This window comes from Paraburkholderia atlantica (genome assembly GCF_009362785.1).
GTDB lineage: Bacteria > Pseudomonadota > Gammaproteobacteria > Burkholderiales > Burkholderiaceae > Paraburkholderia > Paraburkholderia atlantica.
On sequence record NZ_WHNQ01000015.1, the window covers coordinates 114,015 to 169,312 of the forward strand.

Annotated in this window: 57 protein-coding genes and 2 pseudogenes (2 of these 59 cut by a window edge); 28 read left to right on the top strand and 31 right to left on the bottom strand. The window is 60.8% G+C overall.

Annotation, left to right across the window (positions count from 1 at the left end; genetic code table 11):
• The 5 genes from GCT19_RS21670 to GCT19_RS21695 all read right to left on the bottom strand — a co-directional run.
• A protein-coding gene (locus GCT19_RS21670; protein WP_227749301.1) for an MmgE/PrpD family protein crosses the window boundary here: on the bottom strand, positions 1-791 show its 5' portion. The gene continues 727 nt to the left of window position 1, outside the view; 791 of the gene's 1,518 nt are visible here — the first part of the coding sequence; it begins with the start codon at positions 789-791; its stop codon lies off the left edge, out of view.
• Between the two features lie 1,047 nt (positions 792-1,838).
• Positions 1,839-2,714, bottom strand: coding sequence for an alpha/beta fold hydrolase (locus GCT19_RS21680; protein WP_227749302.1), 876 nt, complete (start codon positions 2,712-2,714; stop codon positions 1,839-1,841).
• A 2-nt stretch (positions 2,715-2,716) separates the two neighbouring features.
• The gene (locus GCT19_RS21685) at positions 2,717-4,099 is read right to left on the bottom strand and encodes an MFS transporter (protein WP_321576851.1); all 1,383 of its coding nucleotides are present in this window, start codon (positions 4,097-4,099) and stop codon (positions 2,717-2,719) included.
• 28 nt (positions 4,100-4,127) lie between these two features.
• Positions 4,128-5,003: an alpha/beta fold hydrolase gene (locus GCT19_RS21690; RefSeq protein ID WP_152853095.1), complete on the bottom strand. Its 876-nt coding sequence runs from the start codon at positions 5,001-5,003 to the stop codon at positions 4,128-4,130.
• A gap of 14 nt (positions 5,004-5,017) precedes the next feature.
• On the bottom strand, positions 5,018-5,848 hold the full coding sequence (locus tag GCT19_RS21695; RefSeq protein ID WP_152853096.1) for a sugar phosphate isomerase/epimerase family protein: 831 nt from the start codon (positions 5,846-5,848) through the stop codon (positions 5,018-5,020).
• A 208-nt stretch (positions 5,849-6,056) separates the two neighbouring features.
• On the opposite strand from GCT19_RS21695, the gene GCT19_RS21700 reads away from it, so the two are divergent.
• Positions 6,057-6,836: an IclR family transcriptional regulator gene (locus tag GCT19_RS21700; RefSeq protein WP_018432720.1), complete on the top strand. Its 780-nt coding sequence runs from the start codon at positions 6,057-6,059 to the stop codon at positions 6,834-6,836.
• Between the two features lie 5 nt (positions 6,837-6,841).
• On the opposite strand, the gene GCT19_RS21705 is transcribed toward GCT19_RS21700, so the two are convergent.
• From GCT19_RS21705 to GCT19_RS21720, 4 genes are read right to left on the bottom strand one after another with little or no spacing between them, the layout of a single operon-like run.
• Positions 6,842-7,609 carry a sugar phosphate isomerase/epimerase family protein gene (locus GCT19_RS21705; protein WP_152853145.1) on the bottom strand — a complete coding sequence of 256 codons (768 nt, stop codon included), beginning with the start codon at positions 7,607-7,609 and terminating at the stop codon, positions 6,842-6,844.
• A gap of 47 nt (positions 7,610-7,656) precedes the next feature.
• Positions 7,657-8,523 carry an intradiol ring-cleavage dioxygenase gene (locus tag GCT19_RS21710; RefSeq protein WP_152853097.1) on the bottom strand — a complete coding sequence of 289 codons (867 nt, stop codon included), beginning with the start codon at positions 8,521-8,523 and terminating at the stop codon, positions 7,657-7,659.
• 11 nt (positions 8,524-8,534) lie between these two features.
• Complete coding sequence (locus GCT19_RS21715; RefSeq protein WP_152853098.1) at positions 8,535-9,614, bottom strand: maleylacetate reductase; 1,080 nt, start codon at positions 9,612-9,614, stop codon at positions 8,535-8,537.
• Positions 9,614-10,213 (bottom strand): nuclear transport factor 2 family protein, encoded by a 600-nt coding sequence (locus GCT19_RS21720; RefSeq protein ID WP_035490296.1) that lies wholly within the window; start codon positions 10,211-10,213, stop codon positions 9,614-9,616. The genes GCT19_RS21715 and GCT19_RS21720 overlap by 1 nt, the downstream gene beginning before the upstream one ends.
• 224 nt (positions 10,214-10,437) lie before the next feature.
• Here GCT19_RS21720 and GCT19_RS43435 point away from each other — a divergent pair, with 224 nt between their 5' ends.
• The 3 genes from GCT19_RS43435 to GCT19_RS21730 all read left to right on the top strand — a co-directional run bounded on the left by GCT19_RS43435 (position 10,438) and on the right by GCT19_RS21730 (position 12,564).
• On the top strand, positions 10,438-10,680 hold the full coding sequence (locus GCT19_RS43435; protein ID WP_265334629.1) for a Gfo/Idh/MocA family oxidoreductase: 243 nt from the start codon (positions 10,438-10,440) through the stop codon (positions 10,678-10,680).
• Positions 10,643-11,512, top strand: a complete 870-nt coding sequence (locus GCT19_RS21725; protein ID WP_321576852.1) for a Gfo/Idh/MocA family protein — start codon at positions 10,643-10,645, stop codon at positions 11,510-11,512. The genes GCT19_RS43435 and GCT19_RS21725 overlap by 38 nt, the downstream gene beginning before the upstream one ends.
• Before the next feature lie 188 nt (positions 11,513-11,700).
• Positions 11,701-12,564, top strand: a complete 864-nt coding sequence (locus tag GCT19_RS21730; RefSeq protein ID WP_152853099.1) for a shikimate dehydrogenase family protein — start codon at positions 11,701-11,703, stop codon at positions 12,562-12,564.
• Between the two features lie 108 nt (positions 12,565-12,672).
• On the opposite strand, the pseudogene GCT19_RS21735 reads toward GCT19_RS21730, so the two are convergent.
• Positions 12,673-12,991, bottom strand: a pseudogene (locus GCT19_RS21735) (LysR family transcriptional regulator); the annotation flags it as partial.
• 127 nt (positions 12,992-13,118) lie between these two features.
• Between GCT19_RS21735 and GCT19_RS21740 the strand changes: the two are divergent.
• Together GCT19_RS21740 and GCT19_RS21745 are read left to right on the top strand one after the other, a co-directional pair.
• Complete coding sequence (locus GCT19_RS21740; RefSeq protein ID WP_026228155.1) at positions 13,119-13,763, top strand: glutathione S-transferase family protein; 645 nt, start codon at positions 13,119-13,121, stop codon at positions 13,761-13,763.
• 31 nt (positions 13,764-13,794) lie between these two features.
• Positions 13,795-15,819, top strand: coding sequence for a pyridoxamine 5'-phosphate oxidase family protein (locus tag GCT19_RS21745; protein ID WP_152853101.1), 2,025 nt, complete (start codon positions 13,795-13,797; stop codon positions 15,817-15,819).
• A gap of 890 nt (positions 15,820-16,709) precedes the next feature.
• Here the strand turns inward: GCT19_RS21745 and GCT19_RS21750 are convergent.
• On the bottom strand, positions 16,710-17,066 hold the full coding sequence (locus GCT19_RS21750; RefSeq protein ID WP_018432730.1) for a winged helix-turn-helix transcriptional regulator: 357 nt from the start codon (positions 17,064-17,066) through the stop codon (positions 16,710-16,712).
• 41 nt (positions 17,067-17,107) lie between these two features.
• Between GCT19_RS21750 and GCT19_RS21755 the strand changes: the two genes are divergently transcribed.
• On the top strand, positions 17,108-17,743 hold the full coding sequence (locus tag GCT19_RS21755) for a malonic semialdehyde reductase (protein ID WP_193727434.1): 636 nt from the start codon (positions 17,108-17,110) through the stop codon (positions 17,741-17,743).
• A gap of 237 nt (positions 17,744-17,980) precedes the next feature.
• Here the strand turns inward: GCT19_RS21755 and GCT19_RS21760 are convergent, their stop codons facing one another.
• Positions 17,981-18,607: a TetR/AcrR family transcriptional regulator gene (locus GCT19_RS21760; RefSeq protein WP_026228156.1), complete on the bottom strand. Its 627-nt coding sequence runs from the start codon at positions 18,605-18,607 to the stop codon at positions 17,981-17,983.
• Positions 18,608-18,701: 94 nt separating this feature from the next.
• Between GCT19_RS21760 and GCT19_RS21765 the strand changes: the two genes are divergently transcribed.
• Positions 18,702-19,475 (top strand): SDR family oxidoreductase, encoded by a 774-nt coding sequence (locus GCT19_RS21765; protein WP_018432733.1) that lies wholly within the window; start codon positions 18,702-18,704, stop codon positions 19,473-19,475.
• Between the two features lie 297 nt (positions 19,476-19,772).
• Positions 19,773-20,426, top strand: coding sequence for a membrane protein YczE (gene yczE / locus GCT19_RS21770; protein WP_018432734.1), 654 nt, complete (start codon positions 19,773-19,775; stop codon positions 20,424-20,426).
• Positions 20,427-20,551: 125 nt separating this feature from the next.
• Here the strand turns inward: yczE and GCT19_RS21775 are convergent, their stop codons facing one another.
• Positions 20,552-21,943, bottom strand: coding sequence for an aminotransferase-like domain-containing protein (locus GCT19_RS21775; RefSeq protein ID WP_152853102.1), 1,392 nt, complete (start codon positions 21,941-21,943; stop codon positions 20,552-20,554).
• 396 nt (positions 21,944-22,339) lie between these two features.
• Here GCT19_RS21775 and GCT19_RS21780 point away from each other — a divergent pair, with 396 nt between their 5' ends.
• From GCT19_RS21780 to scpA, 10 genes are all read left to right on the top strand, one after another.
• Positions 22,340-22,822, top strand: coding sequence for an MSMEG_0572/Sll0783 family nitrogen starvation response protein (locus tag GCT19_RS21780; RefSeq protein ID WP_013093336.1), 483 nt, complete (start codon positions 22,340-22,342; stop codon positions 22,820-22,822).
• An 18-nt stretch (positions 22,823-22,840) separates the two neighbouring features.
• A complete protein-coding gene (locus tag GCT19_RS21785; protein WP_152853103.1) occupies positions 22,841-23,860 on the top strand; it encodes a Nit6803 family nitrilase in 1,020 nt (339 codons plus the stop codon).
• Positions 23,832-24,962, top strand: coding sequence for an MSMEG_0568 family radical SAM protein (locus GCT19_RS21790; RefSeq protein ID WP_026228158.1), 1,131 nt, complete (start codon positions 23,832-23,834; stop codon positions 24,960-24,962). Before GCT19_RS21785 ends, GCT19_RS21790 begins: the two co-directional genes overlap by 29 nt.
• A gap of 2 nt (positions 24,963-24,964) precedes the next feature.
• Complete coding sequence (locus GCT19_RS21795) at positions 24,965-25,528, top strand: MSMEG_0567/Sll0786 family nitrogen starvation N-acetyltransferase (RefSeq protein ID WP_152853104.1); 564 nt, start codon at positions 24,965-24,967, stop codon at positions 25,526-25,528.
• The gene (locus GCT19_RS21800) at positions 25,525-26,511 is read left to right on the top strand and encodes a sll0787 family AIR synthase-like protein (RefSeq protein WP_152853105.1); all 987 of its coding nucleotides are present in this window, start codon (positions 25,525-25,527) and stop codon (positions 26,509-26,511) included. Before GCT19_RS21795 ends, GCT19_RS21800 begins: the two co-directional genes overlap by 4 nt.
• Positions 26,508-27,677 carry an MSMEG_0565 family glycosyltransferase gene (locus tag GCT19_RS21805; RefSeq protein WP_152853106.1) on the top strand — a complete coding sequence of 390 codons (1,170 nt, stop codon included), beginning with the start codon at positions 26,508-26,510 and terminating at the stop codon, positions 27,675-27,677. The genes GCT19_RS21800 and GCT19_RS21805 overlap by 4 nt, the downstream gene beginning before the upstream one ends.
• Positions 27,678-27,700: 23 nt before the next feature.
• Complete coding sequence (locus GCT19_RS21810; RefSeq protein WP_018432741.1) at positions 27,701-27,985, top strand: MSMEG_0570 family nitrogen starvation response protein; 285 nt, start codon at positions 27,701-27,703, stop codon at positions 27,983-27,985.
• A 70-nt stretch (positions 27,986-28,055) separates the two neighbouring features.
• Positions 28,056-29,357, top strand: coding sequence for an MSMEG_0569 family flavin-dependent oxidoreductase (locus GCT19_RS21815; protein ID WP_152853107.1), 1,302 nt, complete (start codon positions 28,056-28,058; stop codon positions 29,355-29,357).
• Complete coding sequence (locus GCT19_RS21820; RefSeq protein WP_152853108.1) at positions 29,354-30,175, top strand: Pnap_2097 family protein; 822 nt, start codon at positions 29,354-29,356, stop codon at positions 30,173-30,175. The genes GCT19_RS21815 and GCT19_RS21820 overlap by 4 nt, the downstream gene beginning before the upstream one ends.
• Positions 30,172-32,268, top strand: a complete 2,097-nt coding sequence (scpA, locus tag GCT19_RS21825) for a methylmalonyl-CoA mutase (RefSeq protein WP_152853109.1) — start codon at positions 30,172-30,174, stop codon at positions 32,266-32,268. Before GCT19_RS21820 ends, scpA begins: the two co-directional genes overlap by 4 nt.
• Before the next feature lie 262 nt (positions 32,269-32,530).
• Here scpA and GCT19_RS21830 read toward each other — a convergent pair whose 3' ends face one another.
• From GCT19_RS21830 to GCT19_RS21890, 13 genes are all read right to left on the bottom strand, one after another.
• Positions 32,531-32,845 carry a DUF4148 domain-containing protein gene (locus GCT19_RS21830; protein WP_152853110.1) on the bottom strand — a complete coding sequence of 105 codons (315 nt, stop codon included), beginning with the start codon at positions 32,843-32,845 and terminating at the stop codon, positions 32,531-32,533.
• 299 nt (positions 32,846-33,144) lie between these two features.
• A complete protein-coding gene (locus GCT19_RS21835) occupies positions 33,145-34,590 on the bottom strand; it encodes an MFS transporter (RefSeq protein ID WP_152853111.1) in 1,446 nt (481 codons plus the stop codon).
• A 90-nt stretch (positions 34,591-34,680) separates the two neighbouring features.
• Complete coding sequence (gene phnP / locus GCT19_RS21840; protein ID WP_429327457.1) at positions 34,681-35,490, bottom strand: phosphonate metabolism protein PhnP; 810 nt, start codon at positions 35,488-35,490, stop codon at positions 34,681-34,683.
• A complete protein-coding gene (gene phnN, locus GCT19_RS21845) occupies positions 35,487-36,044 on the bottom strand; it encodes a phosphonate metabolism protein/1,5-bisphosphokinase (PRPP-forming) PhnN (RefSeq protein ID WP_152853112.1) in 558 nt (185 codons plus the stop codon). The genes phnP and phnN overlap by 4 nt, the downstream gene beginning before the upstream one ends.
• A 10-nt stretch (positions 36,045-36,054) precedes the next feature.
• Positions 36,055-37,209 (bottom strand): alpha-D-ribose 1-methylphosphonate 5-triphosphate diphosphatase, encoded by a 1,155-nt coding sequence (locus GCT19_RS21850; protein ID WP_152853113.1) that lies wholly within the window; start codon positions 37,207-37,209, stop codon positions 36,055-36,057.
• Positions 37,206-37,928 carry a phosphonate C-P lyase system protein PhnL gene (gene phnL, locus GCT19_RS21855; RefSeq protein WP_152853114.1) on the bottom strand — a complete coding sequence of 241 codons (723 nt, stop codon included), beginning with the start codon at positions 37,926-37,928 and terminating at the stop codon, positions 37,206-37,208. The genes GCT19_RS21850 and phnL overlap by 4 nt, the downstream gene beginning before the upstream one ends.
• 9 nt (positions 37,929-37,937) lie before the next feature.
• Positions 37,938-38,768, bottom strand: a complete 831-nt coding sequence (locus GCT19_RS21860; protein WP_018432751.1) for an ATP-binding cassette domain-containing protein — start codon at positions 38,766-38,768, stop codon at positions 37,938-37,940.
• Complete coding sequence (locus GCT19_RS21865) at positions 38,765-39,685, bottom strand: alpha-D-ribose 1-methylphosphonate 5-phosphate C-P-lyase PhnJ (RefSeq protein ID WP_018432752.1); 921 nt, start codon at positions 39,683-39,685, stop codon at positions 38,765-38,767. The genes GCT19_RS21860 and GCT19_RS21865 overlap by 4 nt, the downstream gene beginning before the upstream one ends.
• Positions 39,682-40,812, bottom strand: a complete 1,131-nt coding sequence (locus GCT19_RS21870; protein ID WP_152853115.1) for a carbon-phosphorus lyase complex subunit PhnI — start codon at positions 40,810-40,812, stop codon at positions 39,682-39,684. The genes GCT19_RS21865 and GCT19_RS21870 overlap by 4 nt, the downstream gene beginning before the upstream one ends.
• On the bottom strand, positions 40,812-41,366 hold the full coding sequence (gene phnH, locus GCT19_RS21875; protein WP_321576854.1) for a phosphonate C-P lyase system protein PhnH: 555 nt from the start codon (positions 41,364-41,366) through the stop codon (positions 40,812-40,814). The genes GCT19_RS21870 and phnH overlap by 1 nt, the downstream gene beginning before the upstream one ends.
• A gap of 13 nt (positions 41,367-41,379) precedes the next feature.
• Positions 41,380-41,856: a phosphonate C-P lyase system protein PhnG gene (gene phnG, locus GCT19_RS21880; RefSeq protein ID WP_152853116.1), complete on the bottom strand. Its 477-nt coding sequence runs from the start codon at positions 41,854-41,856 to the stop codon at positions 41,380-41,382.
• Between the two features lie 117 nt (positions 41,857-41,973).
• On the bottom strand, positions 41,974-42,705 hold the full coding sequence (gene phnF, locus GCT19_RS21885; protein ID WP_152853117.1) for a phosphonate metabolism transcriptional regulator PhnF: 732 nt from the start codon (positions 42,703-42,705) through the stop codon (positions 41,974-41,976).
• A 278-nt stretch (positions 42,706-42,983) separates the two neighbouring features.
• Complete coding sequence (locus GCT19_RS21890; RefSeq protein WP_152853118.1) at positions 42,984-44,018, bottom strand: GlxA family transcriptional regulator; 1,035 nt, start codon at positions 44,016-44,018, stop codon at positions 42,984-42,986.
• Between the two features lie 106 nt (positions 44,019-44,124).
• On the opposite strand from GCT19_RS21890, the gene GCT19_RS21895 reads away from it, so the two are divergent.
• Genes GCT19_RS21895 through GCT19_RS21910 form a run of 4 tightly spaced genes read left to right on the top strand, consistent with a single transcriptional unit; the run spans position 44,125 to position 46,577 of the window.
• The gene (locus GCT19_RS21895) at positions 44,125-44,661 is read left to right on the top strand and encodes a tautomerase family protein (protein WP_152853119.1); all 537 of its coding nucleotides are present in this window, start codon (positions 44,125-44,127) and stop codon (positions 44,659-44,661) included.
• A gap of 14 nt (positions 44,662-44,675) precedes the next feature.
• Positions 44,676-45,161 carry a hypothetical protein gene (locus GCT19_RS21900; protein WP_152853120.1) on the top strand — a complete coding sequence of 162 codons (486 nt, stop codon included), beginning with the start codon at positions 44,676-44,678 and terminating at the stop codon, positions 45,159-45,161.
• A gap of 43 nt (positions 45,162-45,204) precedes the next feature.
• Positions 45,205-45,543 carry a hypothetical protein gene (locus GCT19_RS21905; RefSeq protein WP_152853121.1) on the top strand — a complete coding sequence of 113 codons (339 nt, stop codon included), beginning with the start codon at positions 45,205-45,207 and terminating at the stop codon, positions 45,541-45,543.
• 59 nt (positions 45,544-45,602) lie between these two features.
• Entirely contained in the window at positions 45,603-46,577 is a 975-nt protein-coding gene (locus GCT19_RS21910) for an alpha/beta fold hydrolase (protein WP_152853122.1), read from the top strand.
• A 196-nt stretch (positions 46,578-46,773) separates the two neighbouring features.
• On the opposite strand, the gene GCT19_RS21915 is transcribed toward GCT19_RS21910, so the two are convergent.
• Entirely contained in the window at positions 46,774-47,817 is a 1,044-nt protein-coding gene (locus GCT19_RS21915) for an alpha/beta fold hydrolase (protein WP_152853123.1), read from the bottom strand.
• 40 nt (positions 47,818-47,857) lie between these two features.
• The gene (locus GCT19_RS21920; protein WP_152853124.1) at positions 47,858-49,141 is read right to left on the bottom strand and encodes an epoxide hydrolase family protein; all 1,284 of its coding nucleotides are present in this window, start codon (positions 49,139-49,141) and stop codon (positions 47,858-47,860) included.
• A gap of 209 nt (positions 49,142-49,350) precedes the next feature.
• Between GCT19_RS21920 and GCT19_RS21925 the strand changes: the two genes are divergently transcribed.
• The gene (locus GCT19_RS21925; RefSeq protein ID WP_321576853.1) at positions 49,351-50,298 is read left to right on the top strand and encodes a GlxA family transcriptional regulator; all 948 of its coding nucleotides are present in this window, start codon (positions 49,351-49,353) and stop codon (positions 50,296-50,298) included.
• 26 nt (positions 50,299-50,324) lie between these two features.
• On the opposite strand, the gene GCT19_RS21930 is transcribed toward GCT19_RS21925, so the two are convergent.
• Positions 50,325-51,656 (bottom strand): aminotransferase-like domain-containing protein, encoded by a 1,332-nt coding sequence (locus GCT19_RS21930; protein ID WP_152853125.1) that lies wholly within the window; start codon positions 51,654-51,656, stop codon positions 50,325-50,327.
• 82 nt (positions 51,657-51,738) lie between these two features.
• Between GCT19_RS21930 and GCT19_RS21935 the strand changes: the two genes are divergently transcribed.
• Complete coding sequence (locus GCT19_RS21935) at positions 51,739-52,365, top strand: DJ-1/PfpI family protein (protein WP_152853126.1); 627 nt, start codon at positions 51,739-51,741, stop codon at positions 52,363-52,365.
• Between the two features lie 9 nt (positions 52,366-52,374).
• Here the strand turns inward: GCT19_RS21935 and GCT19_RS42845 are convergent, their stop codons facing one another.
• Together GCT19_RS42845 and GCT19_RS21940 are read right to left on the bottom strand one after the other, a co-directional pair.
• The gene (locus GCT19_RS42845) at positions 52,375-52,524 is read right to left on the bottom strand and encodes a hypothetical protein (RefSeq protein WP_193727435.1); all 150 of its coding nucleotides are present in this window, start codon (positions 52,522-52,524) and stop codon (positions 52,375-52,377) included.
• Between the two features lie 25 nt (positions 52,525-52,549).
• Positions 52,550-52,897, bottom strand: a pseudogene (locus GCT19_RS21940) (MFS transporter); the annotation flags it as partial.
• A 113-nt stretch (positions 52,898-53,010) separates the two neighbouring features.
• Here GCT19_RS21940 and GCT19_RS21945 point away from each other — a divergent pair.
• From GCT19_RS21945 to GCT19_RS21955, 3 genes are all read left to right on the top strand, one after another.
• Positions 53,011-53,685, top strand: a complete 675-nt coding sequence (locus GCT19_RS21945; protein ID WP_152853127.1) for a LysR family transcriptional regulator — start codon at positions 53,011-53,013, stop codon at positions 53,683-53,685.
• Between the two features lie 4 nt (positions 53,686-53,689).
• A complete protein-coding gene (locus GCT19_RS21950; protein ID WP_152853128.1) occupies positions 53,690-54,601 on the top strand; it encodes a LysR family transcriptional regulator in 912 nt (303 codons plus the stop codon).
• 114 nt (positions 54,602-54,715) lie between these two features.
• Positions 54,716-55,298: the beginning of a 3-hydroxyacyl-CoA dehydrogenase NAD-binding domain-containing protein gene (locus GCT19_RS21955; protein WP_152853129.1), read on the top strand. 1,535 nt of this gene lie beyond the right edge of the window; 583 of the gene's 2,118 nt are visible here — the first part of the coding sequence; the start codon lies at positions 54,716-54,718; its stop codon lies off the right edge, out of view.

Below are 55,298 nucleotides of genomic sequence, written 5' to 3' on the forward strand. Positions count from 1 at the left end.
CGCGCAGCCATTACGCCGGCATAGGAAGCGAAGCCAGCGCCCATACGCTTGGTCAATGCACCGTCGAGATGTGCCTGGGAATTGCCGGAAGCTTGATGAAATGCAATACCCAGTGCAGATACCATCTGATCACGCGTCAAGCCCATCAGCTTGCCTGCGACAAAAGTCGAAGCAAAATATCCATAAAGGCTGGTGTTGTGCCAGCCAACAATGAATGCATCGACGCCAGGCTGTGCCGAATTGGCCAAGCGGCAGGCAAGGTCCACGCCCAAAGCCGTAGCCGTAATTAGATCCCTGCCGCTGACATTGCCGAGCATATCAGTTACGGCTAATGCGGCCGGAATCGTGATGACTGAGGGGTGCATGAAAGACCGCTCATAGGTATCGTCATAGTCGAGCGCGTCACCCATGATTGCATTGACGCGAGCGGCATCCTGGGCGGGAACCAGAATATTGGTACCCCAGATGGCGGCTTCGCGCTTACCGGCCATATCGATGGTGAACTCGCGTATCTCTTTGGCTCCGGGCTCATTGGCGCCCCCTAGAGCCGCGCCCACTGTATCCATAATCTGATTCTTGGTTATGGCAATCACTGCACTGGGCAGGTTGTCGTAAGTGGTCTGCAAACAATAATCCGCAAGTGCAACGATGTCATCCGGACCAGAGGATCTTTGTGCTGGAGGCTTCGGTGCTACCGTCGCATCAGCATAAGCGGACGCGGGAGTCAGCATCAATCCGCCTACCGATGCGATTGAGGTATGGATAAATGATCTGCGATTTAATTTGGTCATTTCGTTTCCTAAAACGGATTAGCGTCAACCATTGTTCTTGTATCTTCAGAGTCACTACCCGGCCCCGGCCCGGAAGAGCGGCAGATTGACAGTGCATCCGCCTCTTGATCATTGCGCATGACAAAACGGAGAGCCATTACCTCGGATTAAGCCAGCCGCGAGATGGCAGCAGCGCTGGTGTGGTCAGCAGCGTCACCCGCCGCCCGCAAGATCCTGCTTTGCGGATACGGGGCGGCTTGACGTTATCGGCGACATCCACTTTCTATGATCAAACAAGAGAGGCGGAAGCGTAGGTATCTACACTTCCGTAATTTGGATCAACGCGATAGCCAACCTATTTGGGCTGAGCGCACTCGGACCGATCACAACCTTCACTTTAGTTAATTTAGACGGCTGTTTGGTATACATGAATCGTATGCAATTCGATGCGATGTTGCACCTGTAGACCAAAGACGGAAATAGGGTAAATCCCCGACCTACTGTTTCATAGGCTAAAGATTGCAAATCGTGTTGGGGGACGCGCTGTGACCCAATGGGCCAGTCTTCACAGCGTTTTCAAGGAGGCGCGAGTAGCGAGTACAACGGGAAGTTCGGCGTTCCGCCTTGAGGACCGCCCGGGCCATTGCGCAAAGATCGCGAGCGTGTCCGGCGCACTGAAGTGCAGTTCAACCGTGTGGTGGCTTCGCGGTGCCGTCAACTCGCGCGTATGCTCTCCCCGGAAGCGATCGGACACGGCATTCGGATCAACGCGTTCGATTCCGGTGATGCCATTACCAACATCCAATGCACATTCAACCGGACGGCTAGCATGGCCGGAGAGCGCCTATCGCGCGCGCGGCGCGCCCTAAAGAGATCGCAGAGATCCTGGCATTCCTCGCATCGAAGCGGGCCAGCTACAAGTTCAAGCGCGCGAGGCGTATTAACATAACGGTGCCGCGATGGCGGAGAGAGACAATGGTCCTCCCACGCCAACCATATTTCATGCCCTGATCTGTGTTCCTGGCTGATTACGGTGCGCTCGGTCCGTTTCGTCCACTGCTAATCCGATTACGCCGTTCCATTTGATATGAATTCGCTCAACGCTTTCGCGAATTTAACAGGCTGCTCTTCCGGAACGTAGTGACCACAGTCGTCAAAGACAATTTCCGAAACGTTCGTCGCGACGCGTCTAAGGGTTTGAGCCGAGGCCGGACCATAACCCCATTGCGCGCCGATACTCAACGCAGGCATGGAAAGCGGCGTCTTGCCCCAAATCAGGTTGTCTTGACGATCGAGTGGCAAGGTTCTGTAATAGCTAAAAGAGCAGCGCAGCGCCCCTGGCCGCGCGAGCGCACGAGCGTAAACGTTCACGTCGTCATTACTGATTGAATCCGGATCAAATACGCCGACTGTCTCACGGCGCACGAAGTGATTCACGAAGAGAAACTCGCGGCCTTCGACGAGCGCTTCCGAAATGTCCCCGGCCATGTTGAAACCGAAGTGCCAGCTTCCACCGCGCGATACGTCCATTGCCTCTTCCTGTCCGAATGTGGGAAGACTGCTCTCGGCAAAGACGAAGTGGCTGACCGCTTCCGGCCATTGGGCGGCGTACGCATACGCGACGTGACCGCCCAGATCGTGACCGACAATCGCCACCTTCTCTATACCGAGCCCTTCGACCAGTTCATGAAGCTTGCGCGCGACGTTCTTCTTGTCGAAGCCGGATTCGGGCTTCGAGGAATCGCCGAAGCCGGGGAGGTCCGGCGCGATGACGTCGAACTGCTGGCTCAGCAAAGGTATGACACGCCGCCACGCCCAGGACGTTTGCGGCCAGCCATGCAGAAGCAGCACGGCCTGTTTCGCGCCGGCTGCGGTGCTGCGGCGATAGGCTAGTCGTCCATCGCGCAGACGATAAGAGCGAAAAGGAATGTTTTCGTGGGTCATCTTCATTCTCTTGCGAAAGTGGCGGCATCTTCGATGCTTGACGCTGGCACGTCGGCAGAAGGGCCATCGGCCGCGAAGATGCTCTTGATGGAAATGGCGACCGTGCCGACCGCCATCGGAACGCAAAGTGCGGCAAACACGGCATTGAAGCTCCAGCTGGTCGCAAGCAGAACGCCGCCCATAGCAGCGCCGCTGATTGCGCCGAACCGGCCTATACCCTGTTCCCAGCTCGTACCCGTCGCGCGCACCGAAGTGGGATAAAAGCGCGCGGCCATGGCGACATAGCCGACATTCAGACTGTTCATGCAATATCCCATCGCGCATACGAGCACACTCGTAGTGATGAACGTGCGCTCGGTGGCTGCGATGCACAGCGCGCACAGGCCGGCGGCTACATGCGTTGCACTGAGCACCTTGTGCGGTGAATAACGATCCATGCACCAGCCGACTGCCAGCGAACCCAGTGCGCCGCCGGCCTGGCCAAATGTTGCGATCAACGAGGCGTCGCTCAGGCTCATGCCTGCGTCCTTGATCATCAGCGGGAGCCAGCTGTTGATGAGGTACAGCGTAAAGAGCGTCGCGAACACGCCTATCCAGAGACTCACGGTTCCGACGAGATACCTGCGCCCGACGATGATCGCCACCTTGCCGCTTCCGCTATCCGCAACACCGTCCGAGACGTGGACGACCGTGCCGGCACGCAGGACACCAGGCGCGAGCTTCTGCATGATGCTATGAACCGCCAAGCTCTTGTCATCACGGGTCGCGAGAAATCGAATGGACTCCGGTAACGCGAAGATCATCAGGATGCCGAGTGCGATCGGCAGCACGCCGCCAGCGAACATAACGGCGCGCCAACCGGATAGCTCGATCAGGATGTTGCTGGCAACGCCGCCGATCGCGCCGCCGATCGCAAAGCCTGCATACACGAACGTGATCAGAAAATTGCGGTGCCTTGCGGGCGCGTACTCCGATACCAGTGTTGCGGTGTTGGGCATGGAGGCTCCCAGACCCAGTCCCGTCAGAAACCGCAGGAACGTCAGGGTCCACAGATCGTTCGCAAAGGACGACGCGAGACTGAAGAAGCCGAACAGAAAAACCGACGAGACGACGACCGCCTTCCTGCCAAGCCGGTCACCGATTGGACCAGCCGTGAGAGCGCCGACAGCAAGACCGAAAAGCCCGCTCATGAAAACTGGCGATAGTGCGACGCGCGCGATCTTCCAGTCGGCGACAAGCGCCGGCGCAATGAAGCCCACGGCGGTGGTATCCATTCCATCGAGCATCAGCACCAGCAAGCCCAACAGAACGACGCGAACCTGGAAGAGACTCAACGGCCGGTCATCCAGGAATGTCTTGATGTCGATTTTCGATTCGGCTTCCACGGTAATGTCTCCATTGTTTTTTGTGTATTCAGCGGCAAAACTGAATCATCGCCTCTATGAAGCGCTCCGGCTGCTCTTCGGCGATGAAGTGGGCGGCGTCTGGAATCGATACGCTTGTCACGTTCGATGACACCGTGGCAAGGCGTTCGCCAACGCGGCCGGCCCAGCGCTTTTCGCCGCCCATGGCGAGCACCGGGAGTGTTTCGGGAAGTCGTCCCGCACTTCGGTTGTCAATTACGTCCTGAGGGAACTGGCGGTACATCTCCATCGCGCAGCGAAATGCACCTGGGTGCTTGTACGCCTCGACATACTCGTTGATGTCTGCCAGCGAGATGGAACCCCGACGGAATGTTTGGTGGTTGATGAACGAGCTGATGTACGCGTGCTCACGTCCACCGACGATCAAGGCTTCAGGCAGGTCACGCTTTTGATGAAAGGCGAAGTGCCAGACATGCGGATCCGCGATCACCTGATCCCAATCACCGATCCCGGGAATGGTCACATCGATGATCGTCAGCGAACGCGCGTGATAACGGCTCGCGTAAGCGTAGGCAATCATCCCGCCGATATCGTGACCGACAATGTGCGCGGGTGCTCCATGCAGGCTCTCCACAAGAGCGTGGAGATCGGCGGCCATCTCGCGTTTCGAATATCCGGACGCGGGCTTGTCCGACAGGCCAACGCCTTTGAGGTCCGGTGCGACGACGGTATATCGCTCTCCCAGTCCGGCGATGACGCTATTCCAGCACCACCAGTTTTGGGGGAAACCGTGAATGAGGAGCATCAGCGGCGCGGAACCGAGCGCCTTGCCACCGATCACATAGTGCAGATTGACATCGTTCACGATCGCGGACCGATGCTCGAATGACGAAGGCAATTGAACAGCATCTTGAGAAAAACGCATGGCAGCAAGCTCCGTTAATTCGGGTAGTCGTTCACGCTGGGCTTTAGCGCATCGGCCGACGCGTTCAAATCTTCCAGTGGTGAGGAGGAAATGATTTCGAGGATGGGCGTAGCGGAAATTCCCGTTTCCTTCACCGCACTCAGGATTTGATCGAAGCGCACCGTTCCAAGGCCGATACGGTCATGGCGCCACTGGCTTCGTGTGCCATCGGAAAGATGGAGTTGCCCGATGCGATTGGCCGATCGCCTGATCGCGTCGGGCTGATCTTCTCCAACGAATTCCGCGTTCGAGACGTCGTAGGCAATCAGAAGCCTTTCATCAGGCAGTCCGTCGATAAAGGCAATCATTGCGTCAGTAGTCGGAATCGGCGTTTGCGGATGAAGCTCCAGAAAGATTTTTTGATCGAGTCGCTCCGCGACGCGCAGAAGCTGCTCCAGGCTGTCGCGAAGCAAAAGCTCAGAATCGGTCCGGGACGGAGGAAACAGCGACGACACCCTGCCGGGGACCACAACCACGGCACCAGCGCCGAGATCCGACGCAAGTTGCATCGTGCTGGTGTAGACCTCAACCGAATAGCGCCGGAACGCCTCGACACGACTGACCAGATTCAGGTCGAGCGCCGGAAGATTGAGAGATTCGATGCGAAGACTTTCGCTTCTCAGGGTGCCGGCCAGACTCGACCTGTCGTTCGCGGAGAGTTCGTCTGGCCAAAGATGTCCGGGGACGACCAGGGCGTCGAAATCGTTCAAGCCGATCGCTTGCATTTTCCGCATGGCGGCGAGCGCTGTGTCTTGCCACATGAATGAGAAGGTGCTGCCTCCAAAACCTTGCGCGACGTTTTCCATGTGCTCCTCATGAGTATGCGTTGAGATGATCGAGGCGTTGTCCACATCTCGGCTGGTAAATCCAATTGTGAACTAGTTCCATGATGGGAACAAGAGAATTTTTGGTGGTCTTGTCTGGCACACCATGTCCCGTGCGGCGGGGTCGGTACCTTGACATTTGGAACACATCAGATAATATGTTCCCATATAGAAACATGAATCCTATCTTATGCGCGCAAACGAAATTGAGACGGCAAGCACGGTAAAGTCGGCTGACCGGACGCTTGATGTCCTGGAGCTTCTTGCCCAATGGGGCCGCGAGATGTCACATGCGGAGATAGCAGAGGCGCTCAATATTCCAAAAAGTAGCTTAACGAAGCTCATCCGGAACCTCACGGACCGCGGCTATCTTCGTTTCGTGGCCGAGACCAAGGGTTACCGGCTCGGAGACGCAATCGTCAAGCTGGCGCAGCAGTCGAACCAGGTGCGAAGCCTGATCGGATGTGCGGAGCCCGTGTTGCGTGACATCACGCAACAAACGGCGGAGTCTTGCGCGCTCAACCAACTGAAAGGCAATGAGGTAGAAGTCGTTGCAACCGTCACCAGTCAACAACGACTCCAATCTCACATGCGGCTTGGTGATCTTGCACCGCTTTATGCGGTGTCTGGAGGTAAGGCAATACTCGCTTACCTTCCTGACGTGATGCGCGAGGAGTACATTCGATCGGTGACATTCGAGCGCTTTACGAAAAACACCATAGCTACGAAGAAAGCCTTGCTTGCGACGCTCGAGGATGTACGCAAGAAAGGCTTCGCGACATCCATGGAAGAGTTCACGCCGGGCATCGTAGGGATTGGTGTGCCAATCCTGTCTGCCAGTGCCTTCCCACTCGGTTCGCTGAATCTTGCGATCCCCGCGGTACGTTATTCGAGCGAATTCGGGGATCGCGCAGTGGCGATTCTGACTGCGTCGGCGGCGCGCATTCAGCGTCAGTACTTTGGGGGATGACGCTTTCAGGCCAGAAAGCGTTGCATCCGCTCCATGATCGTGCGCGCCTGCCGATCGAAAGATTGACCTCGCAATTCGAGGGTGGGAGCTTCGACGGCAAGTGTCAGATCGGCGGGCAGTGCGCTCAGCAGTTCGCGCAACGGCAACTCGCCTTCGCCGGGCAGACGACGCGCGGTGCGCGCTTCGGTCCGCCGTTCGTCGACCGAAGTCGGCGATACGCGGGGGCCGTCGCTAATCTGTATATATTCGATGAGGCGCGGTTCGATTGCGGTGATATCGTCGACGGTGGCGCCGGAGCGAAATACTTGCAGTGTGTCAATCAGGATTCTCGCGTTGGGCTGGCGGCTTTCGCCGATCAGCGAGAGCGCGCTGTCTAGCGTGCCAATCGGGCAGTAGGTGATCAATTCAAGGCCGACTGTCATGTCAAAGCGAGCGGCGGCTTCGCACAGGGCGCAGAAGTTGTCGAGGAGGCGAGCCTGATCGTCATCGTAGCCGACTGCAAGCGCATGCCTCGCGCCCAGACGACGGCCTGCCTCGAGCGCCGGAAGCAGTTCGGCGATGCGTGTGCCGGCCTGCAACCAGATCGCTTCGATATCGAGCAGCCCCACACCAGTCGCTTCAATTCTTGCCGCGAGTTCACGAATGACAGCGGGATTGTGTGCTACGTCGACGATCGTGTCGGCGCTCGTGGGCGCGACGACGCGCAAGCCGTAATAGTCGAATCCGCCGGCAATGGCGGCATCGGCGAGTTGAAGAGGATGCGCATCGAGCATCGTCAGGTGATGAAGAGAAAGTCTGTGCACGAGTCTCTCCGGCAGATCTACGATTTACTGGAAAGCACGAATCGGTACGTGAGCAGCATTGTGTTCGGGGCGACTTCGTGGCCACCGGGGCTGACGTCTCCATCTATCTTCAGAAGTTTCGTTACGAGAGCGTCTTTGACGCCGAACACGACATCCGAATCCAGATACGGGTCGCCGTCGATGAAGACATGAGTCACGATGGTCTCGTAACCCGGTGCACTCAACTTGAAATGTACGTGCGCAGGCCGAAACGGATGACGTCCCTGTACGTCGAGCATCTTGCCGACCGGGCCATCGTCAGGAATAGGGTAGGCGGACGGCACGACGGATCGATACCAGAAGCGACCGTTTGCATCAGTACGAAAGCGAGCGCGCATGTCCAGCACAGACTTGCCGGTGACTCGCTGGACGTCATACACGCCGCTCCCGTCGGCATGCCACGTCTCGATCATCGCATTTGCGATGCCCTTGCCATGTGCATCTTCAATCGTGCCTTCGACGATTAGCGGTATTCCTCCGGGCTCGCTCGCGATGTTTGCGCCTTGCTCGAGATCGGCCGCCTCTTCTACGTAAAACGGACCGAGCACGGTGGTTTGTGTCGCCTCACCATCGAAGCGATGATTGATAGCATCGACAAGCATCGAGACGCCAAGCGTGTCCGACAACAGGATGAACTCCTGGCGCGTGTCCGAGCACATGTGTCCGGTGTCGGTGAGGAACGCAATGGCGCGGGACCATTCGGCTTCCGTCGGTTCTATTTCTTTCACGAAAGCATGCAGATGACGCACGAGCGCCTCGCTGATCTGGCGCGTGCGCGGCTCCGTGCAGCCAGTCAGTCTATCGAGCACAGCCTGTGTGATGTTGTCTTCGTTGAAGTTTCGCATAGGGGGCATCCTCATTCGATCGGCTGGGGCGGCAACCCTTTCCATGCCCGCCGAAGCATGCTTCTGAGCGCGGCAGCGTCGGGCGCTCGCGGGTTCGAGTAAATGTTCTGCATGATCAACTGCACGGCAAGATCGATTCCCGTCTCGGGCATGCCAAGAGCCTCGAGGGAAACGGGCAAATCCAGATTGGTGGCCAGATCGTAAAGGCCGGTCCAGGCGTCGCGTGCCTTCAGCGCACGTGCGATTCGGGCCATTGAAGACGGCGTGGAAAAGGCGTTATAGGCGGTGACATGGGAAATCATCACCGCATGCGTCGGCGCATGCGCGAGGTCGAACGTTCCGCCGAGGACATGGCAAATCTTGTGATGCAAGCCCATCCCGACGGTTCCGAGACACGTCCCGCAAAGCCATGCGCCGTATTGAGCGACGCCTCGCGCCTGGATGGAATCGGGTGCTTGCACGATGTGCGGCAACGAGTTGGCCAGTGCCGCGATGCCTTCTTCGGCCATTAACGAGGTAATTGGATTCGCGTCCGCCGCGTACAGGGCTTCGACTGCATGTGCAATTGCATTGAGACCGCTGGCGCTGCTCAGGGCGACGGGTAGGCTAAGCGTCAGCTCGACATCGTAGATGACGACTTCCGGCAGTACGTCGAGCGTGCGCTGAGTGTGCTTTTCCCCATCACGGGTCTCACCAATGATGGGGGTGACTTCGGAGCCGGCATAGGTCGTCGGTAGCACTATTTGCGGCAAACCAGTGCGCAATGCAATCGCCTTCGAGAGGCCGATGGACGAACCGCCGCCGATTGCAATCACGCAATCGATCCGCGAGTCTTGCACGACCTCGAGCGCTCGCTGCGTCACAGGCCACGGGGTGTGCATCGTGGCGTCGGCGAAGCGGCTGACTTGTTGAGCGTCGAATCGCCGCGCGATGTCTTCGCCGAGCGCGGCCTGATCGCGCGTCGTGATGATCAAGGGGCGTGCACAGTTCAGCCTTCCGACTTCGGCGGCCACTTCCTCACGCTTTCCGGCTCCCATAATGACGCGAGCCGGGAGCGCGTTGTACGTGAAAGCGTCGAGCTGAGCACTCATTACAGCCGTCCCGTTTCGAGCCATGCGCGGCCGCGCTCATAAAGCGCTTCGACGGCGGGGCCGGTAAGTCCAGGCATGTCACGTTTGACGGCGTAGCCGATCTTCGTCTGGATATAGGCAAGATGGCGATACCCTTCGGGAAAGCGGCCGAGTATTTCAGGATCGAGATCTAGCTTCACCCCGGTTTCAACCGGGTCCAGACGGTCCTTTTCGTAAATCGGCTGACGCAAGCGCAGTAGCCACGCTCCGTCAACTTTTTCGTAGAAGTCGTAGAAGCGGCCGGTGCAGACGACATCGCAGAGGTGACCTTCTATGTTTCCGCGCTGCGAAATTGTCATTTTTGTCTGCGCAATTGCCCGGGTGCCAGCGAGGTCGATCGACGTCCCGCCAAGAAAATGCAGGATGCTCACCCCGCGCTCCCACCCCTCTTGCGTCACGCGGATGAATTCGGCGCCCGTGCCCTGAAACCAGGTTGCCATCATCACACCCTCCGGGTGCCAAAGCCTTGCAAAGCGATGCCAGTCTCCGGCATCGCGCCAGATGGCCCAGTTTTCAATCGCTTCGCGAATGGCCAGGCGCTCAAGCATCAAATCGTTCATCATGATTTCGGTGTTCACAAGTGGGAATGAGTTCGCATAGTGGTTTCTTTCGTCGATGGAGTCAAGGCTAATTTTTCGGGCCTTAGGGATAAACCCCTATTTGTTCCAGCATGGAAACTCGGTGACAAAAAGCGTTGACTTTCGATGCAGCCGATTTCTACAATTTTGGAAAGTTCATGTATAGAAATTGGTTTTCATGTATGGTCTATAAAGAGGCGAGTCGAATGCGGCAGGTCAATCTTGCGGTAGTCGGTGCGGGCGTCATCGGCAAACGTCACATCCGGGAGATCGCAAACAGCGATCAGTGCCGGCTCGCGGCCATTGTCGATCCGTCGACGGAAGCTGCGGCTTGTGCCGCCTCCTTCGGTGTGCCCCTTCGCAGGGACTATCGCGAACTGCTGGAGGAAGATCGCATCGACGACGGTCGTCGTGTGCACGCCAAATGGCACGCATGTAGAGATCGGTAGTGCTTGCATCAACCGGGGCATTCCAGTTCTAGTCGAAAAGCCTATCGCCGATGATCTGGCGCGCGCACGCGCTTTCGCCGACGCCTCACGCGTTGCGCGTGTCCCGGTGCTTGTCGGACATCATCGGCGGCACAACCCGGCGGTGCGCGCTGCAAAGAAAGCGATCGTCGAGGGGCGTATCGGCAACGTGGTGGCCGCCAACGTCATGTGCCTCGCTTATAAGCCTGAGGCCTATTTCTCGGAACCATGGCGCCGCCGCGCCGGCGGTGGTCCGATCCTGATCAACATGATCCATGAGATCGATCTGATCAGGCATCTTTGCGGTGAGGTCGTTACCGTGCAGGCGGCCTCAACGAACCGGACCCGCGGGTACGAAGTCGAGGACTCTGCGGCGTGCACCCTGGAGCTCGAGAGCGGGACAGTCGTCAACATCAGCCTTTCCGATACCGCCGCGTCCCCTTGGAATTGGGATACGGCTGCGGGGGAGGATCGGCAGCTCTTTGATTATCGGCCGGTGCCAACGCATTTCTTCGCAGGTACGGACGGTGCGCTTTCGTTGCCTGATTGTGCGCTCTGGTCATATGTCGGCGAAAAAGGCCGCGACCGTCCCATTCATGATCAGCGCATATCAATGGAAGAGGGGAATGTGTATGCAAACCAATTGCGCCATTTCGTCGACGTAGTTCGCGGCACGGCCGAGCCGCTTACCAGTGCGCAGGATGCCACGCAGACGCTTGCGGTGACTCTTGCGGTGATGGCGGCCGCGCAGACCGGGCAAAAGATTGATTTGCGCACCGATGCGCGGTTCAAAGCAGCAGGAGGCGCTACTTAGAACGGTTGGAAGCATGAAAGAGGTCGCTTTGAGCCCAATCGCGAGCGTACCAATTGATATTGCAATCGTCGCCGCATACCTCGGCTGTCGCCCTGGCGACAGGATGATGCTGCTGCTGCGAATTGCACGGTCCAGATAAAAGACATATCACTGCGGTCGTGGAATGCGGCCGCGCCAAGGAGTAGACAATGGTCGAAAGTTCGAAGCTGGCAGACGAAAAGCGCTTGCTTGACGCACCCGTTGATGCGTTGACGCGTCTCTTTTACATCTTGGGCTCTCCCATCGCACATGTCCGCGCGCCGGTGGTCTGGAGCACGCTGATGCGGCGGTATGGGGTGAACGCGCTGATGCTGCCTGCGGATGTGTCCGCTTCAAACTTCGATACGGTTATGAAAGGCTTGAAGCTCACCGAAAATGTCGACGGAGCGATCTTCACCATGCCGCACAAGGTCGCTGCGATGAATCACGCCGACGTTTTGACGGAGCGTGCGCGACGCGTCGGTTCTCTGAATCTTCTTCGCCGACGCGCCGACGGTGCCTGGGAGGGCGACAATGTCGATGGGGCCGGTTTTCTCGCGGGTTTGCGGGCGGATGGCGTTAGCCTGAACGGTGCCAACGTCTATCTGCATGGCTGCGGCGGCGTGGGCGGGTGCATTGGATGGACGCTCGCAATGGAAAATATCGCTAGCCTCACTGTCTATGATGTCGATGAACGCCGCGCGCGTGGTTTGGCGCGTTCCATTGCAGCTGTATCCAGCGCGCGCGTGACATCCGGCTCGCCTTCGATGGCGGAAATCGATATCGCCATTAATGCGTCGCCCGTCGGTCTGGATGCCGGCGATCCCTTGCCTTTCCCTGTCGAAGCTCTGCCAGGGCATGCAAGCGTTGCTGACGTCATCATGGAGCCTTCGATAACCGCGCTGCTCGGGGCCGCGCGTCGCCGCGGACTCCACGTTCATCAAGGACGAAATATGATGAACCACGCCATGCCGATAGCGGCGGATTTTTTCGGCTTGCCGGCGTCGTTCGACTGGAATGGAGAGACCCTGTAACGTGGTCTCGACGCTCAACGTCGGTGTATCCGCCACGGGCTGCAATCGAGTACATCAACCCAATGTCGCTCGCTCGGGTCGCAAGCATCATTCCCGAGACCGTTGTAAGTCGATAGGCGCGCTGACGCTCAACTTGCCGCGAAGCGTCGACGCATCGCCAGCTACGTCGTCGCGCGCCGCTTAGGTGGCATGCGGAATTTCGCGAGCTGACTCGTAAAAGCGGCGCCCCGCTTCGGTCACGTTGAGCCGCCGCGTCATGCGCGCAAGCGGGCTCGCGCCAATTTCGACCTCGCGCCGCTGCATGTGCGTGCTTACCATGGTCTTGCCAAGCCGCAAGCGTTCGGCCGCCGCCGTCAACGATCCGGCCTCGACAGCTTCGACGAATACGGCCAGCCGTTTTCAGATTCACATTGCGTAGATCAGCCATGACATTGTCCACCTTCGAAGGACACTGAAATCATGATTGTCCGTCTTCCGCGGCCCGAACACGCGCGCTACGCTGTGATTCCTGTCGCCGTCGTGCAGCGAGTTTTTTCGAACCTGGACCTGATGCCATGCCCATTGCCCCTAAGCCGACCCGGCCGATCCGCCTCTACACCACACCCTTATCCGGTCACGGCCACCGGGTTTGGCTGTTCCTCGAAATGCTGCAAATTCCTTACGAGACCGCGCTTGTCGATATGGCCGCGGGGGAGAACCGCAAACCAGAGTTTCTTGCGATCAGTCCGTTCGGGCAGGTGCCAGTCATCGCAGACGGCGAGGTCGTACTGTTCGATTCGAACGCGATTCTCGTCTATCTCGCGAAGCGCTACGGCGATACCACGTGGCTACCCGACGATCCGCTGGGTGCGGCGGCCGTGCAGCGCTGGCTGTCGCTCGCAGCGGGGCAGATCGCTCACGGTCCGTGTTCCGCGCGACTTGTCACGGTGTTCGGAGCGCCTCTCGATCATCAGACGGCCAAAGCGATTGCCGTCAAGTTGTTCGATGTGATCGAGCCGGAGTTCGCAGCGAAGGCTTTCGCGATCGGCGACCAGCCAACGATCGCAGACGTAGCGGCATACGCGTATATCGCGCATGCGCCGGAGGGCGGCGTCTCGCTCGAACCTTATCCGAATCTGCGCGCGTGGCTGCGCCGCGTCGAGGCGCTGCCGCATTTCGTGCCGATGCCGGCGACAAAGGCCGGATTGCTGGCTGAGTAGGCGCGCTTACTTGTACGAGACCTAGACCACGATGAACGCGCCCATACCCTTCGCCGCTGGTTGGCCCGGACCGTCGACGCCGTTTCACGCGAGTGAACTGGAAGCCCAGGCACTCGCGGGCTACACGGAGGTTGCCGACGCGGCCGGCCGTCGCGGCATTCGTGACTATATGCCGGACCAGCACCGACAGTTCTACGCGCAACTGCCGTTCATGATCGTCGGAGGCATCGACGCAGACGGGCAACCATGGCCGACCTGGCGCGTGGGCGAGACGGGCTTCGTCGCATCGCCGGACAACCGGACGCTGCGCATCGCGGGCGGCGAGTTGCCTGGTGATCCGCTCGCGGGCACGTGGCGGGAGGGTGCCCTGTTCGGCGGTCTCGGGATCGAACTGCCGACGCGGCGTCGCAACCGCGTCAACGGCGTGGTGACGTCGGTCGACAGCGAAGTGGTGACGATCCGCGTGAGCCAGGCCTTCGGCAACTGCGCGCAATACATTCAGAGCCGAACACCTGAGCGGACCCCTCGCGACGGAACGGACGCGCTGTCCAGGCAACGGCGTGCCACGCGGCTGTCCGATGAAGACCGTGCGCTGCTCGAGCGCGCTGATACGTTCTTCATCGCCACGGCTAATGTCTCGGACGACGCCGGTGTCGCGCGCGGTGTGGACGTGTCGCACCGAGGTGGCCTTCCCGGTTTCGTGCGCGTCGACGATGATGTCACGCTGACCACGCCCGACTTCGCGGGCAACAAGTTTCTCAACACAATTGGAAATCTGCTGGCCGACCCGCGCGCGGGCCTCGTATTCGCAGACTTCGAGCACGGCGACCTACTCTACGTCGCCACCGAGGCGGAGGTCGTCTGGGACGGGCCCGAACTGACGATGTTCGAGGGTGCCCAGCGGCTGGTGCGCTTTCATGTTCGCGAGGTGCGGCGTAGTGAGGGGGTACTGCCGTTTCGCTGGACGTCCGCGCAATTTGCGCGCGAACTGGCACCTGCGTCCGAGACATGGTTTCGCTTGCGCGTGGCGGCGATTGAGCAGGAGACCGCTCGTATCCGCTCGTTCCTGCTGGAGCGCGAGGACGGGGGCGCGCTGCCGGAATTTGAGCCAGGCCAGTTTCTGCCGGTCCGGCTCGCCGTGCCGGGCCACGCCGCGCCGGTGGTGCGGAGCTATACATTGTCGGGGCGCGATGGCCGCCGCCGCTACCGTATCAGCGTGAAGCGGCACGGCGCGGCATCGTCGTGGCTGCACGACACGGTGGTGAGCGGCGATAGCATCGAGGCAATGGCGCCGCGCGGCACATTCACGTTCGATGCATCGAGCCCGCGGCCCGCCGTGTTCCTTTCGGCGGGCATCGGCATCACGCCGATGATCGCGATGCTCGAACAGGCGCTTGGCGGCGTGGGTGCGTCGTCGCGGCATCGGCTGGTTTATTTTTTTCACGGCGCTCGCACGGAAAGCGAGCGGCCGTTTGGCGATTTCCTGCGTCGGGCAGTCGCGCGGCATCCCGAACTGTCTGTGCACCTGCTGAACAGCGAGCGAGGCGAGATAGCTCACGGAAGGATCGACGTGGAGCGGCTCAAGCAGGTGCTGCCGTTCGACGACTACGATTTTTATCTGTGTGGACCGGCCTCGTTCATGCGTGATCTCTACGAAGGTCTGCGCGCGCTGAACGTCGCCGATGAGCGTATCCGCTTCGAGGCATTCGGACCATCGACCGTTACTCGAACACGCACGAAAGGCGTCGCGCCTCCCGTAGTCGAAACGGCGGTAGCTGCGGGCGCCACGGTGACGTTCCGCCGGTCGGACCGCACGGTCAACTGGTCGGCGGAACAGGGCAGCGTTCTGGAACTGGCCGAGGCGAATGGGATAGCTGCACCTTCGTCGTGCCGCGCCGGTACCTGCGGCACATGTGCTGCGCGCGTACTGGAGGGCAGTGTGGTTTATACCGCCGAGCCTGTCGCCGAGCCGGGGCCGGGTTGCGCGTTACTCTGCATCGCGAAGCCAGTAGTCAGTGTGGAGGGCGGGCAGCGGAGCCTTGTGATAGACCTTTAGTCGCGGCTGTCAGATGTCCATTGCGGGCTCGCATGTTGTGCATCGCGGCACAAGGTCTGGTTGTTTCTGCTGCGCGGCGTGAAGATCGACCGCGCCAATCAGGTGTTCGTACGGGACACTACGTACATTCCGATGGTGCGCAGCTTCGTGTACCTGACAGCGGTAGGGCGCATCGCGTTGCGCACACCCTGGAAGCCGCGGATGCCGTCTTGGCGCTGAGAGAAGCTTTTGTCCGCTCGGACTGCCGGACATCGTGAACACGGATCAGGGCAGCCCGTTCACTGCGGCTGCGTTCACCGGGGCGCTGCTAGGTTAGGGGTATTCGCCTGTCGATGGGCGGTAAGGGGGCCTGGCGCGATATTGGGTTCGTCGAGCGGATGTGCTGCAGCATTCAGTACGAGAAGTGCTATGTGAAGCGTGACGAGTCGTTCACTCCCGCCCGACGCTCCATCGGCGGATACATTGAGCCGCAACCGGAAAACGGCCTCATTCGAGCTTGGCGAATTGCACGCCTGATCAGGCATACTTCGCGACGCTGCCTGCGATCAAATCCGCAGCATGATTGTCTCGGCCGTTGCACTCAAAATCTCGAAATCCTGATTGTACGAGCGAGGCCACCTCTGGTAGCCGGCTAGCAAATCAGAAATAAGCAATTTGCCCTCTCAGTTGCGTGGGCGACGCGCCCCCCTTCGCGGCACCGATTGCTCAGCCATTCAATGTGTTCGTTATACCGCCCAATCTATTAATGCTGTTCGGGGTCAAGGGAATGGCTCTCGGCCGAAATCGCGAGTCGATAGCATGGCCTACGACTATAGCGCCCGGAGCAAAACGTTCGGTTCATTTGCTGATTGATCTCTTCCGGCTGTCATGCGATTTCGGTGTCGACGCACTTAAACACCAGGAAGCTGGGGACCATAGCGGCGCATCCAGTCTGCGATGCCTTCTAGCGAGAAGATCAGCTTCCGCGCGACGGGGGTAACCGCGTATTCCACCCTCGGTGGCACCTCGGCGTAGACGGTGCGTATTACAAGGCCACGAGCCTCTAACAGCCGCAGTTGCTTTGTCAACTCCTTTTGAGTAATGGGTCGCGCCGCACGTTGAAGCTCACGGAAGCGAATCGGCCCGTCTGTGACTATCAGCCGATATAGGATCGGAATCGCCCATTTACCCGATACGACATTTACAAAGGCTGACAGGGGGCAGCCGTCTTCTTCTGCGATGAAAGCGCTTCTTTTCTTGATCTCCATACGTGTGGTATCCAAAAGGTGCGTACTTTACAAACGATACCATGGGATTAAGATCCGAAGGACCGAAGAGAAATAGGAGTTCCCAATTGAATAGTTTGGCAAGTGACGACGTACTGGATCGAGTGTTTCGCAAGGCGCGGACATACAACAGCTTCATTGACCGTCCTGTTACGCGTGAGACACTGGAGACGCTATACGGTCTTTATAAATGGGGACCAACATCGACCAATCAACAACCTCTGCGCGTCGTCTGGTGCGTTACCAGCGACGCCAAGGAACGACTGGCCGCGCTATGCTATGCGGGCAACGGGGCAAAGGTGCGCGCCGCTCCAGTGGCTGGGATCTTAGGTATGGATGAGGAGTTCGTGCGACACCTGCCGCGGCTGTTTCCTCATGCCGACGCCCGCAGTTGGTATGGTGACGATCAGGCGCTTATCCGGGAGTCAGCTTTCCGCAATTCGACGCTCCAAGCCGCTTATCTGATCATAGCCGCGCGACTGCTCGGACTAGACACAAATCCGATGTCCGGATTTGATGAGGCAGGTGTGAACGCGGAATTTTTCAAGGAGGATGGTGTACGGGTGAACTTCATCACGACGCTGGGCTACGGAGATCCGCAAACTCTCTATCCTCGCGCCCCGCGGTTCGAGTTTGACGAGGTAAACAAACTGATTTAGATATATAACTATCCGAGACCCGCAGCCTGGGGTACAGACTGGCTGCGATTTGGGGTGATCCGGGCCTATGAGATTTGATTGGCTCTCGATCCGCTGGATATGGACGTTCGCTTCTGCCCAGCGTTAGCGTGTGCGCCCAGGGCGTTCGACCCGGCGCACCCGCACCACGAATATCTCATGTCTGTTTGCCAATCGACACAGCAGTCGAACCCAGGTGCGAAGAACTCCGGGCGAATCTCACTTCCGGCGCTTGCCTTGAACCTTAGGCCATGCCGACAACGCAATATCCGCCAGGTGATTCAACATTGCCTTGCTCGCCCCGTCACAGGACTGTGCGGACATGCCTTGCACAACGGCGCCGTAAAAGCGTGCGAGCGCTTCGGTGTCGGTCTCACTACCTAGCTCACCCTCTACGACGGCGCGGTCCAGGCGTGCCTTGACGGTCTCTATCGCAAGGGACCGTCGTGCGGCGGCTACCTGCGCGGCAGACTCGCACTTTTCGCCACGCTGAAGACCAGCATTCGAAATCATGCAGCCGCGCGGCCTTTTCGGGTCGGTAAAGCGTGATGCCGCGTCGTGCAGGTAAAACGATATAGCATCGTAGGCCGTCATCTTCCCCTGCAGAGCTTCCATGAACTGCTTGCTCTCACGTGCGCTCACGTAATCGACTGCCAGTCTGTACAGGTCCTCCTTCGAGCCGAATGTCGCATACAGGGATGGCGGCGGAACACCCATAGCCTCGGTCAAATCGGCAATCGAGGTGCCCTCGTATCCACGCTCCCAGAACATCCGCGCGGCTATATCAAGCCCTACATCGCGATCCAGCAACCGTGGTCTGCCACGTTTACGAACAGGCCCGTTCATTTTTTAGCAAGTCCTATAAAAAACCGTTGACGGGAATCTTCCACGATTATTATTATAGCAGTCACTACACAACGTAATCGAAAAGGAGAGTTTCATGTCTGCAAAACTGTCGGGCAAAACCGTCCTCGTGACGGGAGCCTCGCGTGGTATTGGTCGTGCTGTGGCTCTGACCCTGGCGAAAGAAGGTCCAGCACTGATCGGTGTGCACTACAGCAGCAACGCTGATGCTGCTCACGCTACGATCCACGAGATCGAGGCTCTGGGCGTGAAAGCCGTGCCCATCGCTGCGAACCTGACTCGCGGGAAAGCAGCTACTGACAGTATCTGGCAACAGTTCAAGGCCGCAGCCATCGAAGTCACTGGCGAGCCCAAACTCGATATCCTCGTCAACAACGCTGGGATCGCACCGGCGGCGCTGCTGGAACAGACCTCGGAGGAAGCTTTTGACGAGGTCGTGACGATCAATTACAAGGCACCGTTCTTCCTGACCCAGGCTGTTTCAGATCACCTCCGTGATGGCGGCCGTATCATCAACATCTCGACGGGCTTCACCCGCGTCGCAGCTCCGACGCACCCGGCCTATGCCTCAACGAAAGGTGCGATTGAAACGCTGACGCTGGCGTTGGCCCCGCACTTCGGTCCTCGCGGCATCACGGTCAATGCAGTGGTGCCGGGCGTGACGGACACGGATATGAACGCCGACTGGCTGAAGATCCCGGAGGCCAAGGCCGGTGCTGAAGCCATGTCCGTGTTCAAGCGCGTGGGTCAAGCGCAGGACGTGGCTGACGTCATCGCTTTCCTCGCATCTCCTGAGGCACGGTGGATTACCGGACAAATGATCGATGCCACGGGTGGCGCTCGGCTTTGATCACTGCGTCGACCGCGTTTCGTTCCCAGTAGTGGGCGAGTAGGGGGTGCAGTCGAAAAAGCGCCGTAGGCCAAAATCGCTACGGCGTTTCTTTCTTTGGACGCTTATGTTCGCATCACCGCTGGTTCAGCGCGACAGGGACTGGGCAGACAGGGAAAGGGCAACAGCGAGACAATCGAATAGTGTGGCTTTCCGGGGTAGCGAATAAGGCTATCTTCGCGATAACGATTTATCGTCCGAAGAGGAGCAGAAAACTTCGTGGCATTACTCGCGAATAGGGCTGCTACGAGGAAGAATATGGATAGGTTTACTGAACTTGCCCAACTGGGGCCGATTGAACAGCTACGCGCTGGGAAATTGGGGCGACGACTTCTGCAACTGATGGTTGGATTGTCCTTTTATGGCATCTCGATGGCGATGATGATTCGTGGCAACCTGGGGCTGGCGCCTTGGGACGCACTTCACATCGGGCTGACCAAACATCTCCATCTGAGTTTCGGCTCGATCGTCATCGGTGTTTCGCTTGCGGTGCTATTGCTGTGGATTCCTTTGCGTGAGATGCCGGGCCTCGGCACCATAGCCAATTCTGTGACCATTGGAGCTGTAGCCGATCTCACACTGCAGGTGCTGGGAACGCCCCAGCATTTCGGTCAACGCGTCGCGTTCACCATCGGTGGAGTTCTTTTATGTGGGCTGGGTTCGGCGCTTTACATCGGGGCACAGTTGGGTCGGGGACCCCGTGATGGCCTGATGACGGGTTTTCACCGTATAACAGGATTGTCGTTAAGGCTCGTGCGTACCGTGCTCGAGGTGACGGTCTTGATCGGGGGGCTACTACTGGCAGGTATGGGGCTTTTCAATATCGGCACGGTGTTGTTTGCACTGTGTATTGGTCCGCTGACGCAAACGTTCTTGCCGTGGGTAATGGTTACCCTTGACCCCAAGAGTTGACGGGTATGGAATGAGTTCAAAACCGGGCGCTCGATTTTCTCGATCGGACCTCAGCGCCGACGCGAGGCTACCCCTACGCGGACTTACCGCAACTGGTCCGAAAGCCGTGCCCGCATGACGTAGGCTTACATCATCGGAATATGCAAATGATGCGGATCGTTCAAGGTCTGCGCCACACATTGCAACGCGTAGCGACAATCGTCCCTATCTTGCGGGCCCCCGAGACAAAGCCGGATTGCATTCGGCGGATTGCCGTCCGTGGAGAAAGCGGGGCCCCCAACCGCGCCTACGCCCTGGTTGCGCAATTGCAGCGCGAGTTCGGGCGCGTTCCAGTCGCAATGCGGCGGAATCCGCAGCCATAAATGGAAGCCATCGTCGTGCGCGTCGTAGTGCCAGTCGGCGAGTTCCTGTGCCGCGATCGCCTGGCGCGCATTGGCTTCCTTGCGGATCGCATCGAGCATTTCATGCGCGGTTCCGTCATTGACCCATTGCGTTGCCAACATCACGGTAAAAGGACTCGGCATCACCGTCGTGGCACGCAACGCGCCTGCCACACGTTGTGTCTGCCGCGCAGTCGGCGCGCGCAGATAGGCGACACGCAACCCCGCACCCAGCGTTTTAGAAAAGCCGGTGACGTACCACGTCAGTTCCGGGGCGAGCGTGGCAAGTGCCACAGGCTTGTTCGATGGCAGCCATCCGTATGCATCGTCTTCGATGATGGGGACGCTGTAGCGCAGCGCGACATCCGCGAGCGCCTCGCGCCGCTGTAACGACAGCGAGAGCGTGCTCGGGTTCTGCAGCGTAGGGTTGCAGTAGAACGCGCCCGGTTTTTCGCTCCTGCAGAGTGCTTCGAATGCATGCGGCAGCGGACCTTCATCGTCGCGCGGCAGTGGCTGCAGGCGCACACCCATTTGCGATGCGATCGCCTTGATGCCCGGATAGGCAAGGGTATCGAGGCAGATCGTCTCGCCCGGTCGCGCAAGCTGTGATACGAGTGCGACGAGCGCACTGTGAATGCCGGGGCACACCAGCACATTAGCTTCTTCGCAATCGGGCAAGCGTTGCTTGAGCCACGCTCGGCCCGCCGCGCGATCGTCGGGCGTTCCGCCGAAATCCTGATAGCGCAGCAGGCGATAGGGATCGGTATGCGCGAGCAGGCTCGCCGACGATTCCCGCAATCGTGCCGCGAGTTCGGGGGGCTCGGGCGGCATGTTCATCGACATTTCGACACTGCTTCCGCCGGCAAGCGGCAAGGTCTGCGTACGTCCACGCACGAAGGTGCCGCTGCCCGCGCGAGCATCGAGCAGGCCGCGCTTGCGCGCCTCCGCATAGGCACGCGCGATGGTCGTGTAGTTCAGATGCAAGGCACCCGCAAGATCGCGCAAGCCGGGCAAGCGGTCGCGCGGACGCAGACGTCCGCTCGCCAGATCCTCTTCGATCAGATCCGGTATCACGAGATACGCCGGTTTGCGGCTTTCAGTCAGCCGTTTGAGCCAGTGATGCGTGAGACTGTCCATGCCAGTAATTTCCAATATGGATTCCAGATTGCCTTATTCAAAAGTAGCACAGCGGTCGCCCGAAAAAATAATCGGTATTCGTTCACTTCAAGACTTGATCGCATTGATCGGACGAGTGCCCGCTTACGGGGTATTGCGCACCATGCAGACGCGAACAATGCCTTTTCGCTGCCCAAAGACGGTGCGCGAGCAAATTTGAAAAAGTCTGAAAAGCCCCGTCGAACAAGGCCCGTAAAGAAATTTTTCGGATCGCTCGAACCATCCTGTTCTGATTGATTGGAAGTTGATTGCATGAACCGGGCCGGCAATTGGCACATGCGTTGCAATAAACGATTCGCCATCCGGTTCCTTCCGGTTGAGCAATCCGATCAATGACACGACTTATTGGAGAGCGAAATGCCCGCCGTCAATCAACCCCTGCATCAGAAAGGCGACTACCTGGTCGACTACGAAGAGAAGGTCTTTCCCGACGTCAAGGCCGAGCCCGGTGAAAAAGCACTGGTTACGTTTCACACGGTCGCATTCGAAGGATCGATCGGCTTCGTCAATCTACTGCAGGCGACGCGCCTTCAGCGCAAGGGCTTCGATACGTCGGTGCTGCTCTATGGTCCGGGCGTGACGCTGGGCTTGCAACGCGGTTTCCCGACACTCGGCGACGAAGCGTTTCCCGGTCATCTGAATTTCAACAACCAACTGGTCAAGTTCATGGCAGAGGGCGGCAAGGTCTACGCGTGCCGCTTTGCATTGCAGGCACTGTACGGTCACGGCGAGGCGTCGCTGATCGAAGGCATCCGGCCGATCAATCCGCTCGATGTGCTCGATCTCCAGTTGCTTCATCGCAAGGAAGACGCGCTGATCATCCACACGTGGACCGTTTGAGCGCGCCGGGTGCCGATCATGTCCGAGCAACGAATCATCCGTGCAGCGGCGGTGCAGATTGCGCCGGAGTTCGAGCGTCCCGGCGGCACGCTCGAGAAAGTGTGCGCCGCCATCGACGAAGCCGCGCAACAGGGCGTACAGCTGATCGTCTTTCCCGAGACGTTCGTGCCGTACTACCCGTACTTCTCTTTCGTACGTCCGCCGGTGGCGTCGGGCGCCGATCACATGCGTCTTTATGAACAGGCGGTCGTTGTGCCGGGGCCCGTCACTCAGGCTGTGTCGGAACGGGCGCGGCGCCATGCGATGGTCGTCGTGCTCGGCGTCAACGAGCGCGATCACGGCAGCCTGTACAACACGCAACTCGTGTTCGACGTCGACGGCCGCCTCGTGCTCAAGCGCCGCAAGATCACGCCGACGTTCCATGAACGGATGATCTGGGGACAAGGCGACGCCGCGGGCCTCAAGGTTGCGCACACGGGCATCGCACGGGTCGGCGCGCTCGCGTGCTGGGAGCACTACAACCCGCTGGCGCGCTATGCGCTGATGACGCAGCACGAAGAGATCCATTGCAGCCAGTTTCCCGGCTCGCTCGTTGGTCCGATTTTCGCCGAGCAGATCGAGGTCACGATCCGCCATCACGCGCTCGAATCGGGCTGCTTCGTCGTCAATTCGACGGGCTGGCTCAGCGAAGCGCAAATCGAGTCGGTGACGACCGATCCGAAGCTGCAAAAGGCGCTGCGCGGCGGTTGCATGACCGCCATCGTTTCGCCCGAAGGTCAGCACCTTGCCGAGCCGTTGCGCGAAGGCGAAGGGATGGTCGTCGCCGATCTCGACATGGCGCTGATCACCAAGCGCAAACGCATGATGGATTCGGTCGGCCACTATGCGCGCCCTGAATTGCTCAGTCTAGCCATCAACGATCGCCCCGCGACGCCCGTCGCGCCGATGTCAGCGGCGTTGGTGGCCGCGAGTGCGGACATTGGGTTCGAAACCACGAGTGGAGGTCAGGATGAATGCCAGCATGAATCTGTCGTCTGAGAGCGCAAGTGCGCGCGAGATGATGGAATTGCGCACGGAGTTGCAGTCGGCGGGCCTGCGGCTCGTCGATCCGAACGCGGGCGCCGCCAGCCGGCGCGGTGGCGCGGGACCTTCCGACCACAAGGCCGTGACGGTCGATGGCGTGACGATCATGGTGCCGGTGCACACGAGCTCGGCGTGGAATTCGCCGTTCGTCGCGGGCGTGCCCGACGAAGCGGGCGAAAGCGCGCTGATGCGCGGCACGATTCCGATTGCGAACATCACTTTCCCGAAAGCGCCACGCTTCACGCGGCTGCAAACGCTCGACGGCGTGCCGTATTCGCACATCGCGACGCTGCACGGAACGGATGTGCTCGCCACGACGGTGCTGCAAACCTGTATCCGCTACGAAAGCCGCAAGAAGACATGCAAGTTCTGCGCGATCGGCCAGTCGCTCGCGGCGGGTCGCACGATCGCGCGCAAGACCCCGGAGCAGCTGGCCGAGGTCGCGCGCGCCGCAGTCCTGCTCGATGGCGTCAGGCACATGGTGCTCACGACGGGCACGCCACCCACGCCCGATCGCGGCGCGCGGATTTTGTGCGAGAGCGCGTTCGCGATCAAGGCGGCCGTCGATCTGCCCATCCAGGCGCAATGCGAGCCGCCCGACGACGACGTCTGGTTCGAGCGAATGAGGGCGAGTGGCATCGATACGCTGGGTATGCATCTCGAAGTGGTGAGCCCCGAAGTGCGCGCCCGCGTGATGCCGGGCAAGGCGAGCGTGCCCATTTCGCGTTACATGGAAGCGTTCAGGGCGGCTGTCGCGGTGTTCGGCAGGGGGCAGGTCAGCACATACATACTCGCGGGTCTCGGCGATACGGCCGAGGCGATCCTGTCGATCTCGCGCGAGCTGATCGACATCGGCGTGTATCCGTTCGTGGTGCCGTTCGTGCCGATCAGCGGCACGCCGCTCGAAGATCATCCCGCGCCCACGCCCGAGTTCATGAAGTCGATACTCGCGCCGCTCGGCGCGATGCTGCGCGATGCGAAGATGCGCTCCGCCGACATCAAGGCCGGTTGCGGAAAATGCGGCGCGTGCTCGTCGCTGGCATCGTACGAGGCTTAGCCATGTACTGCGAAACCTTCGACGAATCCGACGCGTTGCCGCTCGCGTTCACGCCCGCCGAATACCGCGTGAAATGGGCCACGCTGCCATGGGAAAGCAACGAAGCGTACGCACTGCGGCGCGCGGTGTTCTGCGTCGAACAGGGCATCTTCGTCGGCGACGACCGCGATGACATCGACCGTCACGCGAAGCTGCTCGTCGCGCTCAGCTGCATTGCCGGCGTGCCCGAACAGGTGGTGGGGACGGTGCGGATTCACGAGACGCAGCCGCGTACGTGGCTCGGCTCGCGCCTCGCGGTGCACGCCGCGTTCCGTTCGCACGGCAAGCTCGGCTCGACGCTGATCAGGCTGGCCGTCAGCAGCGCGCATGCGCTTGGATGCGAGACCTTTCTCGCGCATGTGCAGAGCCAGAACGTGCCGTTGTTCCGGCGGCTGCACTGGCAGACGGTCGCGGAAGAAATGCTGTTCGGCCGGCAGCATCACCTGATGGAGGCGGACCTCGCGCATTACCCGGCGTGCCATACGCCGGAGAGCGGTTTCGTCACGTCGTCGCGGGGGCGATCATGAGCTTGCGCGATCTCGTCGAACGCCTGCGTGAAAGCCGCGGCTTTCGCCACAAGACCGATATAGCGGGCGTGGTTGCATCGCTGGCGGCGCATTTGCCGCATGGCGCGCGCGATCTCGCCCAGGCCGTCGCAGTTGGCGACGACTGCGCGGCGATCGCCGATGGCGACGGTTATCTGCTCTTTGCGATCGAAGGGCTGGTGTCCGATTTCGTCGCGTCGATGCCCTGGTTCGCGGGCTATAGCAGCGTGATGGTCAACGTCAGTGACGTCTATGCCATGGGCGGCCGGCCGCTCGCGGTCGTCGATGCGCTGTGGAGCGACGGGCTCGGCGCCGCCGAAGAGATTCTCGCGGGTATGGCGGCGGCATCGAGAGCGTATGGCGTCCCGGTGGTCGGCGGGCATAGCAATGCGCGCAGCGCTCAGCCGCAACTGGCGGTATCGATTGTCGGCCGCGCACGCAGACTGTTGTCGAGTTTCAACGCGCGGCCCGGCGACTGTCTGATCATGGCCGTCGATCTGCGAGGCCGTTTTGAAGATCCCTATCCGTTCTGGAACGCATCGGTGGGCGCACCGGCGCAACGCTTGCGCGACGATCTGGAACTGTTGCCGCTGCTCGCAGAAAGCGGTCTTTGCGATGCGGCGAAAGACATCAGCATGGCGGGTGTGCTCGGCACGTCGTTGATGCTGCTCGAATGCTCGGGTGTCGGTGCGCGTATCGATCTCGACGCGATTCCGCGGCCAGCGGGCGTCGATTTCGAACGTTGGCTCAACGCGTTTCCGAGCTTCGGCTTCCTGCTATCGGTGCGCGAAGAACATCTCGAAGCAGTGCTTGCGCGCTTCCGGCAGCGCGATCTGGCTTGCGCAATGATCGGGCGCGTGGACGCATCGCGCGAAGTCGTCGTCAAGCAAGAAAAGGATGCGGCGCTGCTATGGAGTTTCGCCGATGGGCCTTTTATCGGTGCGCCAGCCCAGGTGTCAGCATGAGCGCCACGCCATTGCGAATTGCGCTCTTCACGCACTCGGTGAATCCGCGTGGCGGCGTCGTGCACACGCTCGAACTCGGGCGCGCGCTGCAAGACGCGGGGCACGAAGTGACGATCTTCGCGCCTTCGGTCAATGGCGCGCGAATGTTTCGGGATTCGCCGTGCCGGATCGTGCTCGCTCCGGTCGATGCGCACGGCAACGATACGGTATCGATGGTGCAGATGCGCATCGACGCGCTCAAGGCCGCATTGCGCGACGATGCCCCATCGGACTATGACATCCTTCACGCGCAAGACGGGATCGGCGGCAATGCGCTCGCCGAGCTTCGTCAGGAAGGAGCGATACGCGGCTTCGTGCGTACCGTCCATCATCTCGATGCGTTCAGCGACCCTCGGTTGATCGAATGGCAGCGGCGCGCGTATGCGGATGCCGACGCGGTCTTCTGCGTCAGCGACACATGGACGCGCAGGATGCTGAAGGATTACGGCACCGCGGCATCGACTGTCAGCAACGGCGTCGATATCGAGCGTTTCCGGCCCGAGTACGCGGGGAACGATACGAAAGCGCTCGCGAAGTTCGGTATCGATGGTGCGCCGGTCGTACTGGCGGTGGGCGGTATCGAGGCGCGCAAGAACACACTGCAACTTCTCGACGCGTTTGCTTTGTTCCGGCGCACGCACACCGATGCGCAACTGATCATCGCAGGCGGCGCAAGTCTGCTCGATCACGACGCTTACACACGGCGATTCGTCGCACGGGCCACGGAATTGAACCTCGCGATTGGACGAGGCGAGCCGATCGTCGTCACGGGCGCGCTGCATGACGACGAGATTCCCGCACTGATGCGGCGTGCCGATGTCGTTTCGATGGTGTCGCTGTGCGAGGGTTTCGGGCTTGTCGTGCTGGAAGCGCTGGCCGTGGGGACGCCCGTCGTCGTCTCGCGGATCGAGCCGTTTACGGAGTATCTGAACGATCGGGTCTGCTGCTGGGCGCAACCTGATGACGCGGGAAGCATCGCGCAAGCGCTGCAACACGCGCTGGACCGGCGCGGTGGCATCGACTTCGAGTACGCGGTGCCCGACCTGCTGGATCGCTTCAGTTGGCGCGAGAGCGCCCGCTGCCATATCGGTTTGTACCGGCGTTATGCACAGCCGGCCGCCGCCTGAATCTCTCTTTCAAAGGAAACGCGATGCCTGTCATGCATTTCAGGGTCCAGTGGCCGGACGGCACCGAGGCCAACTGCTATTCGCCCTCAACGGTTGTCGGCGAATACTTCGTCGCCGGGCAGCGCTATGCGCTCGACGACTTCGTCGAACGGGCGCGCGAAGCGCTCCATATCGGCTCGGAACGTGTACGCGAGAAGTACGGTTTCGCGTGCTCGGCTGCGATGGACCAGCTTGCGCAGATCGAGGCGCAGGCGGAGCGCTTCGCGTCGGATGCGCAGGCCAAGGTGAGTATCGTCGAACTTTTGTGAAACCCGGATGCGGCGCACGTCACGAGCAGGACGGCGCGCCGGCCCATCCAATGAACAGCAGGAACGAATCATGTCGAACTCGAATGTGATGACGCAAACCGGATCGAACCAGGCTCCGCACTATACGGTTATCGTCGTGGGCGGCGGTCAGGCTGGTCTGTCGATCAGTTTCTATCTGAAAGAAGCGGGCATCGATCATCTCGTCATCGAGAAACACACGGTCACCCATACGTGGCGCTCGCAGCGCTGGGACGCGTTCTGTCTCGTCACGCCGAACTGGCAATGCGCGCTGCCGGGCTATCCGTATCGCGGCGACGATCCACACGGCTTCATGAAGAAGGACGAGATCATCGCGTATCTGGATGGTTTCATCGAAATGGTCGATGCGCCCGTGGTCGATCATACGGAGGTCAGGCGTGTCAGGCGCCAGCATGACGGCAGCTATGTGGTGTCGACGTCGAACGGCGAATTCACGGCCGATCATGTGGTCGTCGCATCGGGTGGCTATCACACGCCGATCGTGCCGCGGATGGCGGAACGCTTGCCGCACGGCATCGTGCAGTTGCAGTCGTCGCACTACCGCAGTCCGCAGAGCTTGCCCGAAGGCGCGGTGCTGGTCGTCGGATCGGGGCAATCCGGCGCGCAGATCGCGGAGGACCTGCAGATCGCGGGTCGCAAGGTGTATCTGGCGGTCGGCGAGGCGCCACGTTGCGCGCGCTTCTATCGCGGCCGGGATGTGGTGGATTGGCTCGCCGACATGGGCTACTACGAGATGCCCGTCGATCAGCATCCGTTGCGCGAAGGCGTGCGGGACAACACGAATCACTATGTCACGGGCCGCGACGGTGGCCGCGATATCGACTTGCGGCGTTTTGCGCTCGAAGGAATGGAACTGTACGGACGGCTCGACGATCTGCGCGACGGCGTTCTTTATTTCGCGCCGAACCTGACCAGCAATCTGGAAAGCGCCGACGACACGTACAACCGCATCAATGCGAGCATCGATGCCTTCATCGACAGAGAGGGCATCGACGCGCCACCGGGCGTGCCGTATGAACCCGTGTGGAAGCCCGAAGGCGAACGCACGTCGCTCGATCTGGCGGCGAGCGGCATCACGTCGATTATCTGGTGCATCGGGTTCACGCCAGACTTCAGTTGGATCGACGCCCCCGTGTTCAACGGACGAGGCTATCCTGCCCACGTACGCGGCGTGACGTCGCAAGCCGGGTTGTATTTCATCGGCTTGCCGTGGCTGCATACCTGGGGGTCGGGCCGCTTCTCCGGCATTGCGCGCGATGCGGCGCATGTCGTCGATGCGATCCGCGCGGCCATCGATGTATCGCGTACCGCATCGGCGAGTCTCGCTGCATGAAGCTGATTCATCGCTATCGCGCGGGCATGCCGCAACTCGGTTTCACCGGGCTGTCGGAGAACTGGTTGCTCAAGGAGTGCGGGCATCTACATTGGCAGGCGCTGGCGGCCCACGCGGGCCGCGAGCATCCCGACTTTCACGACGATCATGGCGGCCGTTCGTATGCGGCCTTCACCGCCATACGCTTGCAGGCGTATGGCTTCGACGCGGTCGAGGAAAACGACGAGTTCGAGATTTGCAGCGGCCTGTGCAGAACGGGGGCCGTGCGCCATTTCAGCACGCATTGCGTCGGTCGGGGCGATGCGCGGCTTGCGCAGGTGTCGATGTCGTCGACCTTCGTGACGCGCGGCGAGGCCCGCAACAATCGGTCGGTCGCGCGCGCGGCGCTTGCGGCGCTGCCCGGTGAAGTGAGCCCGATGCCCGCGGATGCCGCGCAGATGCTACAGATGGGCAAACGCATCCGTGCCGGCGATAGCGCGATGATGCAAAGTCTCACGGCCGCGGACAGCGAAGCCATCGAGTTTCTCCCGTGCCCGAACGGTGACTTCAACGGCGCGGACTTTCTGTATTTCGCGAGCTTCCAGGCTTTTGTCGATCGCGCCGAATGGCAGAGGTGTCGGTTCGACGAGCCACCCGTCGTCGCGAGCCGCTCGTTGTTCTACTACGGCAACGTCGATCTCGGCGATGCGGTGCGGATTCGCGTCATAGGCGAGAGCGAGAACGAGCAGGGCATCAGGCACTGGACGGAAGTCACGCGCAATAGCGACGGTGAAAAGATCGCGGACGTGATTACGGAAAAGCACTGGAGGCGCCGATGAACGCGAACCGTACGACGCGCAGCCGCCCGGTGTCGCTCAAGCCCGTCTATACACGTGCCGATCTCGAAGGCCTCGCTCACCTGGACAGCATGCCTGGCGAGGCACCCTTCGTCCGCGGGCCGTTTGCGTCGATGTACACCGAAAGGCCGTGGACGATACGTCAGTACGGAGGATATGCGCAAGCCGCCGACTCGAACCCCGCGTTCCGCACGGCTCTGACGGAAGGCGCGCAAGGGCTGTCCGTCGCATTCGATCTGCCGACACAGCGCGGTTACGATTCCGACGACCCGCGCGTGAGTGCCGATGTCGGCATGACGGGTGTGGCCATCGACACCGTCGAGGATATGGCGCGCCTCTTCGAAGGCATCGCGCTCGACAGGATATCCGTTTCCATGACGATGAACGGTGCAGTGCTGCCGGTGCTCGCCGCTTTCATCGTCGCGGCCGAGGAGAGCGGCGTGCGCCCGTCGCAACTGACGGGCACGATACAAAACGACATCCTCAAGGAGTTCATCGTACGCAACACCTGCATCTTCGCGCCTGAACCTTCGCTGCGGATCGTGACCGATGTCGTTGCTTATCTCGCGACGGCGGTCCCTCGCTTCAATGCGTTGTCGGTGTCCGGCTATCACTTTCAGGAAGCGGGGGCGGACGCCGTCCTCGAACTCGCGCTGACGATGGCCAATGCGCGCACCTATGTCGATGCGCTGATCCGGCAAGGCATGGAGGCCGATCACGTCTGCGAACGCATGAGCTTCTTCTTCGGCGTGGGGACCGATTTTTACGTCGAGATTGCGAAACTGAGAGCGGCACGTCTCGTGTGGTCGACACTCGCACGGGAAAGCGGCGCACGCTCCAACAGGGCGTGTGCGCTGCGGATGCACTGTCAGACTTCAGGCTGGTCGCTGACCGCGCATAAGCCGATGAACAATGTCGTGCGCACGGCTATCGAAGCGCTCGCGGCGATCTTCGGTGGCACCCAGTCGCTGCACACCAATGCTTACGACGAAGCATTGGCGCTGCCGGGTGCGTCATCGTCGCGTCTCGCGCGCGACACGCAATTGGTGCTTCAGCATGAAACAGGCGTGTGCGATGTCGTCGATCCTTGGGCGGGTTCGTACATGATGGAGTCGTTGACGGCGGACATCGCGAACCGCGTGCGACTACAACTCGATGAGATCGAAGCGCGTGGCGGCGTGATGGAGGCGATACATTCCGGCTGGATTCGCGAGCGCATCCGTCACTCGGCGCTTGGCGTGCAGGCGGAAATTGAAAGTGGGGAGCGCGCGATTTTAGGCGTCAACTGCTTTGAGCGAGATGATGACGACGCGCCCATTGCGATCTCTCAAGTGGACGTGCAGCAGATTCGCAGGCATCAGGCTCGGCGGATTGCGGAAGTTAAAGCCGCACGCGATTCCGCGCCCGTGCGCGCGGCACTGGGCGCACTCGAACGGGCCGCTCGCGATGGCGCGGGCAATCTGCTCGAACTGACAATCGAATGCATGCGTGCACGAGCGACTGTCGGCGAATGCACGCAAGCACTCGAAGCGGTATGGCCGCGCCACCCGATACAGATTCAGGCAGCGGCAGGGCAATTCGGCGAGAGGCTTTCGGCAGATCCAGGATGGAGCGCTGCTCTAAAGACCGTGAGGGGCGTCGCGTCGCGGTTGGGGCGCGCACCGCGCGTTCTAATTGCCAAGCTGGGGCAGGACGGACATGATCGCGGTGTGAGCGTCGTCGCGGCCGCGTTGGCGGATGCCGGCTTCGACGTCGTGACGGGTGAGATGTTCGCGTCGGCCGCCGAAACAGGCATAAAGGCGTTGAAGCATGATGTAGATGTGATCGGCATTTCGTCGCTGGCAGGTGCGCATGTTGAACTGGCATCGCTGCTGATAGACGAATTGCGGACGCGAAACGCGACTATCCCCATCGTCGTGGGAGGCAACATCGACGACAGCAGTCAGGCAGTGCTGAAAAGACTCGGTGTGACTGAGTGTTTTCCGACAGGTACCAGCGTAGCGCATATCGTAGCGAAATTGGCCGGCCTGTCTTGCCGGGGTCTTGTCGAGCGTCCGAACGCATTCATGAGCTAAGTCGTAAATGGGTTCAACCAGAGCGGCTCCGTTCGGCCTTCATGCTCGAGGCACATCAGACATGCGAAAAGTACAAGCATGTCGCCACTGCAAGGATGCTAGAGATTTGATCGCGGGATAACAACCGTTAGACCCCGCTCCGACGAGGAACCCAGGCCGTCGCAATGTCACTGGTATGCCGGTCCTCGATGGAGCGACGACAAAGGGCGCGGAGGGTCCCTGCGAAATCCAAAATTGCGCTCAGGCGCTCAACACCGTCAAGTTACGGGTGGCTGTACATCGCGTCCCAGTCGGACTTCGACACCGCCGCGCGACCTGCGTTCGACGAACCATTTGCGGCACCGCCGTAACCACCGTTTGTTGCAACTTGCTGCGCGGCGACCTTCGCTTCCGCGGCTTGGATCGCGTCTGGATAGTGCGCTTGATCGCCATCACCACCGCGATAGCCGGCCTTCTGAAGCTGAACAAGTTCCGCGCGCACCTGGGCGCGGGTAATCGGGCCATTCGACTGGGCGGACGAGGCAACTGGCACTACGACTGCAACGGCAACTGCAACTGCTTGGATGAGGGACTTCATGATTCTCCACCGACTTTTGTTAGCGGTGCGACAACGCGTCTGCACCGACAGCGAAAGTCTAGGAGCCTTCCGCCCGAGGGTTAACCCCTAGTATTCGAAGGCATTGTTCCAACTGGCAGCAGAATGCTGGCATCTTGTCGCCAATGGCACTTGTCCCCAATAAGTTCAAACGTCGTCGTGCCGGCTAAATCGAAACGTCGGGTTTATCTCGCTCTTTCCTGTCTTTTTCCAAGGTTTTGGAGACCCGAATGAAAAAAGACTGCAGAGATTTCTCTGCAGCCCTTTGAATTTCCAGGCGTCTATGCTTCGCGCGTTCGGAAACTTTGCTGCGGTGTGGCGTCCGTCAACGCATCATCGCTGCCTTCCTCCAGCGAAATATTCCGGGTTTCGCGTCCCTTGACCCACCAGATCGCGGCGGCAATCGGACCGGGCAGTGCGAGCGCCAGCAGCACGAGCAACGGTGCGGAAGGTGTGCCCGTCGTGCTGAAGGCGCTGGTCAACAGTAGCGGCGTAATCATTGCACCCACTCGACCGAATGCAACGGACACGCCCAAACCCGAGGCGCGCAACCGAGTCGGCAGGATTTCAGACGAAACCACATAAGCCGAGATGTAGCCCCACGTCACGCCAAACTGGATCAGGCAGTAACCAAACACCATGGAAGGCAGCGTTTGCGCAAAGTACACTGCCAGAATCGCGAGCACGGTGAACGTGTAGCTCGTGAACAGCGATGCGCGACGTCCCCACGATTCGAGCACACACGATGCCAGCAGGCCGCCGAGCAAAGCCGCTACGTTGCCGTAAATGTAGTAGATCGGCATAGCAGCAGCAGGCACTTTCATGTACGGCAGGATGACGAGCGCCATCAACGACAGTACGCCATACACAACGACTGCCTGCGAGAAGTTCAGCGCACTGGCAAGGCCGCACGGTCCGCGATAGCGGCCAACCAGCTCACTCACGTTGCGCCAGAACGTCGGGTGTGCGGGCACGATCGCGGTGGGCTGATAGCGTTTCTGCGCCTCGGTTGCCGCGCTGATCCCAGCGCCCTTCGCATACGCGGCAATTTCATCGACGATTGCTTCGGCTTCGGTGACACGCCCTTGCTGCAGAAGCCAGCGCGGAGATTCGGGGATCACGCGGCGAATCCAGAAGAAAATCAGCGCCATCGTGGTACCCAGGCCAAAACCCACGCGCCACGCGATGTCGGGCGGCAGGAGATTCAGAGCATAGTACGAAACAATGGCCGACAACACGGCACCGAGCGGAAAACCCGACAGGATCAGCGCGTCGGTACGTCCGCGATTGCGGCGCGGAATAAATTCACCCATGGTGGCCGTCACGGCCGAGTACTCGCCGCCGACGGCGAGCGCAGTCAGTGCGCGGAACACGAGGAACGAGTGGTAATCCCACGCGAAGATGGTTGCCACACTGAACGCGGCATACCAGAGGAGCGTAGCCAGGAACAGGCGCTTGCGGCCGAAGCGATCCGCCAGGTAGCCGAACGCCACCGCGCCGACCAGAATGCCGAGCACCCACACGCTCACTGCTAGCGAGCTCTGGGCCGCATCGAGGTGCCAGAGCGCCTTGATCGTGCCGAACACGCTACCGATGATATTGGTTTCAAACGAGTCAAGCGTCCAGCCCACTCCTAGCGCGACCGTCAGCAGGGTGTGGAAACGAGTCCACGGCATGTGATCGAGCCGGGCTAAGGCGTCGGTCTTGATGGTGGTTCGGGAAGTCATGTCGATATGTTCCTTTCCTGATTTGTTGCGATATTCGCCATACTAAGTAAAGTGAAATGTTGAAGACACATGCGAGTGATATCCCGCCGATTACTTAGCCATGCGGTCCCCCTCGCACATCGGTCCAGTCCGCGAATCAGCGGGAAGGATGTGAGCCATGCCATCGTGAGCAATCAAAACGCCTTCGGGCATGTCGTTTTCTGATTGCTGAAGTAGCCACGTATCGAACGTATGGGATGCATGAGTCATCCATGTACGCACTGGCCGCAGCTGCTTGACCAGCGCACAAGCGGTATTCCAGTCGTTGTGGTTGGCCGGCTGAGCCCTTGGCGGGAACGAGCAGTCGAGAGCCATAGAAAACGCCCCCCATCTCTGCAGCCACTCCAGCGTGGAAGGCGGCAAGCCGATCGTGTCGGTCAGATAGGCGAAGCGTTCTCCGTCCGGCCCCTCGATCGCATAGCCGAACGTTGGTTTGGAATGAATCAGCGGCAGCGCCGTGAAACGCAGGTCACCGACATCGAACGTGCCGAATTTCTCAGCCTGATTGAATGCGAGCAGGCCCGGGTTGCGATACAGATCGGCGCAACCATTGCTGTCTGGCGGGCCCCAGGTCGGGATGGATTTCCCGACGCCCCAGCGCAGATGGAACAACCCCTGCACGTGATCAGGATGGAAGTGCGTGAGTACGATCGCATCGAGACTTCCAGCCGGAAAACGCTCGGATAGGTCCACTAGCCCTGCATCGAGCAGAACGCAGGTCGTGTCCGTTTCGATCAGCGCGCTGCAGGGACGACGAACGCAAGCGGGCAAAGCTCGCGCTCGTGTACATGCGGGGCAGTTGCAGCCGTAAAGCGGTACGCCGCCTGCCGCGCCGGTGCCGAGGAAGGTAACGCGCATCATGATGGCTCCGCACAACGGAGAATCAGCGAAACCAGTGCCTCTCCCGCCTGTTCGAGATCGCCGTCGTTGCGGATGATTTCCACTTTGCCGGCGCGCTGTTCGAGCAAGTGATTGCGCTGCAGGCGCTGCTCCACCTGCTCGACCGTTTCGCGACCGCGCGCCAGAAGGCGTTCACGCAGTACCGCTTGCGGCACTGCGATTTCGACCGGCACGAGGGACGGGTAGAGCGTGCGTGCCTGCGGCAGGTATTCGCGCGAACCGTTCATCACGACGGTCATCCCCTTGTCCAGCCAGTGGTCGATCTCGGCCCCGATGCCGTATTGCAGCCCGTTGCTCGCCCAATTCAGTGCGAACAGATCCGAGTTGCTGCGCGCCGCGAATTCTTCCGGACTCAGGGCGACGTGATTTTCGCCACCTGCGTCTGCCGGCCGCGTGATGTAGCGATGAGCAAAGCAGATCTCCGCGTGGCCAGAGAGCTGTTCGCGCGCATAGCGCAGCAGGCTGTCCTTGCCGCTGCCTGAAGGACCGCTTACGTAAATCAAATTGCCTGGCATGGAAGCGGCCTCAGTGATGCACGCGGCTCGCGCCGAGCACGAGCTTGCCGCGAGACCACACCTGGTCGGCATGCGGCAGGCCGCCTATCCGCTGGACTGCGACCAGATCGGCGCGCTGTCCCACCGCGATCTCGCCGCGGTCGCTTAACCCGGCTGCTCGTGCGGGATTGCGGGTCACGAGCGCTACCGCGTGCGCGAGCGAAATATCCGCGACTTCGGGCAGCTTGAACGTAGCTGGCAACAACGAGGCAGGCGAGTAATCGCCGCACAGGCAATCCGCGACGCCTGCCAGCACGGCATCGAGCGCACGCATGTTGCCCGACTGCGATTTGCCGCGCAGGATGTTCGGTGCACCGAACAGCGTGGCAATGCCGTTAGCGCGCGCGGCCTGGGCCGTTTCGAGGTTGATCGGGAACTCCGAGATCGTCGCACCGAGATCGCGTACCACGTCGATCTTGGCGGCCGAATCGTCGTCGTGGCTTGCAATTGCGACGCCCTTGGCGCGTGCCAGCGCAGCCAGCTGTTGCATGCGTTCGATCGCGCCTTTGGCTGCCTCTGCCTTCTGCCTCATGATCTCGTCGAGCGTGGCAGCGTCGGCCTTGTAGGCGTTCGCAAGATATTTGCGGAACGACTCCACGTCGCGAAACTGACCCTGGCCCGGGCTGTGGTCCATGAACGAGATCAGGTCGATCACGCCTTCGTCCATCAGCGACGACAGAACCGGAGGGGCGGTGACATCGGTAACCTCGAAGCGTGCATGAAATCTGTTGTCGATCAGCGCATGCGCTTGCCAGGCGTGGATCGAGCGGCCGAGCTCGGCTGCCGTTTCGTTGTTGCGCACGCCGAACTCGCGGTTCGCGAAAGACAGCGCATGAAATACCGTGGTGATGCCCGCGGACGCATTGCGCTTGTCTGCCTGCGCGCAGGCGAAGTCGATCGGAAAATACACGCCCGGACGCGGCTCGACCTCTTTTTCAAGCGAGTCGCAGTGCAGGTCGATCATGCCTGGGATCAGCGTATGTTCTTCCAGGTCGACCACGGTCGCTCCGGCGGTGTGCTCCGGGTCGAGTGCCGCGATTTTGCCGTCCTCGATCAGCACGGCGAGTTTTTCACGCACTTCGTCGGCGAGAACGACGGTTGCGTTCGTCAGGAGTTGGCGGCTCATTGCGTGATCGCTTCCGAAAGAGGGGAGTGGACAACCGGCGGTGCCAGTTCGATCACCTGGTCGGCAAGGCGCTCTACCAGGTCCGGGTGGTGGAAGATGGCGAGCATCGCCACACCTTCCGCTTTGATTCCTTGCAGGATCTCCACGACCTTGTCGGTGGTGCGAGGGTCGAGGCTCGCGGTCGGTTCGTCGAGCAGTAACAGGCGCGGACGAGCGACGAGGCCCCGCGCCAGGTTGACGCGCTGCTTTTCACCACCCGAAAAGGTCGCAGGGGGCACTTCCCAAAGACGCTCGGGCACGTTCAGCGCATCGAGCATTGCACGCGCGTTGTCGCGCGCTTCGGCACGCGCGGCGCCGCGTACGAGCGGCGGCTCGGCCACGACATCGACGGCGGCCTTGCGCGGCAGGCAGTGCAGGAACTGCGTGACGAAACCAATCTCGTGCTTGCGCAGCGCGAGCACTTCGTGCTCGGACGCCTGCGCGAGATCGACTGTCTCACCGGCTTCAGTACGGAACAGCAGGCTTCCGGCGCTCGCCAGGTAAGTACGGTAGATGCATTTGAGCACCGACGATTTGCCGGCACCGGTCGGGCCGATCAGCGCGGACAGGCGGCCCGGCTCGACGGCAAACGAGACGTTTGCGCAGGACGGGATGGTCTTGCGCTGATCGTGCAGCGCAAAGTGCTTGCTCAGATTTTTAACGGTCAGGATCGCGGACATTGGTTTACCTCAGAGCGCGGAGGCCACAAGCCGCTGCGTGTACGCATGCTGCGGGTCTTCGAGAATCTGGTCGGTCAGGCCCGACTCGATGATGCGGCCGTACTTCATCACGATCGTGCGGCCCGCTAGTAGGCGGATCACGCCGAGATCGTGCGTGACGGCGATCATCGCCGTGCCGAGTTCCTGCTGGATCTCGAGGATCAGATCGAGGATGCGCGCCTGCACCGAGAGGTCTAGACCGGTCGTCACTTCATCGAGGAACAGCAGCGGCGGACGGGTTGCGAGTGCCTTGGCGATCTGCACACGCTGTTGCATGCCGCCCGAGAACTTCTTCGGCGACTCGTCCATACGTTCGGGCAGTACCTCGGTGCGCGAGAGCAGGTCGCGTGCGCGTTCCCGGATCTCGCCGAACAGCGTCACGTCGTTCATCAACAGGCGCTCGGCGATATTGCCGCCTGCCGACACGTTGAAGTTCAAGCCGAGGTGCGGGTTCTGGTACACCATGCCGAAGCGATGATTGCGCAGCCAGCGCTGTGCGGCGGCATTCGCTGCGAACAGGTCCCAGTCATCGTCTCCATCGAAGAAGCGCGCGGTGCCCGCGGTCGGCTTTTCATCGAAGTACAGCGTTTTGACGACGGTCGACTTGCCCGACCCCGACTCACCCATGATCCCGAGAATCTCGCCGGGTCGCAGCTCGAAGCTGACGTCGTGGGCAGCCACCACCGAACCGCAATGCGGGCAGATGTTGGTGTCCTGTTCCGGTCCGGTGCTTTCGATGCAGCGCTCGCAGCCTGCGCCGTGAATCTTGGTCAAGCCGCGCACTTGAAGAATGGGGCTCACTGGACTGCTCCTTCGTTCGTTGCATTGGCCTTCTGATGAGTGTGGCCGTTGCGGTAGTCGTTGCAGTAGTCCGAATCCGAGCACTGGTACGACTTGTCGCCGTCCTCGCCGATGATCTCGTCGAGAAAACTGTCGATCGAGCCGCAGCGCACGCAGGCGCGGCGTTTGCCGTGCTCGTCGTGGAAGTCTTCCGTGCGGAACGGCACGTCGTCGAATGCGAGCGGGTCTGCGCGCGTATAGGGCGGCACCGCATAAATCTTCTTTTCGCGTCCCGCACCGAGCAGCACGAGCGCGGCGGACATATGCAGCTGCGGCACGTCGTAGCGTGGAATCGGACTCGGGTCGATCACGTAATGACCGTTGATCCGCGTCGGATAGCGGTGCGAGATAGTGATTTCATCGAACTGCACGATGTCTTCGTACAGCTTGGTCAGCAGACGCGAGTAGTCACCTTCGCCATGCATGGTCTTGCGGCGCGCCTCTGACGGTTCCACGACGACCAGCGGATCGGGGTACGGCACCTGCAGGACGAGAATCTGCTCTTCGGTCAACGCGACTTCGGGAATCCGGTGGCGCGACTGGATCAGCGTGGCTTCACTGGTGTGCTCGGTAGTCTGAACACCCTCGCAGGTGAGTTCGACGAAGTGACGCAGATTGACCGCGTTGACCGAGTCGTCTGAACCTTGGTCGATCACCTTGAGGGTGTCGTCCGGACCGACGAGGGACAAGGTGAGCTGCAGACCGCCCGTACCGAATCCACGGCCCATCGGCATTTCACGAGAGGCATACGGCGTCTGGTAGCCGGGGACGCAAATCGCTTTGATCACCGCGCGGCGGATCTCGCGCTTCGCGTACTCATCGAGAAAGCCAAAGTTGTAACCCGCTTCGTCCAGCGGCAGTTCGTAGAGGTCGTTCATAGCTCGACTCCTTGTGCATTCTGTTCGGTCTGCTTGTCCGCAGCCTTTTGCTGGGTCGTGCGCAGCCGGTCCATGTCCGACTGGAACGTGACGTAATGCGGCATCTTGTAGTGGCTCGCGAATCCCATCGAATCCACGCCATCGATATGCAGCAACACGAACTCCGGGTCCTCCGACGGATTGGTCGGACCGTTTCGCATGCCGTTCTGCAGCGAGCGGTCAAGCACGGCCATCGAGATCGCCTTGACTTCGTTGTGGCCGAAACACGCGCCATAGCCGAGCGTGAAGACGGGTGGGCCGCCGCTGTCGTCGTCTTCGTACATCGCCACCATCTCGCACTCGGTCATCAGCACCTCGCCGGCCTCGACCGGTTCGCCCGTGACCGGATGGGGAAGCAGAACCGGCACATAGCCGACACGCAGTTCGGCCACAGTCGGGTGGACATCGCCATAGCCGCGCATGTTCGAGTAAGCGATCGCGAGCAGCGAGCCGGTTTCGGCGCGTGCCATCGTCGCGAGGGCGGCGGAACGCGGCACCGGGAAGATCAGCGGATCGCGCGTGACATCGAATGGCTCGCTGCGCGACGGCTGCAACGCCGGGAGCAGCCCTTCGGCGCGCAGCGCATCCACGACCTTCGGGAAGGTGTCGGGCAGGTCGCTTTCGTCGATCGAGTCGAGGAACGCGCGTGCAACCGAACGGAACGCTTCCGGTGATTCGTCGGCGAGGTCGAGGCGCATCAGGCGCAGCGCGTAGTCGTTGGTCGGACCGAGCATCTGACCGCCAGGAATGTCCTTGAACGCGCTGGAGATGCGGCGGATCACGCGCATCTCGCCCGTGTGCTGTACGGGCGCCTCGAGCAGTCGAGGCTTGGTCGAACGATAGGCTCGCAGTGCGAACGCTGCTTCCAGCGTATCGCCTTGCATCTGCTTGATAGCAAGCGCGGCGAGGCGCGGGTGATACAACCCGCCTTCCGAAACCACTCGCGAGGTCAGCGAACGAAGCTGATGTTCGATTGTCTGCAGGGTCAGCGGCGTGCCGTGCTCGCCCTCGGCCGTACGCAACGCGTCGACGACACGCTCCGCGCCCTCGATTGCGCGGCCGCCGCCCTTGATAGCCACATAGCCCATTACCTGCCTCCTTCGATGGCAACTTCGATCGTGCGGGGCAGTGCGACTACGCTGCGCTCGTCCAGCAATACCAGATCGACGCCGAGCGGGAAGCCGCTGTTCCATTGCTTGCGCAACTTCCACCACTGCGGGTCGACCCCCGACAACTGCAGCGAAACGCTGCTTTGAATGCCTGGACCGCTGAGGACGAGCTCACCACCTTGCTTGATCTCATCGACCACCAGTACGAGTGTTGCGCCCCTTTCAGGGCTGTCGAGCGTGCCGGATGCGGGCTCGACAGCGGGTAGTTGACTGCCCGGCATCACGACGAATTGGGCCTGATCCGCGCTGGCGGACTTCGCGCCGAGGCGCTGACGGTCCGCCGCAGCCACCAGCTCGCAGGGATCGGCCAGCGTAGTTGCGGGATCGGCCAGCGTCGCAAGCACGAGAGGCAGCACATGCGTGGCCTGCGTCTCGAGTTCGTTAATTCGGCCGGGATAGGAAAAAGCATCCAGGATGCGGCGAAATGCGCGCTGCTGAACCAGTGGTGTCCAGTCGGACGGATGTGAGGCGATACGCGTCTACAGCTTATTCATCATCGTCCTCCTGCGCGGCGAGCAGAGCGAAGTCCACGCGCGTTGCCGCCAGTAGCTTCTTGCGATCGGCTGCGGTTGCTTCGACGATCTGTCTGCCTTCGCGAAGAAGTTTCACGGCCGCATCATGTCCAGGCCAGGCGGCAGCCGTTACCGCATCCAGAATCGCGAGCGCGCGAATCAGGCTCGTGCGGTCATCCATCACGATTGCGGCGCCTTCGGCGGTGCCGCCTTCTGGGTCGGTCAGGCGCACATGCGCCTTTGCGACCGGAATCTCGCCGAGGTAATAAGTCTCGCCCATGGCAGCGTCGGTGAGCGGCACCAAGGCGAGGCCGGATTGCGGGATTTCCAGGTCTTCCACCTGAAATTGCTCACCGAGGTGACGCGCGAGTTCGCGAATGCGCTGCGCCGGCACGTTCGTCCAGTAGCGCATCCATTCTCCGCGAGCGGGCCGCGACGCTATCTCGTCCATGAGTAGTCCTTCTGAATGTACATATAGCTGTGGAAACTTGATGAAGCAGTTAGATTTCTTAGCCGATTCATGCGGCCCTAAGGCCGCATCCTTTGACTCAGGGATGACCCGACCCAGTTACAGCAGCGGAATGCGCAACTGGACGCGGTCTGCGCGGAACCGGGTAATCACATACTCGACCGGCTTGTCGTCGCGCTCATCCACGTTCACGCTCTTGACCCGCAACACAGGCCGGTTTTGCGGCATGCCAAGGATTCGCGCGTCGTCTCCCTGGGGGAGCACTGCCGTTACGGCGCTATCGACGCGACGCAGCCGGCAGCCATACTCTGCGCTCAGCAAAGCGTGAAGCGAGTCGCCTTGATAGCGCGCCAGCAGATCGGGGAAGGGTTGTACTGGCAAAAAATGCGAAATCAGGCACATTGGCTTGTCGTCCACGCTTCGTAACGTTTCCAGCCAATGCACGGGCTCGCCTTCCAATATGGCAAGACGTTCGGCAATACGCACACTGGCAGGCAGGGTCTGCTTGCGCAGGATGCGGTTTCCGGCCAGCAAACCTTGAGCGTTCAGGTTTTCGGTAAAGCGCGTGCTCTTGCCAATCTGGTAGTCGATCTGGTTATCGAGTACGAGGATGCCGCGGCCGTGGCGGCGCTCCACCAGACCGGCCTCGACCAACTCGTCGATGGCACGACGGAGCGTGTGTCGGTTCACCCCAAAACGTGACGCGAGATCGCCCTCGGATGGCAGGTAGTCGCCAGGTGCATAGACGTTGGCGATTTCCTGTTCCAGTTGCCGTGCGATCTGGGCATACAAGGATTCGCCTTGCTCTCGACTGACAGCGTACAAGCTCATATGCGGTTATCTAGATAAGTGGACAACCGAATACTACAAACAGTCTGTGACAGATATGTGATCAGGGAGGGCAGGTTGTCGGAGATCGACTGACGGCTCAAATTCAGCGTCATCTGTGGCGCGGCGTCGCCCGGCGCGGACAAGTCTTTTGCGAAGAGAGTTCGATCGTATGCATGTTCGCGCGCCACTTCGATTATCGCGTCCGCAAACGCCTGCGGTGCCCGACTGTAAGCTGTTCTCCGGGCGACCGTCTCTTGCCAGCTGCGCAAGCGGGAGCCTCAGCCGCCTTTGCGGCTTGGCTCGGCTTCGAAATTCTTCACGCCACGCGAAGACCGGCTTCGATATTCACTCGGGGACAATCCGGTCTTGCGCTTGAACAATTGTCGAAATGTGCTGATATCGCCATAACCGACACGTTGACTCACCGCCTCGAGCGCGATCGGCCGCGTTTCCAGCAAGCGTTTCGCGACCTCGATGCGCAGATTTTGCAGATACGCTAACGGTGCTAGCCCGACAGCTTCCTTAAAACGGCGGTTGAGCGTGCGTTCGCTGACAGCAAGCGATGCTGCCAGATCGCTCAACCGGAATCCCTGCTGCAACGTAGCTTCCATCTGCTGCTGAGCGCGCGCGACGAGTGTATCGGTATGCCCATGTTCGTCGAGAAGCGTTGCAAAGGAAGCCTGCGACGTCCGGTTCATGTCGATCAACAGCGCCTTCGCGGTCAACGTAGCGAGTTCTTCGCTGGCGAATGTTTCGACGAGCCGCACCGCGAGATTCAGATACGACGTCACGGACCCGCCCGAAATGATGCCGTCTTGGGCAATCAGCAGTTCGTGTGCGCGAACTTCGACACGCGGATAGCGGCGCCCGAAGTCTGCAGCTCTCGCCCAGTGCGTCGTCGCGGCGCGGCCATCCAGCAGGCCGGCCTCGGCGAGCAGGTAATTGGCCGTGCAATAAGCCGCCAGCACGGCGCCTGCCTTGCGTTGGCGCCGCAGCGCGGAAGACAGCTCGTTCAACTGTTGGCGGCGCCCGATGAACTCGTCGATGTTCGAGAAAAACGGGGCTGTCAGCAGAACGGCGTCCGCGCGTTTGCGTGGGTCGATCTTTCCGTCGACCTGAATGGTCTGACCCGATGCAGCCGTAACGGGACACCCGTCGAGCGATTCCACGCGCCACACGAACATGGGTGCGGACGTCGTGCCCGTTGCAGCCCTGCGCGCATAAAACTGATTGGCCGCGCTGAAGACGTCGACAGGGCCCGCGACGCCGGACGCGAGGATTCCGTCATAGACCCAGATGCGGACGATAGCCATAAGTGTGTCTGAAATTCCTCGAATAATGGCGATCGTGCCACTTCTAGCCACACGAGTAAACCCCGATCATGGCCACATCCAATTAACTGAACGCAGGAGAAACACCATGCCGATGATCGACGCACTGTGGCCCGAGGACGCCTTGACGCCTGAGGCCGAAGCCCGTCTCGTCAAGGAACTGAGCGACATCCTCATCAAGGCGGAAGGGTACGATCCCGCCAGTCAGATCGCACAGCGTGCCACGGTGTTCCATCTTCATCGGCCTGCTGCGATCTATGTCGGCGGCGAACGCACGGACACGGTCCGCTATCGCGTCATCCCGTCAGTACCCGAGGGGCAATACACCGACGAATCGCGTCGCTCGCTCGTCAGAGAGGTCACGGAAGCGGTGGCGCGCGCGGAGAACCGGCCGTTCGATGATGTCGCGCCGCGCGTCTGGGTCTTTCCGACCGAGATACCGGATGGCGCCTGGGGGACGCGCGGCGCGATCTGGATGCTGCCCGATATTCATGCGCTGCTGGCGGGCGAGTCCGAGCGCGGCGCAGGCGTTAGACGGCTTGCACGACGCCGCCTCGAAAAGGCGCGCATCACGCTCGAAGCAGCGCTCGATGCCGCCAGCGCAGGCATCGCGAGCAAACCATAACTGGAGCGCCCAGCATGAAATTCAACGACACAGCCCCCGTGATGGAACCCGCTGGCGGTCCGCCGCTCTGGCTGACGAACCTCACTGAAAGCGCGACCCTTGAGGCCACCGTTCTGAAGCGTCCGATCGAAGGACGAGCCGACATTCTCTCCGTGATCAAACACGCGGTTTCGCTGTACGAATTCCAGCATCACAGCTATAAGGCCGCGATTGGTAATGGTTTGTATATCGAGTCCTATCGCTCGCAGATCCAGGGCGTGCCTATCGAGACGGTGGTCGTCGCACACATGAACGAACAGGGCGAGACGGAGTCCGTGGTCATCAATCATCGTCCGCTCAATGCGATGCTGCTGTTTTCGAAACTGATGTGGGAGCGGGTCGACGAGCGCTTCCGCGATCGCTATCTGACAGGACCGGAAGCAACGGCTTTGAATACCGTATCTGAGGACTGCACTCGCAGCGGATGTTCAAGGCCGCATGATGAAACGGCTTCTTCTTGATTTGACGACAGCCTCTGTGCTGGTCGCTTCTGCAGGAGTTTCCATGGCGCACACCACTCCGATGCCAAGCACGCCAACCACGAAGATATTGGCGATTGGTACCTTTCCACCGGGCACGGACATGAAGCTTGTCCAACACATTCTTCCGGGCGAAGTCCGCGAGACGGCGCAACTCTACCTCGATGGCAAGGTTGATCAGTGGTATTCACTGCAAGATCGGGCCGGGGTGGCCTTCATCCTGAACGTTACCGACGTAGGTCAAGCGCATGAGATGCTCGAGGCACTTCCATTGGGGAAAGCGCACTTGATGACATTCTCGCTGCTCCCAATCGGCCCACTGAAGCCGTTGGGTAAGCTTTTGAATCCGATTTCCCCTCAATAGAACGCGCTGAAGCACACTGGTTAGCAGGTGCAATTTCGCACTAAACGAGAGCCACGATCATGTTCAAACCTGTAATGAACGCGACAGTCTTCCCCGCATTAGCTGCGGGCGTTTCCTCATGCAAGATTGTGCCGACCTCATCGTCGTCGGCGCCGAAGCTTGAAGTCGGCGAGGTGCAGGTCAATCCTGACATCAAGCTGCGTTATATGGTCTACCGGCCCGCGCATCCAAAGGGTACGGTACTGTTCCTGCATGGCTTCCCGGAGACCATGTATGCGTGGAAGCCGATTGCCGAATCCCTGTCCAGCGATTACGAGGTGCACGCGTTCGACTGGCCGGGCTATGGACAGTCTTCGCGTCCAGGCGCCGATCGCTTCTCCTATGCGCCGAAGGATTATGCGCGTGTGCTGGCAGACTATGTCCGCACGTCTGGCATCGACAGTTCGAAGCTGGTGATTTATGCGACCGATATCGGGGCGTTGCCTGCGCTGCTGGCAGCATTGGAGCAACCGGATATCGCCAGAAAGATCATCGTTGGCGACTTTGCTCCATTCAACCGCCCGCAGTACATGTACGAAAGCCTGCAGGGCCTGAAGTCAAAGCCTTCGTCCGAAGTCGTGCGGGCCGCGATGAACAAGAACCGCGACGATATCCTGGCAAACACTTTCTTCCGCGGCATGTCGGCGCAGGAGCGCTACGCGTTGCCCCAGGCGTTCAGGGACGATATCGCGAAAGGTTGGGCCGGCGATGTCACGTCGGCAGACGCCTTCTTCCATTACTACTCCTCCTTCACCCGCGACCAGGACTACTTCGAAGCCAATATGGCAAAGCTGAAGGTCCCCGTAAAGGTGGTGTGGGGCGAACAGGATATCTACATCAAGAAGGAAATGGGCGTTGAGTACGCGAACCGTACCGGCGTGGAGCTTTCAATTCTCCCGAAGCTCGGCCACTATCCGCATCTGCAAGCGCCTGAACAGACGGTGCATGAAGTTCACACCGCGTTTAGCGCGGGGAGCCATCCTGTCAGTGACTAGAGCGGGTGCGTCGGCGAGGCGCAGATGGTCCGATCTCCGACACTGCGGTCCATTATTTGCCGTGAATCAGGCCTGTTCGTTCATGGTGGCCCCGGTGCCGCCGGGTGCGGACAAGTCCCTGGCGAAACGAGTTCGAACTGGTGCATGTTCGCGCTGCGCATACTGCGGTGGACGAACATGCACATTGGCGTCGAAGCTAGTATCGCGCCACTTCGATGACCGCATCCGCAAACGCCTGCGGTGCCTCTTGCGGCAAATTGTGGCCGATACCGCCTGCGATAGTACGTAGCGTGTATCTCCCGACGAATTTCCTCGCATACGACGCGGGCTCCGGATGCGGGGCGCCGTTCGCGTCGCCTTCCAGCGCGATCGTCGGCACGGCGATGACAGGCGCTGCCGCCAGACGCTTTTCCAGCTTGTCGTATTGCGGCTCTCCGTTCGACAGCCCCAAACGCCAGCGGTAATTGTCGATCACGATAGCGACGTGGTCCGGGTTCTCGAACGCGCTCGCCGATCGCTCGAACGTCGCATCGTCGAAGGTCCATTTCGGTGATGCGAGTTGCCAGATCAGCTTTGCAAAGTCGTTCCGGTTTGCTTCATAGCCCTGCCTGCCGCGCTCGGTGGCGAAGTAGAACTGATACCACCACGCGAGTTCCGCCTTCGGCGGCAACGGCTTGGCGCCGACGCCCTGGCTGCCGATCAGATACCCGCTCACCGACACCAGCGCCTTGCACCGTTGAGGCCACAGCGCGGCGACGATATTTGCCGTGCGCGCTCCCCAGTCGAAGCCGCCGAGAATCGCCCGCTGGATCTTTAACGCGTCCATCAGCGCAATGACGTCGACAGCGAGCACCGATTGCTGACCATTGCGGATCGTCGCAGGCGAAAGAAAACGTGTCGTGCCAAAACCGCGCAGGTGTGGAACGATCACCCGGTAGCCCGCCGACGCGATCCGCAGCGAAGCGTCGGCGAAACTGTGGATGTCGTATGGCCAGCCATGAAGCAGTATCACCACGGGACCGTCGGCGGGTCCGACTTCGGCGTATCCGACGTTCAGAACGCCGGCGTCGATCTGCCTGATCATCGGAAACGATGCGCGTCGCGGCGCACCGTCACCCTTCGTGGCTCCTGAAAAAGACTGTGCATCCGCCCAGCCATGCAAACCGAGGTTGAGCGCGCCGACACCAATGGCCGCGCTGCCGAGAAGGCGTCGACGACGCCTGTTGATTTCATCCGACATCACGAAACTCCTTCAAACGTAACGCTGTGCCAGACACCGTTCAACGCAGCGATCTGAAGGCAGCGCGAAGTTCTTCCGAGAAAAGTTGCGGCTGTTCCCATGCGGCGAAGTGGCCGCCCTTGTTCACTTCGTTGAAGTAGATGAGCTTGTGATAGCTGCGCTCTGTCCAACTGCGGGGCGCCTGATAAATCTCGCCGGGAAACACCGTCACCGCGGCTGGGATCGCGATGTTCACGCTATTGAAGTTGTTCGCATTGTTGGTCCAGTACAGCTGCGCCGCCGACGTAGAGGTATTGGTCAGCCAATACAACGTGATGTCGTCGAGCATCTCGTCTTTGGTCAACGACCGCTCAGGATCGCCGCCGCTGTAGGTCCAGTCCGCGAATTTGTCGTACATCCACGCGGCCTGCCCGACCGGGGAATCCGCGAGTGCATAGCCGATCGTCTGCGGACGGGTGACCATCATCGCCGCATAGCCGCCGCCGCGCGTGTACAGATTGTTCAGCGACTGGTAAGCGGCTTTCTCCTTATCGGACAGTCCGCGGGGCGGCGGGTCACCTGCCTTCAGCCGTTTGGCGATTTGGGGCGGCACCGTCGCCGGCATGTTGACGTGAATGCCGAGCAAGCCCGGCGGTTGTTGCGCGGCCATCTTGTCCGCGATCACCGAGCCCCAGTCTCCGCCCTGTGCCACGTAGTGCTGATAGCCCAAGCGTCGCATCAGTTCTTCCCATGCTCGTGCGATGTGGTCAGGCGTCCAGTTGGCCGTCGACGGCTTGCCAGAAAAGCCATATCCGGGCATCGACGGCAGAACCACATCGAACGAATCCTCCGCGCGACCTCCGTACGCTACCGGGTCAGTCAACGGTCCGATCACCTTCAGCTCTTCGAAGACCGAGCCGGGCCAGCCATGCGTCATGATCAGCGGCAACGCAGCGGGATTTTTCGAGCGCACCCAGATGAAATGAATATCGACGCCGTCGATCGTGGTGACGTACTGCGGTAGCGCGTTGAGTTTCGCCTCAGCGTTGCGCCAGTCGTAGTCAGTGCCCCAGTACTGCACCAGCGCCTGCAGCTTCGCGAGCTGCGCACCCTGCGACCGGTCCGTCACCGTCTCCGGGTCAGGCCAGCGCGTTTGCGCGATGCGCTTTTTCAGGTCGGCTAGTTGCGAGTCGGAAAAGTGCGCGGTGAACGGGCGGATTGCCGTGTCGTCCGCCGACGCAGCCGACGTAGTGGACGCGTCCGCCGCAAGCGCCGTCGCCGGCGTGTTGGCGATGACGGGCGCCGCGATCAGCGCGGTGACAAGTAGCGATTTGAGGCCTTTCATGAAGAGTTCTCCTGACCTGCGATAAGGAAACGGTGACTAGAATGGAAAGGGAAAGAGTCGGTCCACCGCTGGTGCGAAAGGATCGTTGAGTCCCGCTCGGTGTGGGTTCAATCAAATCCGCGCATCCATAGCGCATTTATATGAGCGGCCGCCGATATCGCAAAGGACGTAGAAACTACGGTTTCAGGACGCCATTCCAAGGAATTGCCGTGCCGTCAGTCGCGTTCGTCGTGTTCGATGGGTTTCACGCCATGTCGCTGGCGGCACAGCCGGTGTTTTCGTTTGCGAATCAAAAATTTGGTGAATCGTTCTACGAAATCGTCACGCTGTCGGAACATGGCGAACCAGTCCGACCGATCGGTGGCCCCACGGTGATGACCGAACCCTTCGGAAAGCGAACGTTCGACACAGTCCTGTTCACGGGCGGCGATCCCGGCGCGGCGCGGCCATCCCTAGGGCTGCTCGCCTACGCACGCCACAGCGCGATCACGGCGCGGCGCGTCGCCGCTATTTGCACGGGTGCCTTCGTGCTGGCGGAAGCGGGGCTGCTCGACGGCAAGCGAGCCACCACGCACTGGGTCTATGCATCCGCATTGCGCACCCATTTCCCTCGCATCCGCGTGGAGGAAGACCGGATCTACGCGGTCGACGGCTCGGTCTGGACGTCGGCGGGCATGACGGCGGGAATCGATCTCGCGCTGGCGCTGGTCGAGGCCGATCTGGGCGTGGACATTGCGAGATCGGTCGCGCAGACGCTCGTGGTTTCTCATCGTCGCGCCGGTGGTCAATCCCAGCATTCGGCGCTGCTGGAACTGGATGCGAAGTCCGATCGCATTCAGTCCGCGCTGACGTACGCGCGGAAGAATCTCGCGCAGCCGCTGCTGGTGGAACAACTGGCTGAAGTGGCACGGCTCAGCCCGCGACAGTTCAGCCGCGCGTTCCGGGCGGAGACGGGGCAATCGCCTGCCAAGGCCGTCGAGAGACTGCGTCTCGAAGCAGCGCGGCTCATGCTGGAACGCAGCCGCCATACGGTCGAACAGATCGCGCAGCAGACCGGATTTGCCGACCCGCGCCGCATGCGCGATGCGTTCACTCGCGCGTTCGGGCAACCGCCACAGGCAATACGTCGCAATGCGCGCTCTGCCGCGCTGGGGTGACGGACTCGGCGTCGCACCGTCTTCGCTCAGTAGGTCTGGTCGGCAATGACGCGTGCAACCGTTTGCAGCGACTGTTCGAGCGTCGTCAGGCCGACCGAGCCAAGTGCAAGCCGGATCGCGTGCGGCACGTGCGCGGACGCGGCGAACGGCCGCGCGGTCGAAACCGCGATCTTCTCCCGCCTCAAGGCCATGGCGATCGCGTCTGCGCGCACTTCCTGGGCGAGCGGAAGCCACAGAAAGTACGAGACCGGGTGGCCGATTCGCTTCACGCCGCCCAGCAAACGACCGGCGATTGCCTGGCGCACCGCTGCGTCGCGGCGTTTATCGGCTGCGAACAGGTCGACCGTGCCATCTTCGATCCAGCCGCATGCGATCGCTGTGAGGGTTGCCGGCGTGTTCCAGGTGGTTGCCCGGATGGTTCGTTCGAGCGTCGGAATGAAGCTTGCCGGCGCATGAATGAAGCCGACGCGAAGCCCGGTCGCGACGCTCTTCGACAGGCTCGACACGTAGACTGTTAGCTCCGGCGCGAGCGACGCCAGCGGCGGCGGTGCGTTTTCGACGAGGAATGCATAAGCGGCATCCTCGATGATCATCAACCCATGCCGCCGCACAATCGCGACCAGTTCACGCCGGCGCGTCGCGCTGATTACCCAGCCGAGCGGGTTGTGCAGCGTCGGCATCGTGTAGACGGCCCGTACGCGCCGCCGCTTGCATAATGCCGCCAGCGCGTCGAGGTCCGGACCGTTTCCCGCCGCTGGGACCGCGACGAGTTCCAGCCGGTTGATCTCGGCGGCAAGCTTGAATCCGGGATAGGTCAGCGCGTCCACGGCCACTACATCGCCTGGTTCGAACAGCGCCAGCGTCGTCGTCGCCAGTCCGTGCTGTGCGCCGCTCACGAGCAAAACGGTTTCGGGCGCCGCGCTCAGGCCCACGCCAGCCAGATGGCGCGCGACGGTCGCGCGTTCGTGCTCCCGCCCGCCGTGGGGCTGGTAGCGCAGCAGCGCCGCCAGATCGCCAGCGCCCGCGAGCTCGCGCAGGGCCGTCCTGAACAAAGCGACCTGATCGGCACTCGACGGATAGTTGAAGCTCAGATCGACCGTGTCTGCGTCCCACGCGTGCAAGTCGATACCCTCGCCACGCGGCAGCGGTTCTTTGACGAACGTACCGCGCCCGGTTTCGCCACTCACGAGGCCCATCGACTGAAGCTCGGCGTAGACGCGTGTGGCCGTCACCAGCGCGAGGCCTTCGCGGGCAGCCAGTTCGCGGTGCGTCGGCAAACGCGTTCCCGGCCGCAAACGGCCCGCGCGGATATCGTCGGCGAAACGGTCGACCAGATGTTTGTAGCGCAGCTCGGGCATGGCAATGTATCCATGACAATAATTTGATTGTATTGATACCCGGTCCTAGGATGAAAGTACATCTCTACACAGCGGGCAAGCCATGCATATCGCCATTCTCACATTCGATGGGTTCAACGAACTCGACTCGCTGATAGCGCTGAACATCCTGAACCGGGTCAAGAAGCCCGGTTGGCGCGTGTCGATAGCGAGCCCCTCGTCGCACGTGCGATCGATGAACGGTGTGGTTGTCGAGGCGCAAGCATCGCTGGAGGAGGCCAAAGGCGCACAGGCCGTGCTGGTGGGCAGCGGGGTCCGGACGCGGGACGTGGTCGCGGACACGGCGCTGATGTCGCGGCTTAAGTTCGACCCGCAACACCAACTGCTGGGCGCGCAATGCTCAGGCACGCTGATACTCGCGAAGCTTGGGCTGCTTGATGGCGTTCCCGCCTGTACGGACTCAACCACGAAACCGTGGGTCGAGGAGGCCGGTGTCGCGGTGCTCGACCGTCCGTTCGCAGCGAACCGGAACATCGCAACTGCGGGAGGATGCCTGTCGTCGCAATACCTCGCGGCGTGGGTGATCGCGCGCCTCGAGGGCGTCGAGGCTGCACGCAGCGCGATTCACTATGTGGCGCCCGTGGGCGAGAAGGAAGTCTACGTCGAGCGTGCGATGACGAACATCGCACCGTTTCTTTCAAACGCCGCTGACCGACAGCGCCAATCTTGACCGTGCTGATCAGGGTTTGCTGATCGATACGCCACTCGCTTCGTGGCCCGCGTCCCGTGCGAGCCTCGCGTAGCCATAGATCGATACGATGACCAGCGCACCCGCGCACAGAAACGCAAAGCGGAAGTCCTGAAGCGTGAACGCATGCGCGCTCGACACGCCATTGCCGTTGATCGCAGAGGCCGCGCGAAGCGCCGGTAGTGCGCACGACGACCAGGCGTCCGACCGGTACCATCAGCGCGCTGGTAAATGTCACGATCGCGGAAACGCAAACCGTGCGAGACCCGAACCGATCGGCGACCCAGCCACTCGCCGGAATGAAGATCGCGAGCGCGATCATATAGGCGCTCATACCAAGACTGAGCGTATTGAGATCCGCCCCGAACGAGCGAGCCATCTGCGGCAGCGCGGTCGCGATCACCGTGGCGTCAAGATACTCCATGAAGAAGGTCGCGGCCACGACATAAGGGAGCGGCCCGATTGAACCGAAGCTCGATGACGATGATTCGCTATAGTAGGAGGCGGCTTTCAAAACGGCGATTTGCGCATTTCTGAATCCGACGTTGATCTTTAGTCAACGTCAGATCGATCCGCCTCTGACACCGGCGGATTCATGCGATCGAGACGACGGGACGAGGAGGCGCGATGAGCGGATTTAATATCCATTCCCTGACGAGACGGATCGACCTGTTCACGCTGAGTTTGTTTCTGACCGTGGTCGAGGAGCAGCAGGTCCGTCGCGCTGCGTTGCGGGAGAACGTCACGCCGTCTGCGGCGACGAGGCGGATTCTGGATCTGGAGGACGTAGCCGGTCTTCCTCTGTTCGGCCGTTTGCCGGGCGGCATGGTCCCGAGCGCTGCGGGCGAAGTGCTGGCGCGGCACGTGCGCCTGCGGTTTGCGAATCGCGATGTGATGCGCCGCGAAGTCAGCGAATTTACCGAGGGCGCGCGTGGCCATATCCGCGTGAGCTCCACCAGCACCATCATTGTCCATTTTCTTGCACGGGAAATCGGCGGATTCATGCGGGATTTTCCGCTGGCCGACATCGAGCAATTGCGAAACGCGGCGACGGCGCTCGGTCGGGACTTGCGCATCAAGTACAGCGTCAGCACGATGGAAGCTGCCCGCGCCCTGGTCAAGGCGGAACTTGGCGTGACGATTCAGCCGGAAAGCATGCTGTCCAACGAGGATCTGGATAAGGTGATGGCGGTGCCGCTGGACGAATCCTGGGTGCATTGGCAAATCTGTGTCGGCACCACGCGCGGCGAAATCCTGACAGCGGCCACCAAGGCGCTAGTCATGCAACTGACCGATCGCTAGCATCATGGACCTGAACCTCATCGGCCTGTTCGTCGAGATCGTCGAGGCTCGCAGTTTGAGCGGCGCCGCGCGCAAGCTAGGCATGACGCGAGCGAACATCAGCCAGCGACTCAAGCTGCTGGAACGCGAAACGGGCGCGCAATTGCTGCGCCGCTCGACGCGCAGCTTCGAGCTCACGCAAGCGGGGCACATGCTGTACGACTGCGGCAAGCGCATGATGGAAGACCTGTGTACGGCGCGCGCTTCGATCGACAGTCTCGGGCAAACGCTGAGCGGCCGCGTGCGCATCAGCGTGCCGACCGGTTTCGGCCGTATGTTCATCGGCTCGAAGCTGCTCGAGTTTGCATGCGCGCATCCTGGCATCAGACTCGATGTCACGTTCAACAATCGCGTCGAAGACCTGATCGCCGCCGAAGTCGATGTCGCGCTGAGAATCACGCGGACGCCGCCGCTCGATTGCGTGGCGCGCAACATCTGTCCGATCGACTGGCATCTGTACGCTTCGGCGGAGTATATGCAGGCGCATGGTCCGATCGAATCTCCCACTGATCTGCAGCAGCAGACGTTCGTCGCGTCGCCGCATCCAGACCGGCGCGTGACGATGACGCTCACGCACCGGCAGAACGAAACCGATTGGCACGACATCACGATTCAGCCCGCGCTGCAATCGTCCGACTACCCGTTTCTGACGGAAGCGGTGGCTCAAGGCCTTGGTATCGGGCTGCTGCCGGCGTACATCGAATACGCGCCCGAGAGCCGCGGACTCACGCGCATCCTGCCGCAGTATCGCGTCGCGGGGCCGCAAAACACGCTCTATATCGTGACGCTACCCAATCGCTATCCGTCGGCGGCAACGCAGGCGTTGATCGATTATCTGCGCGCTGAAGTCGTGGCGCTCGCGCAAACCTGGGATTGAAGCGGGCCCGCTGCGTCAAGTTTCAGTTAACAGTTCGTCAATTGCCAGTTGGATTGTCAATGCGATAGCTGCCTTCCACAATCGCCCTACACCCAAGACATGGAGACAAGGGCGATGCCAGAAGCTTCTACGGCTGCCGTGAGGCACGAACTGCGCGACGGCATTCTCGTCGTCAGCGTCGACCATCCGCCGGTCAACGCGCTCGGCGCAAAGGTGCGCTATGAACTGCGCGCCGCCATCGAAGCCGCGCAGGACAATCCTGACGTCAAGGCCATTCTGCTGATCGGTGCGGGCCACAACTTCATCGGCGGCGCGGATATCCGCGAATTCGGCAAGCCGCCCGTGCCACCGTCGCTGCCGGAGGTGTGCAACCGGATCGAAGCCAGTTCGAAGCTCGTCGTCGCCGCGATCGACGGCGCCGCGCTCGGCGGCGGCCTCGAAGTCGCGCTGGCGGCGCACTATCGAATCGCGTTGTCCGATGCGAAGCTCGGCTTGCCCGAAGTAACGCTGGGCCTGTTGCCAGGCGCAGGCGGCACGCAGCGCGTGCCGCGTCTGCTCGGTGCCAAGGCTGCGCTCGATCTGATGTTGAGCGGCCGTCACGTCGGCGCGAACGAAGCGCACGCCTTCGGCCTGATCGATCGTATCGGCGCAAGCGCTGACGTGTTGGCCGAAGGTCTCGCGTATGCGCGTTCATTAG

Excerpts from the sequence above, each read along its gene's own strand:
- GCT19_RS21680 (WP_227749302.1), bottom strand. The coding sequence starts at position 2,714 with ATGACCCACGAAAACATTCCTTTTCGCTCTTATCGTCTGCGCGATGGA.
- GCT19_RS21690 (WP_152853095.1), bottom strand. The coding sequence starts at position 5,003 with ATGCGTTTTTCTCAAGATGCTGTTCAATTGCCTTCGTCATTCGAGCAT.
- GCT19_RS21695 (WP_152853096.1), bottom strand. The coding sequence starts at position 5,848 with ATGGAAAACGTCGCGCAAGGTTTTGGAGGCAGCACCTTCTCATTCATG.
- GCT19_RS21700 (WP_018432720.1), top strand. The coding sequence starts at position 6,057 with ATGCGCGCAAACGAAATTGAGACGGCAAGCACGGTAAAGTCGGCTGAC.
- GCT19_RS21705 (WP_152853145.1), bottom strand. The coding sequence starts at position 7,609 with ATGCTCGATGCGCATCCTCTTCAACTCGCCGATGCCGCCATTGCCGGC.
- GCT19_RS21710 (WP_152853097.1), bottom strand. The coding sequence starts at position 8,523 with ATGCGAAACTTCAACGAAGACAACATCACACAGGCTGTGCTCGATAGA.
- GCT19_RS21715 (WP_152853098.1), bottom strand. The coding sequence starts at position 9,614 with ATGAGTGCTCAGCTCGACGCTTTCACGTACAACGCGCTCCCGGCTCGC.
- GCT19_RS21720 (WP_035490296.1), bottom strand. The coding sequence starts at position 10,213 with ATGAACGATTTGATGCTTGAGCGCCTGGCCATTCGCGAAGCGATTGAA.
- GCT19_RS43435 (WP_265334629.1), top strand. The coding sequence starts at position 10,438 with ATGCGGCAGGTCAATCTTGCGGTAGTCGGTGCGGGCGTCATCGGCAAA.
- GCT19_RS21730 (WP_152853099.1), top strand. The coding sequence starts at position 11,701 with ATGGTCGAAAGTTCGAAGCTGGCAGACGAAAAGCGCTTGCTTGACGCA.
- GCT19_RS21740 (WP_026228155.1), top strand. The coding sequence starts at position 13,119 with ATGCCCATTGCCCCTAAGCCGACCCGGCCGATCCGCCTCTACACCACA.
- GCT19_RS21745 (WP_152853101.1), top strand. The coding sequence starts at position 13,795 with ATGAACGCGCCCATACCCTTCGCCGCTGGTTGGCCCGGACCGTCGACG.
- GCT19_RS21750 (WP_018432730.1), bottom strand. The coding sequence starts at position 17,066 with ATGGAGATCAAGAAAAGAAGCGCTTTCATCGCAGAAGAAGACGGCTGC.
- GCT19_RS21755 (WP_193727434.1), top strand. The coding sequence starts at position 17,108 with ATGGGATTAAGATCCGAAGGACCGAAGAGAAATAGGAGTTCCCAATTG.
- GCT19_RS21760 (WP_026228156.1), bottom strand. The coding sequence starts at position 18,607 with ATGAACGGGCCTGTTCGTAAACGTGGCAGACCACGGTTGCTGGATCGC.
- GCT19_RS21765 (WP_018432733.1), top strand. The coding sequence starts at position 18,702 with ATGTCTGCAAAACTGTCGGGCAAAACCGTCCTCGTGACGGGAGCCTCG.
- yczE (WP_018432734.1), top strand. The coding sequence starts at position 19,773 with ATGGATAGGTTTACTGAACTTGCCCAACTGGGGCCGATTGAACAGCTA.
- GCT19_RS21775 (WP_152853102.1), bottom strand. The coding sequence starts at position 21,943 with ATGGACAGTCTCACGCATCACTGGCTCAAACGGCTGACTGAAAGCCGC.
- GCT19_RS21780 (WP_013093336.1), top strand. The coding sequence starts at position 22,340 with ATGCCCGCCGTCAATCAACCCCTGCATCAGAAAGGCGACTACCTGGTC.
- GCT19_RS21785 (WP_152853103.1), top strand. The coding sequence starts at position 22,841 with ATGTCCGAGCAACGAATCATCCGTGCAGCGGCGGTGCAGATTGCGCCG.
- GCT19_RS21790 (WP_026228158.1), top strand. The coding sequence starts at position 23,832 with ATGAATGCCAGCATGAATCTGTCGTCTGAGAGCGCAAGTGCGCGCGAG.
- GCT19_RS21795 (WP_152853104.1), top strand. The coding sequence starts at position 24,965 with ATGTACTGCGAAACCTTCGACGAATCCGACGCGTTGCCGCTCGCGTTC.
- GCT19_RS21800 (WP_152853105.1), top strand. The coding sequence starts at position 25,525 with ATGAGCTTGCGCGATCTCGTCGAACGCCTGCGTGAAAGCCGCGGCTTT.
- GCT19_RS21805 (WP_152853106.1), top strand. The coding sequence starts at position 26,508 with ATGAGCGCCACGCCATTGCGAATTGCGCTCTTCACGCACTCGGTGAAT.
- GCT19_RS21810 (WP_018432741.1), top strand. The coding sequence starts at position 27,701 with ATGCCTGTCATGCATTTCAGGGTCCAGTGGCCGGACGGCACCGAGGCC.
- GCT19_RS21815 (WP_152853107.1), top strand. The coding sequence starts at position 28,056 with ATGTCGAACTCGAATGTGATGACGCAAACCGGATCGAACCAGGCTCCG.
- GCT19_RS21820 (WP_152853108.1), top strand. The coding sequence starts at position 29,354 with ATGAAGCTGATTCATCGCTATCGCGCGGGCATGCCGCAACTCGGTTTC.
- scpA (WP_152853109.1), top strand. The coding sequence starts at position 30,172 with ATGAACGCGAACCGTACGACGCGCAGCCGCCCGGTGTCGCTCAAGCCC.
- GCT19_RS21830 (WP_152853110.1), bottom strand. The coding sequence starts at position 32,845 with ATGAAGTCCCTCATCCAAGCAGTTGCAGTTGCCGTTGCAGTCGTAGTG.
- GCT19_RS21835 (WP_152853111.1), bottom strand. The coding sequence starts at position 34,590 with ATGACTTCCCGAACCACCATCAAGACCGACGCCTTAGCCCGGCTCGAT.
- phnP (WP_429327457.1), bottom strand. The coding sequence starts at position 35,490 with ATGATGCGCGTTACCTTCCTCGGCACCGGCGCGGCAGGCGGCGTACCG.
- phnN (WP_152853112.1), bottom strand. The coding sequence starts at position 36,044 with ATGCCAGGCAATTTGATTTACGTAAGCGGTCCTTCAGGCAGCGGCAAG.
- GCT19_RS21850 (WP_152853113.1), bottom strand. The coding sequence starts at position 37,209 with ATGAGCCGCCAACTCCTGACGAACGCAACCGTCGTTCTCGCCGACGAA.
- phnL (WP_152853114.1), bottom strand. The coding sequence starts at position 37,928 with ATGTCCGCGATCCTGACCGTTAAAAATCTGAGCAAGCACTTTGCGCTG.
- GCT19_RS21865 (WP_018432752.1), bottom strand. The coding sequence starts at position 39,685 with ATGAACGACCTCTACGAACTGCCGCTGGACGAAGCGGGTTACAACTTT.
- GCT19_RS21870 (WP_152853115.1), bottom strand. The coding sequence starts at position 40,812 with ATGGGCTATGTGGCTATCAAGGGCGGCGGCCGCGCAATCGAGGGCGCG.
- phnG (WP_152853116.1), bottom strand. The coding sequence starts at position 41,856 with ATGGACGAGATAGCGTCGCGGCCCGCTCGCGGAGAATGGATGCGCTAC.
- phnF (WP_152853117.1), bottom strand. The coding sequence starts at position 42,705 with ATGAGCTTGTACGCTGTCAGTCGAGAGCAAGGCGAATCCTTGTATGCC.
- GCT19_RS21890 (WP_152853118.1), bottom strand. The coding sequence starts at position 44,018 with ATGGCTATCGTCCGCATCTGGGTCTATGACGGAATCCTCGCGTCCGGC.
- GCT19_RS21895 (WP_152853119.1), top strand. The coding sequence starts at position 44,125 with ATGCCGATGATCGACGCACTGTGGCCCGAGGACGCCTTGACGCCTGAG.
- GCT19_RS21900 (WP_152853120.1), top strand. The coding sequence starts at position 44,676 with ATGAAATTCAACGACACAGCCCCCGTGATGGAACCCGCTGGCGGTCCG.
- GCT19_RS21905 (WP_152853121.1), top strand. The coding sequence starts at position 45,205 with ATGGCGCACACCACTCCGATGCCAAGCACGCCAACCACGAAGATATTG.
- GCT19_RS21910 (WP_152853122.1), top strand. The coding sequence starts at position 45,603 with ATGTTCAAACCTGTAATGAACGCGACAGTCTTCCCCGCATTAGCTGCG.
- GCT19_RS21915 (WP_152853123.1), bottom strand. The coding sequence starts at position 47,817 with ATGTCGGATGAAATCAACAGGCGTCGTCGACGCCTTCTCGGCAGCGCG.
- GCT19_RS21920 (WP_152853124.1), bottom strand. The coding sequence starts at position 49,141 with ATGAAAGGCCTCAAATCGCTACTTGTCACCGCGCTGATCGCGGCGCCC.
- GCT19_RS21930 (WP_152853125.1), bottom strand. The coding sequence starts at position 51,656 with ATGCCCGAGCTGCGCTACAAACATCTGGTCGACCGTTTCGCCGACGAT.
- GCT19_RS21935 (WP_152853126.1), top strand. The coding sequence starts at position 51,739 with ATGCATATCGCCATTCTCACATTCGATGGGTTCAACGAACTCGACTCG.
- GCT19_RS21945 (WP_152853127.1), top strand. The coding sequence starts at position 53,011 with ATGAGCGGATTTAATATCCATTCCCTGACGAGACGGATCGACCTGTTC.
- GCT19_RS21950 (WP_152853128.1), top strand. The coding sequence starts at position 53,690 with ATGGACCTGAACCTCATCGGCCTGTTCGTCGAGATCGTCGAGGCTCGC.